We start from the raw sequence: 55278 nt of genomic DNA, 5'->3' as shown, positions 1-55278 counted from the left end.
CAAGCGTGAGTACGAGATCCGGCGCTTCACGGACTCCGGGCTGCACGTGGAGACGGCCCCGCTGTCCGCGTGCGTCGACGAGTTCGCGCCACTGATCGGCCAGACCATGGACCGGTACGACGCCTCCCTCGACCTCGCGGAGATCCACACGTTCCTCACCGTCCAGGCAAACTGCCTGGATGACCTGAGCACGGTGTTCCGCTGCGTCGACGAGAAGGGGGAACTGGTCGGCGCCAGCCTGTGCTTCGCCTGGAGGGACACCTTCTACGCCCGGGTGGCCGGCTTCGACTACGGGCGGACGCGGAACGCCTACGAGTACTTCAACGCCGTGTACTACGAACCGCTCCACCACATGGAACGCAACGCGATGACCACGCTCCACCTCGGGCCTTCCGCCCTGAAGGCGAAGGTTCACCGGGGGGCTTCGCTGCACCCCCTGTGGGCGGCCGTCGTTCCCCTGCCGGCCACCGCGCCCGCCGGACTGCGACGGGACACGGTGGCGGACCAGGCTCTCGCCGACGCGGTCCGTGCGGAGGCGGGCGCCGGTATGAGCGAGGAGGAGTGGGACCTGTCCCGCGTCACTCCCCTGTGAGGGAGGCCTCCGGGCCGCCGGGCTCGCGGACGGGCCACAGCACCGGGCAGAACTCCGGGTCTGAGTAGTCCGGTTGACCGGCGGGAGTCCTGCGGACCAGGAAATCGTGTTTGTAGGGCTCCTGCCGGCCGTCGGACAGGGCGTGGTCTCGGTAGGTGTTCGTCCCGTCCTGGAGATGGAACGAGATGGCCCGGCGCGGTCGCAGACTGCGGTTGGCGCCGCTGCCGTGGTAGAGGAGGCAGTGGTGGAAGGTCATGTGTCCCTTGGGAATGTGCACCGGGACCTTCTCGACCACGGCGCCGTTTCGCTCCGCGTCACCGGTCAGGAGATAGTCGCGCCCCACGTCCCGAGGATCACCGACCGGTCGGGCGGCGCCGTGCCGATGCTGCCAGCGGTGGCTTCCGTTCACCATGGTGATCGTGCCCGACTCCTCGGCGCAGTCGTGGAACGGAATGAAAGCGGTGAGCATTTCGTCCGACGAGCAGGTGGGCCAGAAATACTTGTCGAAGTGCCAAGAGACAATGTTCGACTTCTCCTCGGCGATGGGCGGCTTATAGATCAGCGTGGCCTGGAAAACGCGTATTCCGGGCGTCTGTGCCAAGCGGGCGGCCACCGCCCCGATGATGGGCTTCCGTAAGATTTTCCCCATGGTTTCGTCCTGGTAGTGAATGTAATCGTTGTTGCGCTGGACTTCTCCGTCGGCGGGGGTCCAGTCGGCCAGCCGGTCCGGCCGCGTTGGAAGTGCCCGATCGCGCTGACCAGCGTAATAGCGCTCGCTCGCCTCGGTCAGGGTGTCCACTTCGGCGTCGGTGAGCAGCTTCTCGGACAAATACCAGCCACGCTCCGAGTAAAGCCGGACATCTTCCTCGGAGGGGAGCAGTTCGACTTCCTCGGCGGTAAGTCCTGAATGGTCGTACATTCCGCGACTCCTGTTACCGTAAAGGGGGTGCAACAGCGACATCGACTTGCACGGTAGCGGACCGCAGTGCGCCATGCTAGCGTTGCCGTGATTTTTTTCATGAAGACTTGACCGGGGGTTGCGGTGGCCATATTCGACAGGGATATCCGAATCCTGATCGCAGACAACAAAGACTTCCGCAACATCTGGCTGGGAGAAACCTCGGCGCATTTCGGCGGACAGCTGACCAGTTTTCTCCTACCCTTGATCGCGGTCACCCACCTCCATGCCGACGGCACGGGAGTGGGACTCGTGTCGGCGGTGCAGTTCGTCCCCGTCGTGGTGCTCTCGCTGGTCGCGGGCGTCATGGTCGACCGGTATCCGCCGCGCCGCACCCTCGTCACCGCGAGTGCCGCCCAGGGCGCGGCGCTGGCGGTGCTCGCCGCGTTCCAGGCGGCCGACGGGCTGAACTTCGGCCAACTTGTCACCGCCGCCGCCGTGATCGGTGTCGCCACCGTCTTCTACGAAGTCGCCTACCAGTCCACGCTGCCCAGGCTCCTGCCGCTGAACTCCATCGCCGCGGCCAACGGCCTGCACCAGGCGACGTATTCGGTCAGCACCCTCGCCGGTCCCGCCGCGGCCGGCTTCCTGGTCGGGCAGTTGGGGGTGTCGCCGACCCTGACGGTGGCCGCCGCGTGCTCCGCCGGTGCCGCCGTGAGCGGTCTGCTGCTGCGGGGCGTCAAGGCCCCCGAACAGCCTCGTGAGTCGGCGCTGAAGGCGATCGGCTCCGGGCTCCGCTACACATGGTCCCTGCGCCCGATCCGGGACCTGTGCGTTCAGGCCGGCCTGTCGAACCTGCACGAGAAGGCCTTTCTGACCGTCTTCCTGGTGTTCGCCGTCCGTGATCTCGACATGAGCGGCACCACGGTGGGAGTGATCACCGGCATCGGCAGTGTGGGGGCCCTGATCGGTTCGCTCTGCGCCACCCGGCTCACCCAACGCTGGGCCGTCGGCGGTGTGCTGGCCCTGGGTGCGGTGCTGGCCGCGGTGGGTCTGCTGCTCGTACCCGCCGTCAGCCGGGTCGGCGGGTACGTCGCCGTGCTCGCGTCCGTCGCCATGATGGTGAACGGCTTCGGTGTCGCACTGTTCAACGTGTTCGCCGTCAGCCTGCGGCAGGCCATTCCGCCGGAGCACCAGATCGGCGCGGTGACCGCGAGCTACCGCCTCGTCGCCCTGGGCACGCTGCCCCTGGGGGCTGTCGTCGGCGGTGCCCTGGCCGACGCCCTGTCACCCGGTACGGCCCTGTGGGCCGTCGGGGTTTCCTACCTCGTCGTCTCCTTCTGGCTCACGTTCTCCCCCCTCCGCGGGGCTCGCACGCTGGAGGAGGCACAGAAGCTCGGTCGTACGACGGACACGCCCGAGTCCCAGGACGCGGACCGGTCCCCCTCGGTCTGAGAGCGGGGCCGGGGCCCGAACTCAACTGGGTTCCGCCACCGCTGACCCGCTGTTCACTCGGGATCGGCCACCTGGTGGGAGAGGAAGATCACGCCAGGTGGCGCGGTCTTGGCCCCGCACCCGACACGCGGTACGGTCGGTGCGATATCGATGACGGCAAGACGGAAGCCGGTGGGAAACCGGCACGGTCGCGCCACTGTGAACGAGAGGCTCCAGCCCGCTGGGACCTCTCGTGAGTCAGACCCGTAGCCGTCGTCCAGTGCACCACCGAGATGGGACGCGAACTCCCGAGGAGGTTCTGCCATGGCGCAGACCGTCGCCCAGCCGACAACCACCACCCCCGTCGTTCCCGCCACGCTGCCGCTCAAGGCGATAGCTCCGTGGGCGGTCTTCTTCGGCATCCTGATGCTCGTCCTGCTGTACTTCGTCGGTGCCGAACAGGGCGCCACCTCCGTCGTCTCCGGCTCGGACGTCCACGAGTGGGTGCACGACGCCCGCCACCTTCTCGGCTTCCCCTGCCACTGACCGAGGGGAACCCCAGCACTGCCATGAACTCCGCAACGGTAAGAAATCTGCTCGTGCGGGGCATGCTGGCCGGCCTCGGTGCCGGCCTGCTCGCCCTGGTCGCCGCCTATTTCCTCGGTGAGCCGAACGTCGACAGCGCGATCAGCTTCGAGGAAGCCCACTCGCACGAGCACGAGATGGAGATCGTCTCCCGCTCCCTGCAGTCCACCGCCGGTCTCGCCACCGGCGTCCTGGTCTACGGCGTCGCCTTCGGCGGTATCGCCGCGCTGGCCTTCTCCTTCGCGCTCGGCCGCGTCGGCCGCTTCAGCCCGCGGGCGACCGCACTGCTGCTGTCCGGCTGCGCGCTGCTGGCCGTGTACGTCGTGCCGTTCCTGAAGTACCCGGCCAACCCGCCGTCGGTCGGCAACCCCGACACCATCGGCAAGCGGACCACCCTGTACTTCCTGATGATGGTGCTCAGCGTGCTCCTCGCGATCGCCGCCACCATCCTGGGCAAGCGGCTGGCACCCAGGATCGGCACCTGGTACGCCACCGTCGCCGCGGTGGCCGTCTTCGCCGTCGTGATCGGTCTGGCGTACGCGTTCCTGCCGGTCATCAACGAGGTGCCGAAGGACTTCCCCGCCACTCTGCTGTGGCGGTTCCGTCTCTCCGCGCTGGCCATCCAGACCGTCCTGTGGGGCGGATTCGGCCTGGTCTTCGGCGAGTTGGCCGAGCGGTTGCTGAATCCCAAGCCGGTGACGGCCGCCGCGAGCCGACGGGTCGCCGTTCCCAGCTGACATGACCCGACACCCGATTGAGGGCCCACGGAACCATCCGGGGGCCCTCTCGCGTTTTCCGGGCATCGACGCCGGCGCATCACGGACCTGACCGACGGAACCGAGCGATGGGGTGGGCACCACCCGGGCGAGGAACGGAGGAACCGAGTGGCCGGACGACCCCAGCCGCGCCGCATCACCCTCGGCGGCCGTGAGGCGGTCGCCCTCACGGTGGCGGAGTACGAGCAACTGATCGCCACCCGACGGTGGCTGCTTGCGCTGCGCGATAGCGGAACTGCTGCGTCGTCACCGGGACCTGGCTTCCTGAACCGTCGCGGCCGTGCGGGACCCGGTCTCGTAAGTCCCGTACGGCCGGGGTGTGTTCCGTGGAGGAACTGCGCAACCAGTGAAGGATTGACGGGAGTTGTTAAAAGTTGGAAGAATCCAGCTCGCTTCGCCGCGTCTGAAGTGAGCGAAGCGACACGAGTGGCTTGGGCGGCATGCCTTCCGCCGGTTCTTCCGCCGGTTCTTCCGTCGGTTCTTCCGCTGGTCCGTGCGCTGGTTCTTGCATCGGGTCATCCAGATCTGCCGTCCGCGTCGGTCACTCGCGCGCAATCACCTCCCACACTTTCGATTTCACAGAGGCTCATCTTGTCGCGTTCGCAACACTCCAGAACTCTGGCTGTGCTCGCCGCAACCGCATTCGCCACCGCCGCCGTGCCCTTGCTCGGCGCAGGGGTGGCCAGTGCCACGACCGCCGGGGCGTGCGAGTCCGCCACGGTCCAGTACCGCATCGTCGGCGCGGACGGAAACGTCGTGGGTGCCGACTGGACCTCGCAGGGCGGGTTCCATCTCTGGGACACCGTTCCCGGCAGCGTCCAGGTCCGGCTGGCCCCGGGTCAGACCGTCGGAGAGGGCTGCAAGTACCCGGTGTCCCTCGCCGAATACACCACCGAGGGGCCGAACTGGTACGTCTCCGGGCACCAGAGCCTGGTCGACAAGGCGACGGTCTACCTCAGTGCCGACGACGTCGCCGGTACGGACGACTCGAAGCGGACCTGGCAGAAGCTGACCGTGAAGACGCCGGACTGCTACGGCCAGATCGACCTGTACGGCGATGACGTCACCTACGACGGCAAGACGGGGGAGGGGCACGGCCCCGTGCCCTACGAGCCCGACAACGTCGTCACCCCCTACCACCTCATAGCGGCGTGGAACGGAGGCGAACAGCCGTGCACCCCCGGCCCGTCGGACTCGCCCACCCCGACGCCGTCGGAGTCGACCCCGACCACTCCCGCCACCCCGGTCACGCCCACGACTCCCGCGGGCGGACAGCCTCCCGCCGAGGAGACGACCCCGCCTCCGACCAGCCCCAAGCCCTCCACCACGCCTCCCACGACGCCGGACGTGCCCCCGCTGGAGTCGACGCCGCCCGCCACCCCCAAGCCGTCGCCCAGCGACAGCGGGCCGCCGCTGGCGGAGACGGGTGCGAGCGCGCCGGTCGGCACCATCGCGGGCGGCGCGGCCCTGGTGGTCGCCCTCGGCGCCGGGGCGGTGTACGCGTCCCGTCGCACACGCCGCTCATGACCACGGCACGAGGGGTCACCTTCGTGGCGTGGCTCAGCCCTGACAGCTGAGGCCGACAGCTCCGCCCCCGCGCTGTCAGGAAGGGAACTTCCTGACGGCGTCCGGACCGACCGGGGTGAAGAAGTTGACGAGGTTGCCGTCGGGGTCGCGGAACAGCAGCGAACGGTTGCCCCAAGGCATGGTGGTGGGCTTGTTGACGAAGTCCTCCACGAAGCCGGTCAGGTTCTCGTACACACCGTCCACGTCGTCGACGAGGAACTCGATGATCACGGAACGGTTGTCGGAGGGGCGGGCGGCGTCAGGCGCGAACAGCGGCACGGTGCGGATGCCGGCGATCGCGAGAGTGGCTGACGCCGTCCTGAGCTCGGCGAAGTCCTGGTGGGACCAGCTCGCCCGCGTGCCGGTCGCGCGCTCGTAGAAGTCGACGAGGCGTGCGACATCGCCCGTGATGACACGGATCGAGACGAAGTTCACGGTGGTCTCCCGGTGAGTTCGGTGGGATTCGTACTCACGGAGGCTAGGAGAGATAGCGGACACATTCCGCCCGGTATTGCGGGGATACTTCTGAGCATGCCCAGGCCCACAGCTCGCGTGCTCACCCTGCTGGAGCTCCTGCAGTCGGGCGGCATCAGGACAGCTGCCGAACTCGCCGAGAGGCTCGACGTCGACGAACGCACCGTGCGGCGGTACGTGGACCACCTGGTCGACCTCGACGTGCCGGTCGAATCGGTGCGCGGCCGCTACGGCGGGTACCGGCTCGCCCCCGGCCACCGCATGCCTCCGCTCATGCTCGGCGACGACGAAGCGCTGGCCGTGCTGCTCGGCCTGATCACCGGTCGCCGAGTCGGACCGCCGACGACCGCGGGCACCGCCCATGAGACGGCCACGGCCAAGATCCGGCGGGTCCTGCCCAAACGCCTCGCCCGAAGGCTCGACGCCGTGCTCGACTCCCTCGCCTTCACCGCTCCGCCCGACGAGACAACCGCACCGCAGAGCGCGGTCCTGCTCTCGGTGGCCGACGCGATCCGCCATCGCCGGCCGGTCTCGATCCGGTACACCGCCGCAGACGGCCGGTACAGCGTCCGCACGGTGCACCCGTACGGGCTCGTCGTCCACTCGGGTCGGTGGTACGTGACCGGCGCGGAGCCCGAGAGCGGCGAGGGCCGCACGTTCCGGCTCGACCGCATCGCGGACGCGAGGGCCCTGCCCGGCTCCTTCGAGCCGCCCGCGGGACTCGATCCGGCGCAGCGCGTTCTGTCCGGATTCGCCGAGGCGCCGTACCGGCACGAAGTGATCCTGTGGATCCGGGGGACGGCCGAGCAGATCCACGTCCGGCTGCCGGCAAGCGTCGCGACCGTCGAGGAGCCGCCGCCGGCGGGCCGCGAGGACGGTGATTCCGAGCCCTGGTCGCGTGTCCGGTTGCGTGTGGAACGGCTCGACTGGTTGCCTCCGGTGCTCGCGTCGCTCGATCGGCCCTTCGTGATCGAGCGACCGGACGAGCTCCGCGATCTCGTCGTCGCGCTCGCCGACCGGCTCGTGAACTCCGCCAGGCGGCGTCCGCCCGACGTAGGACCGGTGCCGTGAGCCCGCCACGACCACTACGACCACCACGACCACCTCGGTCGGCGCCGGTGCCGGCGCGGGGGCGTCCTGCTGTCAGGAGGGCAGTGGCTGTTCGGCCCAGATGGTCTTGCCGGTGGGGGTCTGGCGACTGCCCCAGCGCTCGGCGACCTGGGCAACCAGCAGCAGTCCGCGACCGCCCTCGTCGAAGACCCGGGCTCGGCGCATGTGCGGGGCGGTGCTGCTGCCGTCGGACACCTCGCAGATGAGCGTGGAGTCGCGGATGAGCCGTAGCTGGATCGGCGCCTCGCCGTAGCGGATGGCGTTGGTGACCAGTTCGCTGACGATCAGTTCGGTGGCGAACGCCGTTTCGCCCAGCCCCCACGCGACCACCTGCTCGCCCGCCACCTTGCGGGCCCCGGCGACGGCCGCGGGGTCCCGCGGCAGGTGCCAGGTCCGCATCCGCCGGGCGCCGAGCGCGGAGGTACGGGCCAGGAGCAGGACGATGTCGTCGGCGGGACGGCCGCTCAGCACGGTCCTCAGCACCTGGTCACAGGTCTCCTCCAGCGTGTCGGCCGGACTGCTGAGCGCCCGGCGCAGCAGTTCGAGCCCGACGCCGATGTCCCGGTCGGCGGCCTCGACCAGGCCGTCGGTGTAGAGAGCGAGGAGGCTTCCCTCGCCGAGCTCCACCTCGGCGGACTCGTACGGCAGGCCGCCGAGGCCGAGCGGCGGCCCGGCGGGCAGGTCCAGAAACCGCACGGTGCCGTCCGCGGTGACCAGGGCGGGCGGCGGGTGCCCGGCACGGGCCAGGGTGCAGCGGCGGGACGCCGGGTCGTACACGGCGTACAGGCAGGTGGCCCCGACCTCCCCCGACGTCTCCTCCGACCGTCCGCGCGCCTCCGGACCCTCCTCCCGGTCGAGCCTGATGACGAGGTCGTCGAGCTGGGTGAGCAACTCGTCGGGGGCGAGGTCGACGTCCGCGAGAGTCCGTACGGCGGTCCGCAGGCGTCCCATCGTGGCCGAGGCCTGAATGCCATGGCCCACCACATCGCCCACGACCAGGGCGACCCGCGCGCCGGAAAGCTGGATCACGTCGAGCCAGTCCCCTCCGATGTCCGCTCCGGAACCGGCCGGGAGATAGCGGTAGGCGACGTCCACCGCCGTGAGAGCCGGTGGTCGCTCCGGCAGCAGACTGCGCTGGAGTGCCAGCGCCGTGCGGCGTTCACGGGTGTAGCGGCGGGCGTTGTCCACGCTCACCGCCGCCCTGGCGACGATCTCCTCCGCGAGCAGCAGGTCGTCCTCGCCGAAGGACTCCGGCGTCCGGTGCCGCAGGAAGTGCACCATGCCCAGCGTCAGGCCCCTGGCCCGCAGCGGGACCATCATCACCGAGTGGATCAGGTACTTGCCCACGGTCTCGGCGCGGGCCGGGGAGGATTCGACCCATGCCCGCAGCGCCGGATCGTCCGACCGGTGCCGGGTGCCCCGGCCGCTGACCAGCGCCAGCACCGGCAACGAATCCGCCGGGTAGGGCGTCGTGCCGCCCGAGGCGACCACCGACTCCGGGCAGCCCTTCAGCACCGATCGCTGCGCGGCGCGGCGGACCGTGACCGGCTCGCCGGGCGGCACCGACTGGGGCTCCTCGCCCCGCGCCACGGATTCCAGCAGGTCCACGGTGACGAAGTCCGCGAACCCGGTCACGGCCACCTCGGCCAGCTCCTCGGCCGTTCGGGTCACATCCAAGGTGCTGCCGATGCGGAGGCTCGCGTCGTTGAGCACGGCCAGGCGCTGTCGGGCCCAGTACTGCTCGGTCGTGTCGAACACGGCCGCCGACAGCCCCTGCACCGTGCCGTCCTCGTCCTTCAACGGCGACAAGAACATCGACCACGCATGCTCCCGCGTCTCGCCGGGAGCCTGGCCGTGCTGCTCATGGAAGATCATCTCACCGGTGCGCAGCACCTCCCGCTGGAGGCTGTCGTACTCGTCGAAGGGCCAGCTCGGCTCGATCTCCCACAGCGTCAGGCCCCGCATCTCCTCCTCGGTCCTGCCCATCACCCGCGTCATGACCTCGTTGGCGGCCACGAGCCGCGCCTCGAGGTCGTAGACCGCCACCGGCAGCGGGAGCTGCGCCAGCGTGCGCCCCCACATCGCGGCCGTATTCGGGTCGGACGGTCCGGCAGGGTTCGTCAGCGCCGCGCCGGTCACGAGCCAGAGCCTCCGGCGCGCCGCGTCCACCAGTGGCGCCCCCCGCAGCCGCACCACGACACGACCCCCCTCCCGGTGCCGAAGGGCCACCTCCGTGGCCCACTGACGCCCGTCGGCGATGTGGCGCCGCGCGGAGGCGGGCAGGTCGGCGGAGAGCAGGTCGGTGGCCCGGCGGCCCACGATCTCTTCGGGTTCGTAGCCGAGCAGCTGGGTGGCTCCCGCACTCCACACCATGACCGACCCCCGGGCATCGACTACGACCGCGGAGTCCTCCGGAACGGGCGCCGGTGCCTTTCCTCCGGACGCGACGTGCTCGCTATCCATGGGTTATTACCCTCGTCCTCGCCTCGGCGGAGCCCGGAGGAGTGCCCGGAGGAAACCAGGCGCACATCGCGGGCGTCGTCTCCAGCCTCCCGCGGCGCCGTTCCGCGCTCAAGCCAGGCATCGGCCGTACGCCGGATCCGTGCGCGGAGTCGGGTGGAGCGGTTCCGCCTTGCCCGTGTGGCGTGTCGGGCGCACGCTGGTCGTATGGGTGTTCGTGACGGCCCCACGCTGATCACGTCCGTGCAGCGGGCGTTTCGTCTGCTGGAGGCGGTGGGCGCGCACGAGAACGGTGTGCAGGCGAAGCAGCTGGCGCGGGAGACGGAGCTGCCCCTGGCCACGGCGTATCACCTGCTGCGGACGATGGTGCACGACGGGTATGTGCGGAAGCTGGACGACGGCGGGTTCGTGCTGGGGGACAAGGTGCAGTCGTTGCACAGTTCGGGGCGCGGGCAGGCGCTGCTGGGGCGGGTGCGTCCCACGCTGGCGGCGTTGCGGGACGACGTGGCGGCCGCCGCGTATCTCACCTTCTACGAGGAGGGCGAGATCCGGGTCGCGGAGATCGTCGACGGTCCCCGGGCGCCGCGGGTGGATCTGTGGGTGGGGTTCGAGGACTCGGGGCACGCGACCGCGCTGGGCAAGTGTGTACTGCGGGAGCTGGACGACGAGTCGCGCCAGGATTACCTCTCGCGGCATGCCCTGGCGGATCTCACGCCGCGGACCATCACGAGTCGTTTGGAGCTGTTGCGGCGGCTGAACTCCTCGCCGATGGCTCCGGCCGTCACGGATCTGGAGGAGTACGCGCTGGGCACGGTGTGTGTCGCGGTGCCGGTGTACAGCGGGGAGACGCTCGGCTCGCTCGGAGTCTCGCTGCCGGTGAACCGGCTCTCCCGGCTGGAGGAGGTTCTGGAGCGGCTGGTCCCGACCGCGAACCGCGTGACCAGGAGCCTGTCGCTCACTATTTGAAATCCCTGTGCTTGTCGCGTCCGAGCCGAACCCGTTTCCTGGATGAAACAGACATTTCCGGAGTGCGGGCGACGCACGGTGAGGACTGCGGACGAAACATGAGTCAGGCCCGAGACCATGGTGGCGCCCCCTGGCCGACAGGGCCGCTCAGGAATCGCGTGGCCGGTCCCGGGGCATCGGCCCGGATACGTGCCGCCGCACACCTCGCCTCCGGTACGCCCGTACTGTCCGTGCTGATCGTTCTCGTCGTCGTGCTCGTCGACCTCGTCGGCGGAGCAGGCATGATCTGGCTCTCCCTGCTCGCGGCCGGCCCCGCGCTGGCCGCCACCACCAGCGGGCCGCGCGGGGTCTTGTGCGTCGGTCTCCTCGCCGCGGTGCTGGGTGCCACGCTCGGGATCCGGGACGGTGTGCCGGGCCGCGAACTGGTGGCCGTGCTGTCCGCGCTGGCGGCCGTCACTCTCGCGAGTGGCCTGTCCGGCGCGCTGCGGGGGCGTCGTGAGCGCGTGCTCGCGGCCGTCCGCTCGGTCGCGGAGGCCGCCCAGCACGCACTGCTCAGGCCGGTACCGGCGACCGTCGGGCCGTTTCAGGTGGCCGTCCGCTACAGCGCGGCGGCGGCGGAGGCCCGTATCGGCGGGGATCTCTACGCGCTGCTGCCCACTCCGTACGGCGTCAGGCTGATCGTCGGGGATGTGCGCGGCAAGGGGCTGCCGGCCGTGAGCACCGCCGCACTCGTCCTGGGTGTCTTCCGGGAGGCCGCCTACGACGAGCCCGACCTCCTCGCCGTCGTCGCCAGGATCGAGCGGAGCCTGGCGCGCAACCTCGGTACCGACGACTTCGTCACCGCCGTGGTGGCCGGATACCCGCAGACAGGGCATCTGGAAGTGGTGAACTGCGGACACGCGCCGCCGCTGCTGGTGCGTGCGTCCGGGGACGTCGTGCCGGTGGATCCCACCCATCCCGCCCCGCCGCTCGGGCTGCGCGCCCTCACGGGCGAGACGCCCAGCCTCCAGGTGCTGCCCTTCGCCGACGGGGATCAGCTGCTGCTCTACACCGACGGGGTCACCGAGGCCCGCAACCACCACCGTGAGTTCTATCCGCTCGCCGAGGGACTGGCGCGCCACCTGTGCGACGAGCCGGCGCGCACTCTCACCGCGCTGCACGACGAACTGCTGGCGCATGTGGGCGGTCGACTGCACGACGACGCGGCGCTGCTCCTGCTCCACAAGCCGGCGGTTGTCGACCAGGCGCTTGTCGACCAGGCGGTTACCGACCCGGCGGTTGCCGAGCCGGCGGTTGCCGAGCCGGCGGTTGCCGAGCCGGCGGTTGCCGAGCCGGCGGTTGCCGAGCCGGCGGTTGCCGAGCCGGCCGCTCCTTACCCGGCGGTTGCCGACCCGGCCGCTCCTTACCCGGCCGTTCCCTACTCGGCCCTCTCCGAACCGGCGTCCGAGGCCGGTCGCGACGGCTGCCCCGGCTCCGTCCCGTCCCGGGGCAGCCGAATCCGGTTCGCCGAGCGGGTCGGCGAAGCGGCGGACCCGGGTGTTCGGCTCAGTTCCTTCACGCCGTGCGGTGGCAACGGAGGAGGCTGACGAAGGCCGCCGCGAGGCGCAGGTCAGCGGGCCGTGCCGAAGTCCTGCGTCCAGTAGCTGCCGGGCTGTGCGAGGCCTACGCCGATCTCCTTGAAACCGCAGTCCAGGATGTTGCGCTTGTGGCCGGCACTGGACATCCAGCCCGCCATGACCTCCTCGGGGGTGGAGTATCCGAACGCGACGTTCTCGCCGTACGCACTCCAGCTGTAGCCGGCAGCCGTGATGCGTTGGCCCGGATCCGAACCGTCGGAGCCCGTGTGCGACATGTTCTGGTGGCTCGCCATGTCCGCACTGTGATCCTGGGCGGCCTTCGAGAGCTTCGCGTTCAGGGTCAGCGGGGAGCAGCCGACCTTGCCGCGCTCACTGTTGACCAGGGCCAGGACACGGGCTACGGCGGCGGATGCCGGGGCCGTGGTGCCCGCGGTGCTCGGGGACGCGCTGGCGGTGGCCTTCGGTGTGGCGGGTGCCGTCGAAGCGGGTGCCTTGGGTGCGGCGGGTGCCGTCGAAGCGGTGGCCTTGGGTGCGGAGGGTGCCGTCGAAGCGGGCGCCTCCGGTGTGGCGGGAGTCGTGGAGGCGGGCGCCTCGGGTGCGGCGGGCTCCGTCGTGGCCGGCGCTTCAGGTGCGGCGGGCGCGGTGGTGGCCTGCGAGGTCGGCTCCTGGGGCCGCGGGGTCCAGTGGCGGCCCTTCCACCGCTCCTGTAGGGACGCGTTCTGCCAGTGCTGCCAGTTCTTCCAGCCCTGCCACTGACTGGAGGACTTGGCGCCCGCGGCGCTCTGGTCGTTCATGCACGCCATGGCGGCGGTCGGTACTGCCAGCGCGCTGAGCACGACGGCAGCGATGGTGATCTGCCGGTGGCGCGTCTTCCTGCGGTGCTTGCTCATGCGGCCTCGCTCGGTCGTCGCGGGGGCGCCACCGGTGGGCCGGCTCCGCACGGAGACTGTGCCTGAGCTGTGGTGACGCCGTTTGGGGCCGCCATTGTTAAAAGCCGGGTGAGTAAGCGGCAACGAGCGCCACTACTACCCGGCCTCGTAGGCCCCGAACGCCCTTGAATCGGGCGCACGGGTGTGCCGACCCGACCGACCGGGGCGCGACCAGACCTGACAATCCGTCAGAAGGCCTCATGTGCTTGGCGGGAGGTGCGACGTCACCGCGGCTGGCATATGCCAAAAGAACATTCGATCCGTATGTCTGTTTCCGGGTGGCAAGTCTGCCTATATCGCCCGGATGCCATGTACTACCGCACCACGTTGATGGGGGAAGACGGCGTGATGGATGTCACGCCGAGCTGCCACAACCCTTCCCGATGGGGGCGACGGGCGACCTCGTCAGCTGTCGTAGTCGACGGCGAGCGTCTCCGTGACCGGGAACGACTGGCAGGTAAGGACATACCCCGCGTCGACCTCGGCGGGTTCGAGGGCGAAGTTGCGGCGCATGTCGGCCTTGCCGTCGGTGACCAGGGCCCGGCAGGTGCCGCACACGCCGCCCTTGCAGGCGAAGGGCAGGTCGGGGCGGGTCTTCTGGGCGCCGTCGAGGATGCTCCGACCGCGAGGCAGGGCGGCGGTCGTGGAGCGGCCGTCGAGCGTGATGGTGACCTCGCTGACCGGGCCCTCGGTGGCCTTGTCCTGGTGGTGCACCTCCCGCACGGGCTCGTCGTCGGCGTAGAACAGCTCCTGGTGGACCCGCTCGTCCGGTACGTCGAGCCCGGCCAGCACCCGCTGGGCGTCGCGGACCATGCCGTGCGGGCCGCACAGCCACCAGTGGTCCGCGCCCGCCACGTCGACCAGCGAGCCGACGAGCGCCGACAGCCGCTCGGCGTCCAGCCGGCCGGAGAGCACCTCGGCCTCGCGGGGCTCGCGGGAGAGGACGTGGGCGAGCTGGAACCGGGCCGGGTAGAGGTCCTTCAGGTCGGCCAGCTCGTCGGCGAACATCACGGTGTCGGTGCGCCGGTTGCCGTAGAAGAGGGTGACCGTCGAGCGGGAGTCCGCGGCCAGGACCGACTCGGCGATGGACAGCATGGGGGTGATGCCGGAGCCCGCCGCGATCAGCACATGATGGCCGGGGGTGGTGAGGTCGGGTGTGAAGGCGCCGGTCGGTGCCATGACCTCGACCGTGTCTCCGGGACGCACCTCCCGCACCAGCCATGCGGAGAACAGGCCGCCCGGCACCACCCGCACCCCGATGCGCGGCACCGATCCGGCCGGAGAGCAGATGGAGTACGAGCGGCGCTCGTCACGGCCGTCGATCTCGCGCCGCAGAGTGAGCGACTGCCCGGGAGCGAAGGCGAACTCCTCGGCCAGTTCCGCCGGGATGTCGAAGCTGACCGCGGCCGCGTCCTCGCACAGGGGTTGCACGGCGGCGACCCGCAGGGAGTGGAAGGCCGGCCGGCGGCGGGTACGCGGGCGTACCGCCGGGGCGGGGGCGGCCGACTCCATCAGGTCGTCCATCAGATCTCCTTGACGTACTCGAACGGTTCCAGGCAGGCGCGGCAGCGCCAGAGTGCCTTGCAGGACGTGGCGGCGAAGCGGGACGTCTCCTCCGTGTCCGCCGAGCCGCAACGCGGGCAGGGCACGGCGGCCCGCCGGGATGGGGGTCCCCCCGCGCGAGCGGAGCCGAGCGTGGGGGAGGTCAGCACGAGCGGCACCGGACCGGCCGGGCGCCGAGGTGCGGCGCCGGGTGGGGCGATCCCATGTTCGGTGAGCTTGCGGCGGCCCGCCGGGGTGATCCAGTCGCTGGTCCACGGCGGGTCGAGGACGGTACGGATCTCGACGCGCTCGTACCCGGCGGCGGTAAGCCGCGCGGCCACGTCGGCACGCATCTCCGCCATCGCCGGGCAGCCCGAGTAGGTCGGTGTGAGGCTCGCGACGACCGTGCCGTCGGGGGCGAGCGACACCTCGCGCAGCACGCCCAGGTCGGCGAGGGTGAGCATGGGCATCTCGGGGTCGGGCACCTGTTCGGCGATGTGCCGGGCCCGTCGCACGTCGGCCGGTACGGTCACCATGTCGCCTCCGGATGAGCGCGGGCCACGCTCTGCAACTCGGCCAGCAGCGGCGCCAGATGCTCGGTGTGTTCGCCCGTGCGTCCGGAGCCGGGCAGCGGCCGGTACACGGGCATGGGCAGTGAGCCCGCCTCGGTCACCTGACGCAGCACGGCGACGACGTCGTCGCGTACGTCGTAGGCCGTGAACAACTCGCCCAGGTACGGGGCGACCCGCTCCAGCGCCGTACGCATCCTGCGGTGGGACTCCGCCGTGCCGTCGCCGAGTCGCACGGCCCACTCGGCCGCGTACTGGCGGTGGTAGGCCAGTTCCTTGACGCCCTTCGCGGCGATGGCGGAGAGCACCGGGTCGGGGTGCGCGGCGAGCCGCTCGAAGTGCGCGAGCCGCCAGCTGGACAGTGCCAGGAGCCGCACGACGCAGAACGCGAAGTCCCCGTTCGGGAGTTCGGCCAGGCGTACGTTGCGGAAGTCGTCGGCGTCGCGGAAGTAGGCGTACGCGTCCTCGTCGCGGCCCGTGCCGTCCACCTGGCCGGCGCGCGCGTAGAGCAGGCGGGCCTGGCCGAGCAGGTCGAGGCCGATGTTGGCGAGCGCCACCTCCTCCTCCAGCTCGGGGGCACGGGTGGTCCACTCGGCCAGTCGCTGGGCGCACACGAGCGCGTCGTCGGCGAGCTCGACGCAGGAGGCCGCCAGCTCCGCGGTGTCCAGCCCGTCCGGCACGGTGGTGTCGACCCCGTGCAGGGGGTCCTCGAAGCCGGTGCCGTACGCCCAGCGGGTGTCGTCCTCGTGTCCCTCGGCGAGGGTCAGGTAGACGTGGTCGTCACTCATGCCCTGCTCCTCAGATGTGCGGGACGTCGTCGGGGATGTCGTAGAAGGTCGGGTGGCGGTAGACCTTGTCGGCGCTCGGCGCGAAGAACGGGTCCTTCTCGTCGCGGGTGGAGGCGGCGATGTGCTCCGAGCGCACCACCCAGATGCTCACGCCCTCGTTGCGACGCGTGTACAGGTCGCGGGCGTGGGTCAGGGCCATCGCGTCGTCGGCGGCGTGCAGCGAGCCGACGTGTACGTGGTTCAGCCCGCGCTTGCCCCGTACGAACACCTCGTACAGCGGCCAGCCGTCCTTCTTGCCGTCGGTGTCGCTCATGCCGCCGTTTCCTTCCGGGCTCGCTCACTCTGCTTGGCCGCGTGGGCGGTGGCCGCCTCACGGACCCAGGCGCCCTCCTCGTGGGCCGTCCGCCGCCGGGAGATCCGCTCGGCGTTGCACGGTCCGTCGCCCTTGATGACCCGCATCAGCTCGTCCCAGTCCGGGGTGCCGAAGTCGTGGTGTCCGCGCTCCTCGTTCCAGCGCAGCTCGGGGTCGGGCAGGACGACGCCCAGCTTCTCGGCCTGCGGGACGGTCATGTCCACGAAACGCTGGCGCAGTTCGTCGTTGCTGTGGCGCTTGATCTTCCAGGCCATGGACTGGGCCGAGTTGGGGGAGTTGTCGTCGGGCGGGCCGAACATCATCAGCGACGGCCACCACCAGCGGTCCACCGCGTCCTGCACCATCGCCCGCTGGGCGTCGGTGCCGCGCATCATGGTCAGCAGCAGCTCGTACCCCTGGCGCTGGTGGAACGACTCCTCCTTGCAGATCCGCACCATGGCGCGCGCGTACGGACCGTAGGAACTCCTGCACAGCGGCACCTGGTTGCAGATCGCCGCGCCGTCGACGAACCAGCCGATCACGCCGACGTCGGCGAAGCTCAGGGTGGGGTAGTTGAAGATCGACGAGTACTTCTGCCGGCCCTCGATGAGCCGTTCGGTGAGATCGGCGCGGTCGGCGCCCAGGGTCTCGGCCGCCGAGTACAGATACAGCCCGTGCCCTGCCTCGTCCTGGACCTTCGCGAACAGGATGGCCTTGCGGCGCAGCGACGGCGCGCGGGTGATCCACTCGCCCTCCGGCTGCATGCCGATGATCTCCGAGTGCGCGTGCTGCGCGATCTGCCGGATCAGCGTCTTGCGGTAGCCGTCGGGCATCCAGTCGCGCGGCTCGACCCGCTGGTCACGCGCGACGGTCGCGTCGAAGTGCTCCTGGAGCCGCTCTTCGGCCGCCGGCCCGACGCCGTCGGCGCCGGTGGCGGCGGAGTGTGTCGTGGTCATCGATACCAGCTTCCCTACCGACCATTCGTTCGGTTCCAGTGTGACGGTTTTCTTCCGGCCGGGCAAGACTTTCGTCCTGCCCGGCCGGGGGGCCGCTCAGGGCCAGGCGTAGAAACCCTGCCCCGTCTTGCGCCCCAGTTCGCCGCGCGCGACCTTGTCACGCAGCAGCCGCGGCGGCGCGAAGCGCTCCCCGAGCGTGGCGTGCAGGTGCTCGGCGATGGCGAGGCGTACGTCCAGTCCGACCAGGTCGGTCAGGCGCAGCGGGCCCATGGGGTGCTTGTAGCCGAGGCTCATGGCGTCGTCGATGGCCGCCGGCCCGGCGACCCCCTCCTCGACCATGCGGATCGCCTCCAGTCCCAGCGCCACGCCGAGTCGGCTGCTGGCGAACCCGGGGGAGTCCTTGACGACGACGTCCTTCTTGCCGAGGGCGTGCGTCCAGGCGAGCGCCAGCCGTACGGTCGCGTCCTCGGTCTCCGGGGCGACGACGATCTCGATCAGCTCGGAGGCCGGCACCGGATTGAAGAAGTGCATGCCGAGGAAGCGCCCGGGGCGGGAGAGAGCCGACGCGAGGTCGGTGACCGACAGGGAACTGGTGTTGCTGGCCAGGACGGTCGCCGGACTCAGGGCCCGCTCGGCGGCGGCGAGCAGCCGGGCCTTGAGCGAGGCGTCCTCGGGGAGGGCCTCGACGACGAGATCGGACGTCCGGGGCAGCTTGTCGACCGAGCCGACGACGCAGACCCGGCCGAGCACGTCCTCGGCGGGCGCGTCGAGCCTGCCGCGCTCGGCGGCGCGCGTCAGCCCGGTGGCGACCCGGTCCAGTGCGGCGGCCGCGGCCTGCTCGCCGCTCTCCACGACGGTCACGGACGAACCCGCGGCCGCGAACGACTGGGCGATGCCGGCGCCCATCCGGCCGCCGCCGATCACGCCCACGACGGAGGGTGCGGACACGGTGTCTGCCGTGGGGGTGTTCATGCCCTGCTCCTCTTCTCCAGGAAGCGGGTCATCCGCTCCCGCTTGTCCTGTCCCTCGAACAGCACGGCCTGAGCCAGGTCGTCGGCGACCGGATGGGCGCCCGGGGAGTCGACCACGAGCTTGGTCAGGCGCAGGGCCGCGGCCGAGGAGCGGGCCATCCGGTCCAGCAGCGCGTGCGCCTCGTCGAGGAGCCGGTCGGCCGGTACGACATCGATGACCAGCCCGGCCGCCAGCGCCGCCCGCGCGTCCAGGTTCCGTCCGGCGAGCAGTACCTGCTTGGCCACCGACTCACCGACCAGCTCGGGCAGCCGCCAGCAGGCCCCGGCCGCGGCGAGGATGCCGAGCCCCGGCTCGGGGTTGCCGAACACCGCGTCCGGTCCCGCGATGCGCAGATCGCAGGCGTACGAGAGTTCGGCGCCGCCGCCGAGCGCCCAGCCGTCGACTGCGGCCAGGGTCGGCATGGGCAGTCTGCGCACCCGCTCGAACAGGCGGCTGTTGATGCCCTGCAGGGCTTCGTCGCGGCCGCGTCGCAGCAGCTCCGCGATGTCGGCGCCGCCCGCGAAGACGCCGCCGTGCCCGGTCAGCAGCAGGAACCTCGGGTCACGTTCCAGCAGGTCGCACACGGCGTGCAGTTCGCGGATCATCAGCCCGCTGATGGCGTTGCGGGCCTCGGGGCGGTGCAGGGTGACAACCACCCGGTCGTCGCGCTCCTCGACCAGCAGCGTCTCGTACCCGCCGCTCATGCGCGCGCCTCGACCGGCGGGGACCCGTCCGCGGCGCTCATACGCGCTCCACGAGCATCGCGACGCCCTGGCCGACACCCACGCACAGGGTGGCCAGGCCCCGGCGGGCGTCCTCGCGCTCCAGCCGGCCGATCAGCGTGAGCAGGATGCGGGCGCCGGAGCAGCCGAGGGGATGGCCGAGCGCGATGGCACCGCCGTCGGCGTTGACCTTCTCCTCGTCGAGCTTCAACCGCCGTATCACCGCGAGTGCCTGCGCGGCGAAGGCCTCGTTCAGCTCGACCGCGTCCAGGTCGCCGCTCTCCAGGCCCGCCCGGGCGAGGGCCTTCTCGGTGGCGGGTACGGGGCCGAGCCCCATCAGGTTGGGCTGTACGCCGGCCGAGGCGGCGGTGACGATCCGGGCGCGCGGGGTGAGCCCGTACCGCTCGACGGCCGCCGCGCTCGCCACCACCAGCGCGGCGGCGCCGTCGGACAGCGGCGAGGAGGAACCGGCGGTGACGATGCCCTCCGGCCGGAAGATGGTCCGCAGGGTGCCGAGCTTCTCCAGGGTCGTGCCGGGGCGCGGGCCCTCGTCGCGGGTGATCTCGCCGTCCTTCACCCGCACCGGCACGATCTCGCGGTCGAAGCGCCCGGCCTCCTGCGCGGCCACCGCCCGTTGGTGGCTGCGCAGCGCGAAGGCGTCGGAGTCGGCGCGGGTGATGCCGTCGAGCGCGGCGACCTCTTCGGCGGTCTCCCCCATCGACAGGGTCACCTTGGCCGTCTCGGGACCCGCGCCGGCGGGCACGGCCCGGTCGGAGGCCGTGAAACGCGGGTTGGTGAAGCGCCAGCCCAGCGAGGTGTCGTGCACCTCGCCCGGCTTGGCCCACGGGGTGCCGGGCTTGGCCATCACCCAGGGCGCGCGGGTCATCGATTCCACGCCGCCGGCGACGACGAGGTCGGCCTCCCCGGACCGGATCGCCTGGGCCGCGTTCGCGACCGCCGTCAGCCCGGACGCGCACAGCCGGTTGACGGTGTAACCGGGCACGGTGTGCGGGAGGCCGGCGAGCAGCACGGCCATGCGGGCCACGTCCCGGTTGTCCTCACCGGCCTGGTTGGCCGCGCCGAGGATGACCTCGTCCACGGTCTCGCCCGGTACCCTGCTGCGCCGCACCGCCTCGCCGACGACCAGGGCCGCCAGGTCGTCCGGCCGTACGGAGGCCAGCGCGCCTCCGTACCGGCCCTGCGGGGTGCGGGCGCCGTCGATCAGAAAGACCTCGTCAGGCATCTGCGGACTCCTCGGTGTGTTCCTCGGCGGTGGCGGGCCGACGCGACTGGAGCGTGGCGAAGCGGCCCGTGACGAAGGCGGGGTCGGACAGGGTGGCGCTGGCCGCCGGGTTGGCGGCGCTGCCGTGGAAGTCACTGAAGGCGGCGGACTGGTTGACGAAGACGCCGCCGGTGAGGTTCTCCGACAGGTGCACTCCCGCGTCGAGGGCCGCCAGTTCCGCGGCGGCGAGCACGTCCTCGTCGGTGGAGTGGACGGCGGCGGTCAGCGCGCCGTGCGCGCGCACGGTCTCCCGGAAGATCCGCAGGCTGTGCTCGGTGGAGTCGGTGCCGATCACGAAGGAGACCGGCCCGAACCACTCGCGCGTGTAGGTCTCCCGGTCGGCGTCCGCGTCCAGCCGGGCCACCAGCGGCGTACGGACGACCGCGTCCGGGTGCTCGGGGTGCTCGACCGGCGCGGACGCCCGCACCGTACGACCGAGCCCGGCCGCCTCCTCCAGCCGCTCCCGCACCCCGTCGTTGACGATCGCCCCGAGCGTGCCGGCCGCGCGGGCGGGGTCGCCGAGCAGCTTGTCGAGCGCCGTGCCCAGGTCGGCGGCGAACTCGTCGGCGGTCTTCACGCCCTGGTCGGTGGCGAAGCCCTCGCGGGGGACGAGGAGGTTCTGCGGGGTGGTGCACATCTGCCCGCTGTAGAGGGACAGCGAGAAGGCCAGGTTGCCCAGCAGCCCGCGGTAGTCGTCCGTCGAATCCAGGACGACCGTGTTCAGGCCCGCCTTCTCCGTGTACACGGCGGCCTGGCGGGCGTGTGTCTCCAGCCAGTCGCCGAAGGCGGTGGAGCCGGTGAAGTCGATGATCCGTACGTCCGGGTGGAGGGCGTACGCCGAAGCCGTGCGTTCCTCGGCGCTCTCCGCCGCGAGGATCACCAGGTTCGGGTCGAAGCCGGCCTCGGTCAGCACCTCGCGCGCGATGCGCACGGTGATCGCCAGGGGCAGGACGGCGCCCGGGTGCGGCTTGACGACGACCGGGTTGCCGGTGACCAGACTGGCGAACAGACCGGGGTAGCCGTTCCAGGTCGGGAAGGTGTTGCAGGCGATCAGCAGCGCCACCCCGCGTCCGACCGGCGTGAACTTCTTCTCCATCAGCAGTGGACCGCCCTTGCGCTGCGGCTTGCTCCAGCGGGCCGCCTCCGGATGGCGTTTCTGCTCCGCCCAGGCGTACGCCACCGCCTCCAGACCGCGGTCCTGAGCGTGCGGTCCGCCCGCCTGGAACGCCATCACGAAGGCCTGGCCGGTGGTGTGCTGCACGGCGTGCGCGATCTCGAAACTCGCGGCGTTCAGCCGGGCCAGGATCTCCGCCGCCACACCGGCCCGGGTGTCGGGGCCCGCGGCACGCCAGGAGCCGGTGGCGGCCTTCGCGGCGGCCACGGCCTCTTCCGGCGTGAGGCGGGGGTAGGTGACGCCGAGCGGGAAGCCGTAAGGGGAGGTCTCCGTGGCGGACGTCGTGCCGCTCGCCGGGTGGCCGGGCAGCTCGAAGTGACCGCCCAGCCGGTCATGGAAGGCCGCTTCCCCGGTCTTCGCCGCGTCCTCCCCGTACACCGACCTGCTGGGCGACTCCGGATACGGGGTCCAGTGGCCGCGGCTCGCGGTGGCGGTGACCGCCTGCTCCAGCAGGGCGCGGTGACGGGCGAAGAAGTCCGGACGCTCGGGGAGGTTCTGGGGCATGCGTTCCACCTCTTGACAGGCAGTGGTGATGCTGGATTACTAGGCCGTGCCGCACGCTAACCGAATGTTCGGTCGGGACACAAGGTGGTGAAAAAGGTGACGCAGGCCACAGGAGCGACATCGGCCGGGGCGACGCCCGCCGAGGCGATGTTCGCCGCGGACGAGGCGTCCCGGGCGCTGGGCATCGAGCTTCTCGAGCAGGGCGAAGGGACCGCCGTGCTCCGGATGACCCTGACGCCGACGATGGTGAACGGACACGGGATCGCCCACGGCGGCTATGTGTTCCTGCTCGCCGACACCGCCTTCGCCTGCGCCTGCAACAGCCACGGACCCGTGACCGTCGCGGCCGGGGCCGACATCGACTTCGTCGCCCCGACGTACGAGGGTGACGTCCTGGTGGCCACGGCACGGGAGCGCGCCCGGTTCGGCCGCAGCGGCATCTACGACGTGAGCGTGCTGCGCGGCGACGAGGTGATCGCGGAGTTCCGCGGACGCAGCCGCAGTATCAGAGGCACGACGACGAAGGAGTCGCGATGAACACCGCAGCGACGGCCGGCGCGGCCACCGGACCCCGCCCGGCCCGCCTGGGAGAGCCGCTTCCGCAGGATCTGCTGGACGAGGGCGAGCGCCTCACCCGCGAGCAGCTGAGGGAGCTCCAACTCGACCGGCTGCGGGCGACGTTGCGGCACGCGTACGACAACGTGGAGCTGTACCGCAGGAAGTTCGACGAGGCCGGGATCAAGCCCGACGACTGCCGCTCCCTGGAGGACCTGTCCCGGTTCCCCTTCACCACCAAGGCGGATCTGCGGGAGACCTACCCCTTCGGCATGTTCGCCGTCCCGATGGCGGACGTGCGGCGCATCCACGCCTCCAGCGGCACCACGGGCCGCCCCACGGTTGTCGGATACACCGAGAACGACCTCTCCATGTGGGCCGACGTGATCGCCCGTTCCATCCGCGCGGCCGGCGGCCGTCGCGGCCACAAGGTGCACATCTCCTACGGGTACGGCCTGTTCACCGGCGGTCTGGGCGCGCACTACGGCGCCGAGCGCGCCGGCTGCACGGTGATCCCCGCCTCCGGCGGCATGACGGCCCGCCAGGTGCAGATCATCCAGGACTTCGAGCCCGAGATCATCATGGTCACCCCGTCCTACATGCTCACCCTGCTCGACGAGTTCGAGAGGCAGGGCGTCGACCCGCGCACGACCTCCCTCCAGGTGGGCATCTTCGGGGCCGAGCCGTGGACGGAGGCGATGCGCCGTGAGATCGAGGAGCGCATGGACATCCACGCGGTCGACATCTACGGCCTGTCCGAGGTGATCGGCCCGGGGGTCGCGCAGGAGTGCGTCGAGACCAAGGACGGGCTGCATGTGTGGGAGGACCACTTCTACCCCGAGGTGGTCGATCCGTTCACCGGCGCCGTGCTGGCCGAGGGCGAGGAGGGCGAGGTGGTCTTCACCTCCCTCACCAAGGAGGCCCTGCCGATCATCCGCTACCGGACCCGCGACCTGTCCCGGCTGCTGCCCGGCACCGCACGGCCCGCCTTCCGCCGCATCGAGAAGATCACCGGCCGCTCCGACGACATGATCATCCTGCGTGGTGTGAACGTCTTCCCCAGTCAGATCGAGGAGATCGTGCTGCGCACACCCGGTGTCGCCCCGCACTTCCAGGTGCAGCTGACCCGGCGCGGCCGGATGGACCACATGACCGTCCGCGTCGAGGCGCGCCCCGGGACCGGGACCGAGCAGCGGGAGGCGGCCGCGAAGACGATCGTCCAGGGCGTCAAGGACGGCGTGGGTGTCACCGTCGAGGTGGCGATCGTCGACCCGGAGACCCTGGAACGCTCGCTGGGCAAGCTCCGCCGGGTGAAGGATCTCCGTCAGCAGTGACCTGCCGGTGACCGCGGGAGTTCTACCCGACCGCGGCCCGAGCGGGGATCGCTCGGCCCGCGGCCCGTGGAAGTCAGGCGGTGACGAGGGTGAGTCCGTACGTACTGAGGATCTCGTTCACGGGCTGGAACCAGGTCTGGCCGCCGCTCGTGCAGTTGCCCCAGCCGCCCGAGGTCACGCCCTGGGCCTGGTCGCCGGTGATGAACGAGCCGCCGGAGTCGCCGGGTTCGGCGCAGACGCTGGTGCCGGTGAGGCCGTAGACGGATCCCTGGCTGTAGTTGACGGTCTCGTTCTGGGTCAGCACGGTGCCGCAGTGCCAGTGGGTGGTGGAGCCGGAGCGGCAGATGGACGAGCCGACGGGGGCCACGGCCGAGCCGCGGACGAGTACGTCGCTGACGGTGCCCCAGCCGAGCACCACCGGTACGGTCCACCAGCCGTTGCCGATCCGGATGTACGAGTAGTCGTTGCCCGGGAACGACGATCCGGCGAAGGTGCCCATCGCCGAGCCGTCCCAGCCGGCCACGGAACTGCCGGCCGAGCCGCAGTGCCCGGCGCTCACGAAGCCGCCCACCACGGAGAAGCCTATGGAGCAGCGGGTGTTGCCGTTGATGTAGTACGGGTCGCCGCCGACGGTGCCCGCGGAGAACGTGCGCGGCGCCTTTGCGGTGGCGGAGGTGTGGACCGTGAGCAGACCTGCCTCGCGTGCGGGTGCCAGGAACGCCGTCACTGCGGCGCTGTGCTCCGCGCCCTGTCGGACCTCGGCCACCAGGCTGCTGGTGCGGGGGTCGACATGCCAACTGCGGACGGCTGTGGGGGCGCCGTCCGACGTGGCGATGTCGTCGAGGGCGGCCTTGGCCGCGTCCAGCGTCCGGGCGCTGTGTGTGACCCGTACGACCGTGGCGCCGGTGGCTCGTACGGCGTCGGCCGCCGTGGTGTTCGTGTCGGTGACTCCGACGACGAGGGTGCCGCGCGTCGGGTCGTACCAGGAACCGCCGAACGTCCGTCCCGCCGCTTGCTCGGCCCGCGGCGCGAGCTTCGCGGCGGCGGCTTCACGCTCACCCCTGGTGCGGGCCTGCGACGCGGTGATGCCGAGGTCCCGCTGCATGGCGGTGACCAGGCCGGGGGAGAGGGGGCGGGGACCGGCCGGTTGTGCCGTCGCCGTTTCGACGGGCAACAGCCCCAGAGTGCACGTGCCGAGGGCTAACAGGACGGACAGGCCCCAGCGAAGACGCGCAACACGTCGCATGGGTGAACCCCTTCCATTCTCAACTGCCGGAGAAGGTGTGGACCTTTGGGGTTCAGTGTTGGAAGTGTGTTGCGTGCATGTCAATGGTTGTCGATGCGGAACGGGCCCGTCTTGACGCTCGTGCTCACGTCATTCGGAAGCTAAAGTACCGATATCGCGATATTGCGATGTATATCCCCTTTGGTGCAGGGGTGAGAGTCATGGGCACTACCGAAGCGGCACCCGCCACGCATGCCGGGCCTCCCGGCCTGAGGCGAGAGGTCGGATTCATCGGGCTGATCTGGGCCTCGGAGGGGTCGATCATCGGGTCCGGCTGGCTGTTCGGCGCGCAGGGTGCCCTGGCGGCGGCGGGCCCGGCCGCGATCATCTCCTGGGGGATCGGCGGTGTCGCGATCCTCGTCCTGGCGTTGGTCCATGCCGAACTGGGCGGCATGTACCCGGTGTCCGGCGGTACGGCCCGCTTCCCGCACTACGCGTTCGGCGGCGCGGCGGGAGCGTCGTTCGGCTGGTTCTCCTGGCTCCAGGCGGTCACGGTGGCACCGATCGAGGTGCTGGCCATGATCACGTACGGCCAGCACTACTCATGGGCGAACGGCTGGCTGAAGACCCAGGGGGGCCAGCACATCCTGACCGCTTCCGGGATCGCGGTCGCGGTCGGGCTGATGGCGGTGATCACCGCCGTCAACTTCCTCAGCATCCGCCTGCTGGCCCGCACCAACAGCGCGGCGACCTGGTGGAAGGTCGGCATCCCGCTGCTGACGATCTTCGTGTTCGCCATCGCCCAGTTCCACGTCGGCAACTTCACCGCCGCAGACGGGTTCAACCCCTACGGCGCGAAGGGCATCCTGTCCGCGGTCTCCTCCAGCGGCATCATCTTCGCGCTGCTCGGATTCGAACAGGCCGACCAGCTCGCCGGTGAGAGCGCCAACCCGAAACGCGACATCCCGCGTGCGGTGATCGGCTCCATCGCGATCGGCGCGATCATCTACATCCTGCTTCAGGTCGCGTTCCTCGCCGCGCTTCCCGCCTCCCAGATCCAGGGCACCTGGGCCACCGCCGCCTTCAACACCCTGACCGGTCCGTTCGCGCAGGTCGCCACGCTCATCAGTCTGGGCTGGCTGGCCACGCTCCTCTACCTCGACGCGGTGGTCTCGCCCGCCGGCACCGGCCTGATCTACATCACCGGCTCCTCGCGGGTCTCCTACGGACTCAGTCGCAACGGCTATGTGCCGTCGTCCTTCGAGGCGACCAACCGGAACGGGGTGCCCTGGGTCGGGCTCATCGCCGCCTTCGTCGTCGGCTGTGTGTGCTTCCTGCCGTTCCCGAGCTGGCGCTCGCTGGTGGGGCTGATCACCAGCGCCAGCGTGCTGATGTATGCCGGCGCGCCCCTGTCCTTCGGGGCCTTCCGCAGCCGCCTTCCGAACGTCGACCGCCCGTACCGGCTGCCCGGCGGCGGCTGGATGTCCCCGTTGGCCTTCGTCGTCGCCAACTTCCTCATCCTGTGGTCGGGTTGGACCACGGACTGGAAACTGGGCATCGCGATCCTGATCGGCTACGTCATCCTCATCGCCAACCGTGTGTTCAAGATGAACCCGATCACGCCCCAACTCGATCTGCGCGCCGCCCAGTGGCTCCCCGCCTATCTGATCGGGATGGGCCTCATCGTCTACGCCAGCGACTTCGGCCCCCTCAAGCACCCGTGGTTCCCCTTGTGGTGGGACATGGCTGCGGTCACGGTCCTCAGCCTCGCCATCTACTACTGGGCCATGGCGGTGGCCCTCCCCACGGAACGGATCCGGCGCATGGTCGACCAGGTGGTCGTTCCGGAGGAGGCCACGCTGCACTGAGTACGAGGAGCGGGGCGTCGGCGGGCGCGCGTCGCGAGTTAGAAGGTCTCACAAAACTTATTGACTCTCCTCTTCGTGTTGCGTTATAACTTCTAACGAACGCAGAAGTGAGTAACCAACGCGGAGCACAGTGGAGGTCGTCATGAACGCCGAAGGACTCGTCGAGGTCGTACTGCCGGGCAAGGTGGAGCCGGAAGGGCTGGAGATCCGGCACGGAGCGGTGCCCGCCGCGGGCCCCGGCCAGGTCGTGATCCGGATGGAGGCGACCGGGGTCTCCTTCGCGGAGCAGCAGATGCGCCGCGGCCGGTACTACGACCAGCCGGCGTTCCCGTTCGTGCCCGGCTACGACCTGGTCGGCACCGTCCTCACGACGGGCGAGGCCGTCGAGCCCGGTCTGGTCGGCACCCGGGTGGCCGCGCTGGTCAAGGTCGGCGGCTGGGCGAGCCACGTGCTCGTCGACGCGGCGGATGTGGTGCCGGTGCCCGAGGGGATCGGCGCGGCGGAGGCGGAGACCGTGGTGGTCAACGGCATCACCGCCTGGCAGATGCTGCACCGCAAGGCACGCGTCCGCGCGGGGCAGACCATCCTGGTCCATGGTGCCAACGGCGGCGTCGGCTCGGTCCTGGTCCAGCTCGCCCGGGCCGCGGGCGTGAAGGTGATCGGCACGGCGTCGGCGCGTCACCACGACGCGCTGCGGGAGCGGGGCGTCATCCCCGTCGACTACCGCACCGATGACGTGGCCGCACGGGTCCGCGAGCTCGCCCCCGGCGGGGTGGACGCCGTCTTCGACCACGTCGGCGGCCGCAGCGCGGTCGACTCCTGGCACCTCCTCGCGCCCGGCGGCACGCTCGTCTCGTACGGCAGCGCCTCCACCCGGGACGACGAGGGCTCCAAGCAGTGGCCCGTGCTCAAGCTGCTCGGCCGGGTGTGGCTGTGGAACGCGCTGCCCAACCGCCGCCGCGCCTACTTCTTCAACGTCTGGGCCGGGCGGGCCCTGGCCAAGGACCGGTTCCGGACCCGGCTGCGCGCCGACCTCACCGAGGTCTTCGGAGCTCTCCAGCGCGGTGACGTCACCGCCCAGATCGCCGCCCAACTGCCCCTCACCCGCGTCGCCGACGCCCTGCGACTGGCCGAGTCCGGCACCGTCGCCGGGAAGATCGTGCTGAAGCCGTAGCAGGTCCTTGCGCAGCCGCCGATCGCGCACCTTGCCGTCGAGCGCACACCTTCCCCTGCAATCCCGCCCCCACCCGAGACGCGAGGAACCGCCATGACCGCCACCCCCACCACCCACACCGCCGCCCCGAGGCGCCACCGGGCACGGCTGCTCGTCCCCGCGGCGATCGCCGCCCTCGCCTTCACCGCCACGACGGCCGCCGCGGACACCTCACCGGCAACCGCGGCCGAGCGGACGGCCACGGCCCACGACCGCCGGGGAGCCGAGCACAGGCCGAAGGCGATGCTCGACGCGTGGCTGCGGCTCTGGAACGGCGATTTCGCCCAGGCCCCGGGCATCATCTCGCCCGGCTTCCGGGTCCACGCCGCCCTCCTCGACGGCGGTGACGGCAGCTCCATCCGGGGCGTCGACGGCTTGGTGGCCTGGATCGGCCAGACCCGCGCGGCATTCCCGGACCTGCGCTTCACCATCGAGGTCCCCCCACTGGTCGACGGCCGCTACGCATCGGTGCGCTGGACGGCCACCGGCACCTACGCCGGCGGCTTCCCAGGCGCCAAGGCCCGGCCGGGGACCGTGGTCACCTTCACCGGCACCGACACACTCCGCATGCGGGACGGCAAGTTCGCGGAGTACTGGGTCAACACCGACACCCTGAGCCTGCTCACCCAGCTCCAGGCACTCTGAAGCACGTCCCCGCGAGGCAGCGGCGGTCACGGGTGTGTCGTCGGCACGGTCCGGTGCCTGACATGCCGTTGAGTGGAGCAATGACCGGTACGCCGTGCCGAGTCCCAGCAGGCTGGGCGTCTTGCCGAATCCGTGTGCCAGGAGTTCCGTGTGAACAGGCTGCATCAAACGAGCCGTCAGTCGTGTCGCCTGCTTGCGGGCCCGCTCTCGGTGCACCCCCTCGCCTCGGTGGCGTCCGAGCTCCCGCCCCTCGCACAGCGCCGCGGGACACCGTGAGGTGGCGGGGCCGCGGCGCGCAGGCGGAGCGCGCCACGCCGCACCCGAACAGCACGGGCCGCTCGTTGCCGGCACCGCCCCTGTGGATGCGCTGGCTGCCCCTCTTCTACGTCGCGGCCGTCCTGCTGATCGAGCCGATCACGCCCGTGGAGTGGCCGGTGAGCTTCCTGCTGATCGCTCTCCCGTTGGTGGCCGCCTTCGCCCACGGCCCCGTGATGGTCGTCTGCGTCACCGTCTTCGCCGTTGCGTTCGAAGGGATTCTGGCCGGTACCCCGTGCTGTGCGGGACGTTCCGTCGGCTACCTGTGGGACCGCCACTACGTGGCCGCCTACTTCTGCACCGCTCTCATCGGCACCCTGGGAACCATCCTGGCCGTCAGCCGGATGCGACGGGAGCGCACGCTGGCCACCGTGCGCTTTGTGGCCGAGATCGCCCAGCGCGTCCTGCTCAGGCCCGTTCCGCACCGCGTCGGTGACGTCCTGGTGGAGAGCTTCTACCTCTCCGCCGACGCGGAGGCACGAGTCGGAGGCGATCTCTACGAGGCGGTGCCCACGACGCACGGCCTGCGCCTCGTGATCGGTGACGTCCGAGGCAAGGGGCTGTTCGCCGTGGAGACCGCCGCCGCCCTGCTCGGCGCCTTCCGGGAAGCCGCCCACGACGAACCCGACCTCGCCGCCCTGGCGGGCCGGGTGGACACCAGCATGAGCCGCCGGGCCGCCGATTACGCCGGCAGCGACATGGCCGAGCGCTTCGTCACCGCGGTCTTCGCGGAAATCGTGACCCCCGACCGTGTCGTGCGGATCGTCAACTGCGGCCACCCGCCCCCTCTGCTCATCAGCGCCGCAGAAGTCACCGAACTGGAGACGGACCGGTTCTCACCGCCCCTCAACCTCGGCGTGCTCGTCGGAGAGCCGTACCGCGCCGAGGAACATCCCTTTCGGCCGGGCGATCAGCTCCTGCTGTACACCGACGGCGTCACCGAGACACGCGACGGGGACGGCGCGTTCTACCCGCTCGTCCAGCGCATCCGCTCCTGGGGCGTCCTCCCGCCCCGGGAACTGCTCGACCGGCTCCACCACGATCTGCTCGCCTACAGCGACAACCGTCTCAACGACGACACGGCCGCACTCATCGCCTGCTACATCCCCGACGAACCGCGGGCACCTGCCGACCCGCACGCGCTCTGAGCCGGAGCGATCAGCGAGGATCCGGACGGCTGCTCGTGATGCGGTTCCACAGGGAGCGGGTGGCACCGAAACCGCTCTCGTGGACCCACACGTGCGTGCAGGACGGGCACTGAAGGTGGAGCAGGCTGCCGGTGTTGGAGAGCAGATAGCGCCAGTGGTCGGAGCAGGTGCGCCGTTGCTCGCACGATGCGCACCCGCGACTGTCGTTGCAGTTCGGACAGCTCACCCAGGCGCGGCGCCCGCGGTCCGCCTGCGGGTCAAGCGGCAGCATGGCCGCCTCCGCGCGGGGGAAGCACACCGGCCGCGACCAGATCGTCGTACAGGCGTTGCTGCTCCTCGTCGAGACCGGAGTACAGCAGGTCGTACGCGGCCTCCTCGCCGCGCATGACCTCCATCGGGTCCCAGTCGGGGCCGAGGGCGGCCAGGACCTGGGCCTGTCGTTGCACCTCCTGCGCGGTGAGGTCGACGGAGAAGTCGACCAGCGCCGGGGTGCCGTCGGAAGGCGAGGGGCTATGTGGGGCCATGAGACGAAACTTAGGTATGCCTTCTTTGCCGGGGCAAGAGGGGGTGGCCGAAGTCACAGCAGGTCGGCGACTGTTTCGACGGTTTCCGCAGGGTCGCTCGTCCTGGATCGCCGCACGTCCCGCCCCGAGCGGTCAGCCGGGCTTTTCGCCGGTTTCGCAGACACGGCGGGCGATCTCGCGCAGCTTGATGTTGTGGTCCTGGGACGCCTTCTTGAGCAGCTTGAATGCCGAGTCCTCGGTCAGCCCGTAGCGCTCCATGAGGATGCCCATGGCCTCGCCGATCTCGTGACGGGTCTCCAGGGCGTCACCGAGCTGCTGATGCGTACGGGCCGCGGAGAAGGCCACGGCCGCGTGCGAGGCGAGGATCCAGCCGGCCCGCTGAGCGGCCTCGTCGAAGGTGCGCGGCCGGCGGGAGTACAGGTTGAGGGCCCCGAGCTCGTCGTCCTCGGTGAAGAGGAGGAAGCCCATCACGCTCCCCATGCCCAGCTTCCTCAGCTCGGGAGCGAAGTGGGACCAGCGCTCATGCGGTCGGCTCAAGTCCTCGATGGTGTAGATCTGCTGACGGTCGGTCACGGCATCGAAGCACGGGCCTTCCCGCAGGTCCTGCTGGATCCGGTCCGCACGTCGCACCACGTCGCTCGTCGCCGCCAGAGGACGCACCTCGCCCCGCCGCACGGTGAGGATGCCCGCGTCGTCGCAACCGTTGATCAGAACCGTCGCATGCTCCACGATGCGGTCCAGTGTGTCCTGGACCGAGTCCTGGGCCAGCAGATCCCGCGCCATTTCCGCCAGGGCGACGGCGAACTGCTCCCAGACCTCGCCGGGCTCTTGCGACATGTGCCACCTGCTTGTTCGTCGAAGCGCCGCCGACGCTCATCCGCGGTCCCATTTTGCCACTCGGGCGTCCCCGCCGCGCCGGACGGGCATGTGGGGGCGCCGTGCCCGTACACGCCTGTCCGCGTCGTTCCTCGTTCAAACCGCGCTGTCCGCGCGAAACCGTCTGTTTCGCAGGTGCGATCAAGGGTGACCCGAAGGAGGACCGAAGTCCCACGAACAACAGATCGCGCAAGACCATCGCGATCACAGGAGGCCCCCATGAACGACTGGCGCGAGTTCGCGGCCTGCCGGAGCGTCGACCCCGATCTGTTCTTCCCCATCGGCAGCACAGGCCCCGCCCTGCCGCAGATCGAGGAGGCGAAGGCCGTCTGCCGGCACTGCCCCGTCCGTGAGGAGTGCCTGAGCTGGGCGCTCGACACCGGGCAGACCATCGGCGTCTGGGGCGGTACGAGCGAGACCGAACGCCGCGCGCTGAGGCGGCGTGCGGTCGCCCGCAGGTCCCGGGACACCGGATCGTAGGAACGGGGTCGCGAACGGTGGGTGACGCCCGCGCGGTGCGAGGACATCCTGTCCGAGGGCGCCCCGTGTGACGACGCGTGGTGCGACGACGAGCAGGACATCCCGCCGACGAGACCGGGGAGGCGCGATGGAAAGCGACCCGTACGGGGACGAGAAAGTGCCGGGCGACGAGCCCCAGGGCCTCACCAGCACCTTTCCCGGACAGCTGCGCAACGTGACCGACGCACGCCTCATGGCGGACGACTATCTGTGCGAACTCGCTCGGACGTCACCGCCCGGAGCGGCCGAGCACTGGGACGACATCCTGCTGGTGGTGACGGAGCTGGCCGCCAACACGGTCCAGTACGCTCCCGGGCCCTTCGAACTCCGGATCCGCCCCACCTTCGACGGAGTGCATGTCACGCTCCGCGACAGCAGCACGACGCCGCCCGCGCCCCGCCGCGTCGATCCGGCCCACGGCGCCGGCGGAATCGGCTGGCACCTCCTCCACGCGCTCTGCCGGCAGGTGAGCGTCGTGGTGCGGCCCGACGGCAAGGACGTGCACGCCTTCCTGCCCTGGTGAGCGCTTCTTCGCCGCCGGCAGGTGTCGGTTCGCGCGACCGGGGCACACGGGACTGACGAAGGACACATGAGCCCCCGCACCTGATCGAGGTGGAGCAGTGAGCCTGGAGCAGCACCGAACGTCCGGTCCCGTCGACGACACGGGCGACGAGGTGTCGGAGCCCTCCGACGAAGAACGTGCCGCGTGGGCGCGGGTACGCCGCTCGGCCACGGGAATGGGGCACCACGAGGCAAGGTCCGCGCTGGCCATCGCCCTTAAGGCGGCTCGCAGTGGTGGGCTCACCGGCCGGGGCGCGGTCGTCGCACGGGCGGAGACCGAGGAGTGGGAGCGGGTCACCGAGACGCTCGCCGACCACGCGGGACCCTACGAGCCCGCCGACGACCCCTTCGTCCAGGGCGAACAGGACGCTCGCGACGGCCGTGCCCTGCTCGCTCCGCATGCCTCTGCTTCCCCGCGCGCCCCCGTTGCCCCTCGCGCACGGACACTGCCGCACCAGCGGTGATCGGGAGCCGGACCGGGACCGGGACCCGCACCGGGACCGGGACCGGGACCGGGGGAGTGCCCCGGAGCAGCCCCGACCGCATTGTCAGTGCCCTCCGCAACAATGCCGAGCAGCGAGAACGTCACCGCTCCCGGCGGTACGCGATCGAACCCGTCTGTCGAAAGGCCGCCCGCACATGACGCCCGCCCTCCGACGCCGCGCCGTGCCGCGAGCCCTGATCGGAGCCCGCTGACGATGCTCCGATCCCTCCCGCGCACGCCCGCTCCGCTCGGCCCCGGCGGTGCCGAGGTCATGCGTCTGATCACCGTCCAGCGCGTTCCCGTCTGCCTCACCGTGCATGCCAACGGGCGGCGCCGCTACGGGTACTGGCAGCCCCTCAGTTCCGACTCCGGGCGCGGTGGTTGTCACGTGGCCCTGCCCACGGACGAGTGCGACGCGTTGCACGCGGCGGGCCGGATCGAGCTGGGCGACCCGGTGGTGGATCCGGCGAAGACGACGTACCCGGTGCGCCCCGTCGTACGGGGCGCACCTTCCGCGACAGGCACACCCCGCCAGGCCCTCACGGCGTGAACTCGGTCCGGCGGCGTCCGACCACCGGAGTACGACAGGACCTAGTGAGGTGAGAGCGGTACGACGGCCGTGATGCGTTTGCCGCCGGCGCGGAGCTCCGCGATGGTGATGTCGCGGGCGAGGCGGCAGACGATCGGCCAGCCATGGCCCCCGATCCTCATGAGTCCCGGTTCGTCGGGGTGTTGTGCCGGTGTGGGCAGTTCCCGGCTGTGGTCGCTCACCGACAGGCGCACTTCCCGGTCGACCAGCATCACCTCGAACTCGGTGACACCGCCGCCGTGCAGCATCGCGGTGGTGGTGAGTTCCGAGGCGACGAGCAGGGCGTCGCCGACGGCATCGCCCGTGCTGTCGCGCCCGCCGGACCGTCGTACTTCTTCTTCGAGTGCGTGCCTGACCGCCTCGCGTGCCTCGGCCGGACTGTGTGGTCCGGGGGAACGCAGCCGGCCGGGGACGGTCGCGGTGTCCGGGGAGTTCGTCCAGTGCTCCGCACACATGCCTCTCTCCTCTGCGTTCTACCACTACGCCTGACCTGGGAAGCTCAGCCCAAACCTGTCCGTTTGGAGCCGGACGACCTCCGCGGCCGTGATCCACTCTCGGGTGATGGACCGGTCGAATATGGAAGCCGCCAGGAGCGTGATCGAGCCGCCAGCCGCGGCCGGAGCGGCCGACCGTGTGCGTATCGTGCGGGCTGACCTCGACGTGACGGCTTGGCCCGACCTCGGCACGCCGGAGCTGGTCTGGGCATCGGCATCCATGCACCACATGACCGACCCCGACCGCACCCTGCGCCAGATCCACGACCTGCTCGCACCGGGCGGGCTGTTCGCCGTCGTCGAACTGGGTCACCGTCGAAGGCGAACGCACCATCACCGTCGACATGGGTCCACCCCACACCGACGCGGCAGGCCGTTACGCACTCAGCAGTCTGCGTCGCATGCGCGGCAGCGTCGCATCCGCCCTGACGGCCGAGGACCTGACCGCTTTCGACCGGTTGCTCGACACCGACAGCCCTCACAGCATCCTGCGCCGCATCGATCCGAGTGTGCGCACCGAGCGCACGGTGTGGGCCGCACGCCGCTCCCGACGTTACGACGTGCAGACGTTCTTCAGCTCGTGGGCCGCGTCGTCGATCTTGCTGGAGTCCGGGTTGGTGTCGCCGTTCAAGATGGACTTGTTGTAGTCGGCGACGGCCTTGTCGAGCTTGTCGACCGCCTTGTTGACCTTGCCGTCGTCCGTCTTGTCGCCGATCTTGTCGAGGTTCTTGTTGATGGTCTCGATGGACTTGTCGGTCTGGGTGGGATCCTTCGCGGCGTCCAGGCCGGCTTCGTTGATCGCCTTGAGGCTGTCGGCGATCGTGGCGGCGTTCCGCAGGCAGTCCAGTGAGTTGTCGACGTCGTCGCAACCGGTGGCGAGCCCGGCGGTCAGGGCGACGGCGGCCAGGGTGGTGGCGAGGGTGACGACGCGGCGTCCACGTCGGCGGTCAGCGGCCATGGGAGGGTCCCTTCAGAGGAATTCGGGCGTGACTGGGCGAGGGGGCAGAGGAAGTGGGGCGGGGGCGGCCGGTCAGTACCAGGGCTGGTCGACCGCCTGGACCGGCTTCTTCCGGCGGCCGGCGATGAGGCCGCCGGCCGCACCCAGCGAGACCAGACCCATGCCGACGGCGGCCATGATCCCCTTCACGCCGTCCATGGTGAAGTAGCAGACCGCGGCCACGGCGCCGTTGAACAGGAACAGGAACCACAGCACCGGCGGCGTCGACAGGAACGCCTTGATCCTCGGCTTCTTCGCGATGCGCGAGCCCGCCACGAGGGACACGGCGATACCGGCGTACGTGGCCACGTCCTTCTGCGTGCCGTCGAGGACGGCGCCGGAGGCGGAGCTCGCGGCGAGGCCGCCCACGAAGAACGACCAGAGCAGCAGGTTGGCGACGAACGACCGCACGGCGGCGAGCAGTGACTTCACGGGATTTTCCTTCGGCAGGGGACGCACAGGTCCGTTGCGATCTCTGCCGTCAACGATCCCGTCACCCGCCCGCCGCCACGAGGGACCGGCCCCCCGGATCGATGGTGTAGCGCGTTACACCATGTGAGCCACCACGGAGGGCACCAGGCACCGGCAAGGACCTGGAAGCACAGGGGAGAGTCAGAGCAGAATGCCCGCCAGTCGGCGCCACTCCTCGCGCGGGAGGGAGTCGGGGGTCTGTTCGGTCACCACCTGGAGCGCCACATGGTCCGCGCCCGCCGCGTGGAAGGCCTCGACACGGGCGCGGATACGGTCCTCGTCGCCCCAGGCGAAGAGCGCGTCCACGAGGCGGTCGCTGCCGCCGTCCGCGAAGTCCGACTCGGCGAAGCCCAGCCGCAGAAAGCTGTTGGTGTAGTTCGGCAGCGAGAGATAGAAGGCGAGGACGCCCCGGGCGAGCGTGCGGGCGCGGTCCGGGTCCGTCTCCAGGACAACCTTGAACTCCGGTGCCAGCAGGGAGACTTCGCCCAGGATCTCGCGGGCCTGCGCGGTGTGCTCCGGCGTCACGAGGTAGGGGAGCGCCCCGGCGGCGCGGTCGCGTGAGAGCTCCAGCATCTTCGGGCCGAGGGCGGCGAGCATCCGGCGTCCCGCGGCGACTCCCCTCGCGTCCAGCGCGTCCAGAAACGCGACCATGCTCGCGTAGGGGCGGCGGTACTGGTCCGCCGTCTTGGCGTGGCTCACCCCGAGGCCGAGCACGAAGCGGCCGAGATGGGCCGTCTCCAGCTCCGCGAAGCCCGCCGCGCTCGCGGAGGCGTCCTGCGTCCAGATGCTCTGGATGCTGGTCCCCACGATGAGCCGCTCGGTCGCCGCGAGGAGCGGCGCCGCGTTCTCCGCGGTGCCGCTGCCGCCCAACCAGGCCGCACCGAAGCCGAGTTGCTCCAGCTCGGCGGCGGCCTCGGCGCGCTCGCCACGCCGCTGCGGATCCTCCGAGCGCAGGCCCCCGCTCCAGATGCCGTACCGCCCGACGGCCTCCTTGAGCGAGCGGACCTGGCTCTCGGTCGTGACGTCGTTCATCGATTCCGATCCCTTCGGTGTGGACGGGCCCCCGGCGGCAGAACCACCGTTGCCTGCGAACGTGTTCGACACTACGGTCCTCTTCGATCACCCGCTCTCGATCATCGCCCGTCGAAGGAGACGTATGCGGCAGCGGACCGCGCAGGTCGTACGGAACCCGGTCCTGGCCGGCTCGCATCCGGACCCGTCCATCCTCCGCGTGGGAGCCGATTTCTACCTGGCGACCTCGACGTTCGAGTGGTGCCCGGGGGTACGGCTGCACCATTCCAGGGACCTTGTGCACTGGCGGCCGCTGGGCGGCGCACTGGACAGCACCCGCTTGCTGGACCTGACCGGGTGTCCCGACTCCGGCGGGGTGTGGGCGCCGAACCTGAGCCACGCGGACGGTTTGTTCCACCTCGTCTACAGCAATGTGTCGACCTACGCGGGCGGCTTCACCGACAGCCCCAACCACCTGGTCACCGCGGAGTCGATCGACGGGCCCTGGTCCGACCCGGTGCCGTTGCACGCGCGCGGTTTCGACGCCTCCCTCTTCCACGACGGCGCCGACAGCCGGCTGGTGAACCTGGTCCACGACTGGCGTCCGGGCCACGGCGGCTCGGCCGGCCTGGAGGCGACCCGCTACGACCGGGTCACGCGTCGCCTGGTCGGCGAGCCCGAACCCGTCGTGCTGCCGCCCGGGGCCGACTGGATCGAGGGCCCCAACCTCTACCGCCGCGGCCCCTGGTACTACCTGCTGACCGCGGACGGCGGCACGGGCTACGACCACCAGGTCACCGTCGCCCGCTCGCGCACCCTGACCGGCCCCTACGAACGCGACCCCGCGGGCCCGCTGATCACCGCCCGCCACCACCCGGACCTGCCCCTCCAGAAGGCCGGGCACGGCAGCCTGGTGGACACCCCCGGCGGCCTGTCGTACCTCGCCTACCTCGTCGCCCGGCCGCACACGCGGCACGGACCCTGCCTCCTGGGCCGGGAGACCGCGCTGGCACCCGTCACCTGGACCCCGGACGGATGGCCGCGCACCCCCACCGGCCTGCCCGCCCTGGAGATACCGGCCCCGGGCATACTCCTCGGCGGCACCGGCCCACGCCCGGACGACCACGACGACCTCGGAGACCCGGCGGATTCCGACGGCTTCGACCTGCCGGTGCTGGGACCGCAGTGGTCCACGCTGCGCCGGCCCCCGGCCTCCGACTGGCTGTCGCTGACCGACCGAGCCTCCCATCTGCGGCTGCGCGGCGGCCGCTCCCCGCAGAGCCTGATCGCCCCCAGCCTGGTGGCCCGCCGGGTGACCGCCGCGCGCTGCGCGTTCGAGGCGACGATGGAGTACCGGCCGCGGACCTTCCAGCAACTGGCCGGGATCACCGCGTACTACAACACCCGCAACTGGTACTTCCTGTACGTCACCGCGGACGACGAGGGGCGTGCGGTGCTGCGCGTGGCGGCCTGCGACCGGGGCGAGCTCACCGTCGACGAAGCGGGCGGGGAACCCCTCGGCGACACCACGCGGCTGCGCCTCGGTCTCGACCTCGACGGATCCGCCCTCCGCTTCCGCTACGACACGGGCCCCGGCTGGCGTCCCCTCGGCCCGACGCTCGACGCGACCGTGCTCTGCGACGAACACGCAGAGGAGATGGAGGGCGACCGGATCCGCGCCCTCGGGTTCACCGGCGCGTTCGTCGGACTCTGGGCCTGGGACCTGACCGGGGGCGGTCTGCCCGCCGACTTCGACGAGGCGACGTACCGCACCTAGGCCCTGTCCGGTGGGTCATGCCGCAGACGAGGGGCCGCCGGGTGGCGGGTAGGCGTCCGCTTTCGGGTGACCCCTCAGCCTGTCGTCGGGGCCCGGCGGTTCGGCGTGTCCCAGCATCGCAGTCGACCGGGGCGTCGCCGCCCGCACCGTCCGCCGCCGGAGCTCGCCGTGCACATCCTGCTCGTGGCCAGCGCCTTCAACAGTCTCACCCAGCGCGTCCACGTCGAACTGCGCGACCACGGGCACACGGTCGCGGTGGAACTCGCGCTGCCCGAGCGCCCGTTGGCCGAGGCCGTCCGACGGCACGCGCCGGACCTCGTACTCGCGCCGATGCTGAAGACGGCGATCCCCCGCGAGGTGTGGACCGCGTACCCGTGCTTCGTCGTTCACCCGGGGCCCTTCGGGGACCGGGGGCCGTCCTCGCTGGACTGGGCGATCCAGCGGGGCGCCGACCGTTGGGGGGTGACGGTCCTTCAGGCGGACGAGGACATGGACGCCGGGGACGTCTGGGCGTCCGTCGACTGCGCGGTCCCGCCGGTGGGCAAGAGCGACCTGTACCGGGGCGAGATCGCCGACGCCGCGCTCAAGGCCGTCCTGCTCGCCGTGGAACGCTTCGCCTCCGGGACCCACACCCCACGCCCACAGGGTTCGGCCCACGCCGAGTACACCCCGGTGCGCATCCGCCCGTACCTCGACCAGAGCGTCCGGCGGATCGACTGGGAAGCCGACTCCACGGAGACCGTCCTGCGCAAGCTGCGCGCTGCGGACTCGCAGCCCGGCGTGCTGGACGTGCTGTGCGGCGCCGAGTGGTACCTGCATGGCGGCCACCTTGAGGGCGCCCTGCGCGGTGCCCCGGGGGAGTTGCTGGCCACCCGGGCCGGGGCGATCTGCCGGGCCACGACGGACGGCGCGGTCTGGATCCCCGAGCTGCGGCGCAGGCGCGCTCCGGGACAGCCGCCCACGTACAAATTGCCCGCCGCACAGGCACTCGGCGACCGGCTGCCGTCCCTGCCGGAGCTCGCCGCACCGGATGGTGCGGACCCGCGCCGGCGCACCTGGACGGACATCGGGTACCGGGAGGAGGGGAGCGTCGGAGTCCTCTCGTTCTCGTTCCCCGGCGGAGCGATGAGCACCACGCAGTGCCGACGCCTTCTCGATGCCTACCGTCAGGCGTGCGCGCGGCCCACCTCGGTGCTGGTGCTGGGCGGGCAGCGGGACTTCTTCTCCAACGGGATCCACCTCAACGTCATCGAGGCCGCCGAGGACCCCGCCGCCGAGTCCTGGGCCAACATCAACGCCATCGACGACCTCGTCGAGGCGGTCCTGACCACCACGGACCGGCTCGTGGTCTCCGCCGTCGCGGGCAACGCCGCGGCGGGCGGGACGATGCTCGCCCTCGCCGCCGACGAGGTCTGGTGCCGCGCCGGCGCCGTACTCAACCCGCACTACCGGCTCATGGGCCTGTACGGCTCGGAGTACTGGACGTACACACTGCCGCGCCGCGTGGGTGCGGCGACTGCCGACCGGCTCCTGGGCGAGGCCCTGCCGATGAGCGCGGCGAGCGCCCGCGACCTCGGGCTCGTCGACCGGGTGGTCGACTGCGGTCCCGGGGACTTCGCCGCGGAGGTCGGCCGCCTCGCGGCCCGGCTTGCGGCACTGCCGGGATCACCCTCGCGGATCGCCGCGAAGAAGGCGGAACTGGAACGCCAGGAGTGCGGCGAGCCCCTGGCCGCCTTCCGGGAGCGGGAGCTGACCAGGATGCGCCGCACCTTCGACGACCCGGACGCCGCCTATCACGCCCTGCGCCGCGCGTTCGTCCACAAGCGACGACCGGAGTCCACCCCGCCGCACCTCGACCTCGTGGCGACCACGGTCACGAGGACGGCGGCGGGAGCGGGGCGCTCCCCGCGGGCGCCTGTCACTGGAACGGCCCTGGAAGACCTCTCGCGTCGGCCGGATGGCTGGTACCAAGAGAGCTGATGGTCGAAATACAGTCTTTTGTCCCTCACCTCCCCGAGGAGGCGGTCCCATGACAGCGGCGACACCCAGTACGGCCGGCGCGACGAACGCCGGTGGTGCGCCCGCCGACGAGACGCCCACGATCCACATCCTCTGGATCAACGCCGGGCTGAGCTGCGACGGCGACTCCGTCGCGCTGACGGCGGCCATGCAGCCGAGCATCGAACAGATCGCGCTCAGCGATCTGCCGGGTCTGCCCAAGATCGCCGTCCACTGGCCCCTCATCGACTTCGAATGCGGTCCGGTCGGCGGCGCGGACACGTTCATCGAGTGGTTCTTCAAGGGGGAGCGGGGCGAGATCGACCCGTTCGTGCTGGTCGTCGAGGGGTCCATCCCCAACGAGTCGATCAAGCCCGAGGGCTACTGGTGCGGCTTCGGCGACAACCCCGAGACCGGCCAGCCGATCACGACCAGCGAGTGGATCGACCGGCTCGCGCCCAAGGCGCTCGCCGTCGTCGCCATCGGCACCTGTGCCACGTACGGCGGCATCCACGCCATGGCGGGCAACCCGACCGGCGCGATGGGTGTGCCCGACTACCTCGGCTGGGAGTGGAAGTCGCACGCCGGCATCCCCATCGTGTGCGTACCCGGCTGCCCCATCCAGCCCGACAACTTCGCCGAGACGCTGACGTACCTGCTCTACCAGGCGGCCGGCTCCGCCCCGATGATCCCCCTCGACGACAAGCTGCGCCCGTCCTGGCTGTTCGGCGCCACCGTGCACGAGGGCTGCGACCGCGCGGGCTACTACGAGCAGGGCGAGTTCGCGACCACCTACGACTCGCCCAAGTGCCTGGTGAAACTGGGCTGTTGGGGACCGGTCGTCAAGTGCAACGTGCCCAAGCGGGGCTGGATGAACGGCATCGGCGGCTGCCCGAACGTCGGCGGCATCTGCATCGCCTGCACCATGCCCGGGTTCCCCGACAAGTTCATGCCGTTCATGGACGAACCTCCGGGCGCGAAGTTGTCCGTCACGGCCAGCGGCGCCTACGGGGCGGTGATCCGCAGACTCAGGTCGCTCACGACCAACACCGTGGACAAGGAGCCGAAGTGGCGCCACACGGGAGACAAGATCACCACCGGATACCGGCCGCCGTGGTGAACCCCAGCCCCACCTGAGACACAGCTCCACCAGCCCGTCCACACCCTCCCGGACCACTCGCGCGAAGAAGGGCACGACACACACGATGGCACCGAAGACGAAGGCGGCCGGCGACGGTAGCGGCCTGATGGAGATGGCCTGGGACCCGATCACGAGGATCGTGGGCAGCCTGGGCATCCACACGAAGATCGACTTCAAGCAGAAGCGGGTCGCGGAGTGCTACAGCACCTCGTCCGTCTTCCGCGGCTACAGCGTCTTCATGCGCGGAAAGGACCCCCGCGACGCGCACTTCATCACCAGCCGCATCTGCGGGATCTGCGGGGACAACCACGCCACCTGCTCGGTGTACACGCAGAACATGGCGTACGGCGTGAAGCCCCCGCACCTCGGTGAGTGGATCATCAACCTCGGCGAGTCCGCCGAGTACATGTTCGACCACAACATCTTCCAGGAGAACCTGGTCGGGGTCGACTACTGCGAGAAGATGGTCAAGGAGACCAACCCGGGCGTCCTCGAACTCGCCGAGCGCACCGAGGCACCGCACGCCGCCGAGCACGGCTACCGCACGATCGCCGACATCATGCGGTCCCTCAACCCCCTCGAAGGCGAGTTCTACCGCGAGGCGCTCCAGGTGAGCCGCTACACCCGGGAGATGTTCTGCCTCATGGAGGGCCGCCATGTGCACCCCTCCACGCTCTACCCGGGCGGCGTCGGCACCATCGCCTCCGTCCAGCTCTTCACGGACTACCTCAGCCGTCTGATGCGCTACGTGGAGTTCATGAAGCGGGTAGTCCCCCTCCACGACGACCTGTTCGACTTCTTCTACGAGGCCCTGCCCGGGTACGAGGAAGTGGGACGCCGACGGGTGCTGCTCGGCTGCTGGGGCGCGTTCAACGACCCCGAGTACTGCGACTTCACCTACGCCAACATGACGGACTGGGGCCGGCGGATGTTCGTCACCCCCGGCGTGATCGTCGACGGCAAGCTCGTCACCAACGACCTCACCAAGATCAACCTCGGTATCCGCATCCTGCTGGGTAGTTCGTACTACGAGGACTGGGAGGGCCAGGAGCAGTTCGTCACCCACGACCCGCTCGGCAACCCGGTCGACCCGCGCCACCCGTGGAACCAGCACACCATCCCCGCCCCGCAGAAGCGGAACTTCGACGACAAGTACAGCTGGGTCATGTCGCCCCGCTGGTTCGACGGCAAGGACCACCTCGCCCTCGACACCGGCGGCGGCCCCATCGCCCGCCTGTGGTCCACCGCCCTGTCCGGCCTCGTCGACACGGGCTATGTGAAGGCGACCGGCCACAGCGTGGTCATCAACCTGCCGCGCACCATGACCAAGCCCGAGACCACCTTCGAGTGGAAGATCCCGCGCTGGAGCAACGCGCTGGAACGCAACCGCGCGCGCACCTACTTCCAGGCCTACACCGCCGCCGTCGCCCTGCACTTCGCGGAGAAGGCGCTGGAGGAGGTCCGCGCCGGACGCACCCAGACCTGGGAGAAGTTCGAGGTGCCCGACGAGAGCATCGGCGTCGGCTTCACCGAGGCGGTCCGCGGTGTGCTCTCCCACCACATGGTGATCCGTGACGGCAAGATCGCCAACTACCACCCGTACCCGCCGACCCCGTGGAACGCCAGCACCCGGGACACCTACGGCACGCCCGGCCCGTACGAGGACGCCGTGCAGAACACGCCGATCTTCGAGGAGAACTCCCCGGAGAACTTCAAGGGCATCGACATCATGCGCGCCGTTCGCAGCTTCGACCCCTGTCTGCCGTGCGGCGTGCACATGTACGTCGGTGGCGGCAAGACCGTCCAGAAGATGCACATGCCCACCGGCCTGAGCGGACTGGGCGGATGAGCGCGGGCACGACCATCGACGCGACGAAGGCGGCACCGGCGGTCGACGCGGTGCGCACCGGACAGCGGATCGAGGACGTACTCGACCGGCTCGCCACCACCGGTGACCCGGCCGCCCGCGCGGCGGCCGAGGAACTCGTCCAGGCCCTCATGGACTTCTACGGGGCCGGCCTGGCCCGGATGCTCCACCTGCTGTCCACGCCCGTGGGCCGCAGAACCCCCGGCGATCCCCTGGCGGGCCTGCTCGGCGACGAACTGGTCGCGAGTCTCCTCGTCCTGCACGACCTGCACCCAGAGGACCGGACGACCCGCATCACCCGCGCGCTCGACAGCGTCCGCGACCACGTACTGCACGTCGTGGACTTCGACGAGGAGACGGGCACCCTCCGGCTGCGGGCGGCCGGAGGCGGCGGATGCGGCTGCGCGGCGAGCGCTACGACGGCCCAGCAGGCGGCCGAGGACGCGCTCGCCTGTTTCGCGCCGGAGGTCACGGCGGTCGAGGTACGGGCCGCCGACCGCTCCGGGGAGCCCCCGCTCCTCCAGATCGGCACCGGCCCCGGGACCCGCGCAGGCACCACCGCCCGACCGGCCCCGGCGAAGGCCCCATGAGCGCGCCCCCGGCTCCCCGCCCGGCCACGCGTGGCTCCGGGCTGCGCAGGTTCCTGACCGGACGTGAACCGCGGCCGGAGCGGTGCGGACTGTGCGCGGTGGCGGTGGACGAGGCACGCCACCGCCACCTGGTGGACATCGAGCACCGGGCCATCGTCTGCGCCTGTACGTCCTGCGCCCTCCTGATGGAACAGCCGGGCGCCGCACGGGGCCGTTTCCGCGCGGTTCCGGACCGCTTTCTCACGGACCCTGACCACCACCTCGACGCGGGTGCCTGGGAGGCGCTGCAGATCCCGGTCGGCGTCGCCTTCTTCTTCCGCAACGCCGCGCTCGACCGGCTGGTGGCCCTCTATCCGAGCCCGGCCGGGGCCACCGAGAGCGAGCTCGATCCGGCGACGTGGACCGCCGTCCTCGGCGACAGCCGCCTCGCCGAACTGCTCGAACCCGATGTGGAGGCGCTGCTGCTGCGCCGTCACGAGGGCCGCTGCGAGTGCTATCTCGTGCCCGTCGACATCTGCTACGAACTGGTCGGCCGGATGCGCCTGTTGTGGCAGGGCTTCGACGGCGGCGCCGAGGCCCGCGCCGCCCTCGACACCTTCTTCGAACACGTCGGGCAACGCGCCCGCCCCGTACGCGAGGAGCGCCCGGCGTGACGGAGTTCGCCTTCACCTGCACCGGCGTGCGCGCGGACCGGTTCGCCGCCGGACCGACCCTGGTCTTCCGGCTGCACATCACCGCCACCGGCGACGAACCGGTCCACGCCATGGCCCTGCGCTGCCAGATCCGCATCGAGCCCGCCAAGCGCGGCTACGAGACCGCGGAGGCCGAGGGGCTCGCCGACCTCTTCGGTGAGCGCTCGCGCTGGGGCAGCACCCTCCAGCCGGTGCAGTTCGCCCAGGTCTCCGTCATGGTCCCCGCCTTCACGGGGGAGACCGAGACGGACCTCGTCGTGCCGTGCACGTACGACATGGACATCGCCGCGACCCGCTACTTCGACGCGCTGACCAGCGGTGAGGTGCCGCTGCTGATGCTGTTCTCCGGCACGGCGTTCACCGGAGCGGGCGGCTTTCGCGTCGAACCCGTCCCTTGGGACCGGGAGGCGGTCTTCCGGATGCCGGTGGCCACCTGGCGGGAGATGGTCGAGCAGCACTTCCCCGGCTGCGGCTGGATCAGGCTGCCCCGCGACACCATGGACGCCCTGCTCGCCTTTCGCTCCCGACGGGCCCTGCCCTCCTGGGAGGCGACCGTGCGGGCCCTGCTCGACGAGAGCGGCGGGGCGGCTCCCGCACCACCCCGAAGATTCAGTCTCACCGGCATCACCAGCACCACCGGGAGGACCGCTCCGTGAGCGTGACCACGTTCGCCCCGGAGACCGAGGCCCGCCTCGCCCTCGCCCGGCAGGTGGCCGACGCCGTCCTCTTCGAGGGCTATGTGCTCTACCCGTACCGTGCCTCCGCGGCCAAGAACCGGCTGCGCTGGCAGTTCGGCGTGCTCGTCCCGCCCGCCTGGGGCGCCGACTGCGAGGAGCACGACTTCCAGCACACCGAATGCCTGATGGAACCCAAGGCGAACGCCACCCTCGCGGTCGAGCTGCGCTTCCTGCGCGCCCGGCGCCGCACGGTCCAGCAGGCACGCCCGGACGGCGCCTTCGAGACGGTTCCCGAACTCCGGCTCGGCGACCGGACCCTGGTCCCCTGGGACGAGGGAACCGAGGAGCGCGTCGAGGCGGTCGTGCCCGTCGACGAACTCCTGGGCGACGGAGTGCGGGTCCCCTTCGACCGCCCCGCGGGTGAGGACACCGAGCCCGTCCTCGACGAGACCGGTCGCGCCGTCGGCCGGATGGTCCGCCGCTACGAGGAGACGAGCGGCGTACTCCGGTTGTCCGCGAGCGAACTCGACGGGCCCTACCGCGTGCTGCGGCTGACCGCGATCGTCGAGAACACCAGCACCTGGACACCCCCGGACGGCACGGCGGCCGACCGGGACGCGGCCCTCCCGCGCTCCCTGGTCGCCACCCACCTCCTCATGGGGCTGAGCGCGGGATCGTTCCTGTCGATGACGGATCCCCCCGAGTGGGCGAAGGGCGCGGTCGCGTCCTGCCGCAATCTGCACACCTGGCCGGTCCTCGCCGGCGAACCCGGGCGCGGGGACGTGGTGCTGTCCTCGCCGATCATCCTGGAGGACCACCCGGCCATCGCCCCGGAGAGCCCCGGGGCCCTGTACGACGCCACCGAGATCGACGAGATCCTCGCCCTGCGCACCGCCGCGCTCACCGACGAGGAGAAGCGCGAGGCCCGGGGCACCGACGACCGGGCGGCCGCCGTGATCGACCTGGCGGACACCATGCCGCCGGAGGTCCTGGAGCGCCTGCACGGGGCGGTGCGCAGCCTGCGTGAGGTGACCGGAGCGGGCGAGGGCACGGGAACGACGTCCGCTCCGGTCGCGGACGGCTTCCCCGACGAGTTCGGCGTGCCGCGTCCCGACACCCCGTGGTGGGACCCGGCGAGCGACGCCGGCTTCGACCCGGGGCAGGACCGGATCGTCGTCGACGGCCGCTCGCTGGGCGCGGGAAGCAGGGTGCTGCTGCGGCCCGGGCTGCGCCGCACCGACGCGCAGGACCTGTTCCTTGCGGGCCGTGCGGCGAAGGTCGAGGCCGTGCTGCACGACGTGGACGGCGGAGTGCACCTGGCGGTGACGGTCGAGGACGATCCGGGCGCCGACATCCGCCGCGAACAGGGCCGCTTCCTCTACTTCCAGCCTGACGAGGTCGAACCGCTGGAGGACGAGGCATGAGCCTGTCCGCGGACCCACCCCGCCGGGAGAGCGGCAAGGTCCTCGTCGCCGGGATCGGGAACATCTTTCTCGGGGACGACGGCTTCGGCGTCGAAACCGTGCGCGTACTCACCGGGCGGCAACTGCCTCCGAACGTCGAGGCCGTGGACATCGGCGTACGGGGCGTGCACCTCGCGTACCAGGTCCTCGACGGCTACGACACCCTGATCCTGGTGGACGCCACCGCGCGCGGCGAGCGCCCCGGCACCCTGTACGTCATCGAGCACGACAGCGCCGACGCGGCCGAGCCGCACGGCGTACCGCTCGACGGCCACCGGATGACCCCCGACACGGTGCTCGCACTGCTGGGGACCCTCTGCGCCGGAACCGGTGGGCAGCCGCCGCGCCGCACGCTGGTCGTGGGATGTGAGCCCGCCTCCGTCGAGGAGGGCATCGGGCTCAGCCCGCCGGTGTCGGCCGCCGTACCGGAGGCCGTCCGGCTGATCGAAGAGTTGCTGCGGGCCGACGAACCGGGAGAGTCCGCGCCGCGGGCCACGGTCGGCGAAGCCGCGAAGTGAGGAGAGAAGCCATGATCAAGACCCTCGTCGGCGGCGCGCTGGCCGCCGCTGTCACCGCCGTCCTCGTGCAGATCCTGCCCGACCTCAGACGCTATCTGCGGATCCGGAGCATGTGAGCCGACGCCCCGGGTCGTACGCCCTCCGGTTGTACGCCCCCTGCCACGCGCGCCGTGCCGTGCTGTTGCGGCGAACGGCGTACGCGGCCGGCCGGCGACGGCGTGCCGGTCCGCCGCCCTCGGACGCCTCCCCTCTAATGAGGGGCGGCGGACGCCCTGCCCGAGACGGAGACCGGTCGATGCACGAGATGTCCCTCGCGATGGCGGTGATCGGCCAGGTCGAAGAGGCGGCGCAGCGGGCCGGTGACGTCACGGCCGTGCGCTCGGTACGGCTTCAGGTGGGCGAGCTGGCCGGTGTGGTACCCGACGCCCTCTCCTTCTGCTTCGAACTGGCCTGCGCCGGAACCGTGCTGGAGGGCGCCGAACTGGTCACCGAAGCCGTGCCGGGACGGGCCCGCTGCGCACCCTGCGCGCACGAATGGGCCGTCGGCATGCCGCCCGCTCTGACCTGCCCGCGGTGCGGCGGAGCCACCACAGAGCTACTGGCGGGCCGGGAACTCCAGATCCTCAGCGTGCGGTGGGAGGACGGCCCGGCGCACGCCCACCCCCGCGAACCGATCTCCGAGGAGCGCTGAACTATGTGTCGTGTGGTCGACCTGCAACAGGCCGTCCTGGCCAAGAACGACGAGACCGCGCACACCCTGCGCGCCGGCCTTGCGGCCCGCGGCACCACGGTCGTCAACCTCCTCTCCAGCCCCGGCAGCGGCAAGACCGCCCTGCTGGAGAGGGAACTGGGGCTCGCGCGGGAGCGGTCCGTGCCCGTCGCGGCGCTCACCGCCGACCTCGCCACCGAGAACGACGCGCAGCGGCTGGCCCGCTCGGGCGTCCCGGTCAAGCAGGTCCTCACGGACGGGCTGTGCCACCTGGAGGCCGGGATGCTCGGCCGCCACCTGGAGGGATGGCTGCCCGACGACACCCGGCTGCTGTTCGTCGAGAACGTCGGCAACCTCGTCTGCCCGGCCTCCTACGACCTCGGGGAGACCCTGAGAGTCGTACTCGCCTCCGTGACCGAGGGCGAGGACAAGCCGCTCAAGTACCCCACCGCCTTCGGCCTCGCCCATCTGGTGGTGGTCACCAAGACCGACATCGCCGAGGCCGTCGAGTTCGACGAGACGGCGTTCCGCGCGAACGTCGAGCGGGTCAACCCCGGAGTGGACGTGCTGCTGACCTCGGCCCGCCGGGACCGGGGCGTCGGCGCCCTGCTCGACCGGGCACTGGCGGCCGCGGACGGCGCCCCGCTCCACGAGCCCGTCATGGCACGCCGACCTGACGGCGCCTCACCCACCCACCATCACCACGGCCATGAGCACCCTCACGGCACCGGCGCCATGGCCCACTCCCACTCGTGAGCAATCCACCCTCCCCGGCCGCCGTCGCCGACGGGACACCACTGCGCCGACGGGTCACCGTACGGGGTGTGGTGCAGGGCGTCGGATTCCGCCCGTACGTCTACACGCTCGCCACCGGCCTCGAACTGTCCGGCCATGTCACCAACACCCCCGAGGGTGTCATCGCGGAGGTCGAGGGCGTCCCCTCGGCCGTCGCCCGGTTCTGTGACCGCATCGCCCTCCAGGCACCGCCGCTGGCCCGCGTGGACTCCGTACACCACGACGACGTACCCGTCACCGGTGACGCCGCGTTCACCATCCTCGCCTCCCGCACGGGCGGACCGGCGGGCACCCTGATTCCGCCGGACACGGCCACCTGCGCCGAATGCCTGCGCGAACTCGCCGATCCCGCCGACCGGCGCCACCGCCACCCCTTCATCAACTGCACCCACTGCGGCCCCCGGTTCACCATCGTCACCGGCCTGCCCTACGACCGCTCCCACACGACCATGGCCGGCTTCCCGATGTGCTCCGCCTGCGCCCGCGAGTACGCGGATCCGGCCGACCGTCGCTTCCACGCGCAACCCGTCGCCTGCCCGGCCTGCGGCCCGCGACTGCGGCTGCTCGTCCCCCGACCGGGCGTGAGCGGTCCTCCGGAGCCCGCCGCCGGAGCGGACCCGGTCGCCGAGGCCCGCCGGCTCCTGGCGGGCGGCGCGATCCTCGCGGTCAAGGGCCTCGGCGGCTACCACCTGGCCTGCGACGCCACGAACCCCGAAGCCGTCGCGCTGCTGCGCCGCCGCAAGGCCCGAGGGGACAAACCCTTCGCCGTGATGGCCCGGAGCCTCGACGACCTCTGGCACCTCGTACGGATCAGTGCCGAGGAGCGGAGCCTGCTCGCCGGCGCCATCCGCCCCATCGTGCTGCTGCGCCGCCGCAGGGAGGTACCCGTGGCGGGGGCACCACGGCCCGCCGACTCCGTCGCGCCCGGCAGCCCCGACCTCGGCGTCATGCTGCCGTACACCCCCCTGCACCACCTGCTGTTCGGACTGCCCGGCGACCCCGAGGGACCCCCGCTGCTCGTCATGACCAGCGGCAACGTGTCCGGTGAGCCGATCGTCACCGACGACGGGGAGGCGCTGGAGCGGCTGGCGGGGCTGGCCGACGGCTGGCTCACCCACGACCGGCCGATCCATGTGCCGTGCGACGACTCCGTGGTGCGCTTGTGCGACGGCGAGTTGCTGCCGCTGCGTCGCGCCCGCGGCTACGCGCCCCTGCCGCTGACCCTGCCGGTCCCGGTGCGCCCGGCCCTCGCCGTCGGCGGGGACCTGAAGAACGTGCTCTGCCTTGGCGAGGGCCGCCGGGCCTGGCTGTCCGCCCACATCGGCGACATGGACGACCTCGCCACCCAGCACGCCTTCGAACGCGCCGTGGCCCAACTGGGGTCCATCACCCCCGTACGCCCCGAACTGCTCGCGGCCGACCGGCACCCCGGATACCGCTCGGCGCGCTGGGCCGACCGGAACGCGGCGGGTCGGCCCGTCGTACGCGTCCAGCACCACCACGCCCATGTCGCCGCTGCGATGGCCGAACACGGGCTGGACGGCAGCCGGCCGGTGATCGGGGTCGCCTTCGACGGCACGGGCTACGGCGACGACGGGGCGGTGTGGGGCGGGGAGATCCTGCTCGCCGACTACGACGGCTTCACCCGGTTCGGACACCTCGCGTATGTGCCGCTGCCCGGCGGTGACGCGGCGGTGCGGCGGCCGTACCGGATGGCGCTCGCGCATCTGCGCGCGGCGGGGATCGAGTGGTCGGACGAGCTGGCCTGCGTGAGCGCCTGCCCGCCCGACGAACGGCGCGTGCTGGAGCGGCAGTTGGAGCGCCACCTGAACTGCGTCCCCACCTCCAGCATGGGCCGCCTCTTCGACGCGGTGTCCTCCCTCGCGGGCGTCTGCCACGCGGCCGGCTACGAGGCCCAGGCGGCGATGGAGCTGGAGGCCGTGGCACTGCGGGCTCCCGCCGGGGACCCTGTCGCGTATGCGTTCGCCCTGCGACCGGCAGGACTGACCGACAGTGCGACACCGGCGGTGACCGGCCCGGGGCCGGGCGGCGGCGCCCGCCCCGCACAGGGTTCACGCGGCGGTGTGGACGAGGGCCTCGTCCTCGCGGATCCCGCACCGGTGTTCGGGGCGATCGTGGAGGACGTGCGCGCGGGTGCCGGACCGGCCGTTGTCGCGGCACGTTTCCACCGGGCCGTCGCCGCGCTCGTGCACCGCGTCTGTGTGCTGGCCCGCGAACGGCACGCGGTCGAGACGGTGGCCCTGACCGGCGGGGTGTTCGCCAACTCCCTGCTGTCCTCCGCCTGCGCGGCGGCCCTGGGCGCGGACGGGTTCACGGTCCTGCGCCACCACCTGGTCCCGCCGGGCGACGGCGGTCTGGCGCTCGGGCAGCTCGTGGTGGCCGCGCGCGCCGAGGACCGTACCCGAGCCAACGACTGACCAACAGCGAGGAGAGGCTCATGTGCCTGGCGGTACCCGGCAGAGTGCTGGACATCGAGGAACGGGACGGCACCCGGATGGCCAACGTCGACTTCGGCGGTGTGGTCAAGGAGGTGTGCCTGGAGTACCTGCCCGACCTCCAGGTCGGCGAGTACGCCATCGTGCACGTCGGATTCGCCCTGCAGCGCCTCGACGAGGAGTCGGCGAAGCAGACGCTCGAACTGTTCGCCACCCTCGGCCTGCTGCAGGAGGAGTTCGGCGACCCCTGGGAGATGGCCGCGGAGGCGGGCGAGGCCCTGCCGTCCGCGGGAGAGGAGGCGCGGAAGTGAAGTACATCGACGAGTTCCAGGACCCCGACCTGGCACGTCGGCTGCTCGACGACATCCACTCCACGGTGACCAGGCCATGGGCGCTGATGGAGGTCTGCGGTGGACAGACGCACACCATCATCCGGCACGGCATCGACCAACTCCTGCCGGACCAGGTCGAGTTGATCCATGGGCCGGGGTGTCCGGTGTGTGTGACCCCGCTGGAGGTCATCGACAAGGCGCTGGAGATCGCCTCCCGGCCCGGGGTGATCTTCTGTTCCTTCGGCGACATGCTCCGAGTGCCCGGCACGGGTCGGGACCTGTTCCAGGTGCGGGGCGCGGGCGGCGACGTGCGCGTCGTGTACTCGCCGCTCGACGCCCTGCGGGTCGCCCAGCACAACCCCGACCGCGAGGTCGTCTTCTTCGGCATCGGCTTCGAGACGACTGCGCCGCCCAACGCGATGACGGTGTATCAGGCCCGCAAGCTCGGCATCCCGAACTTCAGCCTGCTGGTGTCCCACGTCCGCGTACCGCCCGCCATCGAGGCGATCATGCAGTCACCGACCTGCCGCGTCCAGGGCTTCCTGGCGGCCGGGCATGTGTGCAGCGTGATGGGGGTGGGGGAGTACCCGGAACTGGCGGAGCGCTTCCGCGTCCCGATCGTCGTGACCGGATTCGAACCCCTGGACATCCTCGAAGGCGTACGCCGGACCGTGGCGCAACTGGAGCGCGGCGAACACACCGTCGACAACGCCTACCCCCGTGCCGTCCGCCCGGAGGGGAACCCGGCCGCGCGGGCCATGCTGGAGGACGTCTTCGAGGTCACCGACCGGGCCTGGCGCGGCATCGGGGTGATCCCCGACAGCGGCTGGCGGCTGTCCCCGAAGTACCGGGAGTATGACGCCGAGTACCGTTTCTCGGTCGACGGTATCCAGACCCGCGAACCGGCCGCCTGCCGCAGCGGCGAGGTCCTGCAGGGACTGCTCAAGCCGCACGAGTGCGAGGCGTTCGGCACGCTCTGCACCCCCCGCACCCCGCTCGGCGCCACCATGGTCTCCAGCGAGGGCGCCTGCGCCGCGTACTACCTCTACCGGCGCCTGGACCTCACCCCCGCGCCCCGGGAGGCGACCCCCGTTGTCTGAGACCACCGGCACCACCGAACTCCGTACGCCCGTACTCGACCCCGCCGCCTGGACCTGCCCGGCCCCGCTGCGCGACCAGCCGCGGATCGTCATGGGCCACGGGGGAGGCGGAGCTCTGTCCGCCGAACTCGTCCAACACGTCTTCGCGCCCGCGTTCGGCGGTGACGTGCTCGCTCAGCTGGGCGACGCCGCGGCTGTGTCGATGGGCGGTGTCCGGATGGCTTTCTCCACCGACTCCTTCGTGGTGCGGCCACTGTTCTTCCCCGGTGGCAGTATCGGTGACCTCGCCGTCAACGGCACCGTCAACGACCTCGCCATGAGCGGCGCCCGGGCCGCCTACCTCTCCTGCGGCTTCATCCTGGAGGAGGGCGTCGAGATGGAGACCGTCGCCCGCGTGGCCGAGGCGCTCGGCGCGGCGGCGCGGACCGCGGGTGTCGAGGTCGCGACCGGTGACACCAAGGTGGTCGAGGCCGGGCACGGCGACGGGATCTTCATCAACACAGCCGGTATCGGGCTCATCCCGGCGGGCGTCGACCTGCGCCCGCAGCGGGTCGTGCCCGGCGATGTCGTGATGGTCAGTGGTGCGATCGGCGTGCACGGCGTGGCGATCATGAGCGTGCGCGAGGGCCTGGAGTTCGGGGTGGAGATCGAGAGCGACTGTGCGGCGCTCGGCGGTCTGGTCGACGCCATGCTCGCTGTCACCCCGGATCTGCATGTGCTGCGTGATCCCACCCGGGGCGGGCTGGCCGCCGCCCTGAACGAGATCGCGGTGGCCTCGGGCACCGGCGTCGTCATCCGGGAGCGTGACGTCCCTGTCCCGCCGGCCGTCGCCAACGCCTGCGCCGTCCTGGGCCTCGACCCGATGTACGTGGCCAACGAGGGCAAGCTGGTGGCGTTCGTGCCCCGTGAACACGCCGACGCCGTCCTGGACGCCATGCGGGCGCACCCGCTGGGTACGGAGTCCAGGGTCATCGGCGAGGTCGTGGACGCCCATCGGGGCATGGTGGTGGCCCGCACCGGGCTGGGCGGTACCCGGGTGGTCGACCTGCCGATCGGGGAACAGCTGCCGAGGATCTGCTGACGCCTGGCGGGACGGCGGCGCGGGCGAGATGAACTGATGGCCCGAGCCGCCCGCGCGACCGGTGTCCTACGCGAGGCGCTCGGCGTCCCCGATGTCGTTGCGGGACACGGCCAGGTAGCCGACGAAGCCGATGATGGCGACGGTCCAGGACAGGGTGACCGGTCCCAGCCCGAGGTCGAGGCCGCCGCGCGCGTGGCTCAGGGCCATCCAGTCGGCGACCGAGGCGCCGAGCGGGCGGGTGATGACGTACGCGGTCCAGAAGGCGGCCACCGCGTTGAGCGCGCCCCACTTGTGCATGACGGCCGGGACGGCGATGGCGACGGCGTACAGCACGGCCGAACCGAGGTAGCCGAGGCCGATCGTGGCGGAGAGGTCACCGGCGGCGGTACCGAGCGCGAAGGTGGCCAGCACGGTGGCCCAGTAGAAGAGCTCGCGGCGGCGGGTGTGGATGCTGTGGATGGAGAGGGTCTTCTCGCTGGCGTACCAGACGGCGAACACGGCTGCCAGGGCGGCCATGAAGAAGGGGGTGGAGATCGTGTACGGGACACCCAGGCCGACGTGCAGGACGTCCGCGGCCATGGTGCCGAACACGCTGACCATCACGATCGCCGTCCAGTAGATCCAGGCGACGTAGCGACGGGCCCTGAGCTGGACGGAGAGCGCCACCACGAGGGCCAAGCCACCGAGGCCGACGGCGGGGATCGGCCCGAGCGTCTTGGCGAGGAGGTCCGAGGCGGTCTCACCCATGCCGGTGGTCAGCACCTTGATCACCCAGAAGTAGACGGTGACTTCCGGGACCTTGCTCGCCAGATGGGTGGGGCCCGCGGCGCGACGACGGCGGGTGAGGTGCTCTGTGCTCATGCCCGCACGATGGCATGACGAACTGCCCTGGTCACAGGGTTCTTTGCCATTGCTTTGGGGCTTCTGGTGCAGGAGTTGCCAGGACCCGCGACGGACCTGAACACAACCTGAACACCCGTGCCGCG

The 55278-nt window shown here is 71.1% G+C and carries 55 protein-coding genes, 2 pseudogenes and 1 riboswitch (1 of these 58 running past the window's edge); of the genes and pseudogenes, 35 read left to right on the top strand and 22 right to left on the bottom strand.

The annotated features are described in order from the left end of the window. Window positions 1–592, top strand: the 3' portion of a protein-coding gene (locus ACFVWD_RS16300) for a hypothetical protein (RefSeq protein ID WP_389596687.1). It extends 527 nt beyond the left edge of the window; the window shows 592 of its 1119 coding nt (coding positions 528–1119); its start codon lies off the left edge, out of view; it ends in the stop codon at window positions 590–592. On the opposite strand, the gene ACFVWD_RS16295 is transcribed toward ACFVWD_RS16300, so the two are convergent. After that, on the bottom strand, window positions 579–1511 hold the full coding sequence (locus ACFVWD_RS16295; RefSeq protein WP_389596685.1) for a phytanoyl-CoA dioxygenase family protein: 933 nt from the start codon (window positions 1509–1511) through the stop codon (window positions 579–581). The genes ACFVWD_RS16300 and ACFVWD_RS16295 overlap by 14 nt on opposite strands. Window positions 1512–1634: 123 nt before the next feature. On the opposite strand from ACFVWD_RS16295, the gene ACFVWD_RS16290 reads away from it, so the two are divergent. From ACFVWD_RS16290 to ACFVWD_RS16275, 4 genes are all read left to right on the top strand, one after another. Beyond that, window positions 1635–2945, top strand: a complete 1311-nt coding sequence (locus ACFVWD_RS16290) for an MFS transporter (protein ID WP_389596683.1) — start codon at window positions 1635–1637, stop codon at window positions 2943–2945. Between the two features lie 120 nt (window positions 2946–3065). Then, window positions 3066–3214: riboswitch (cobalamin riboswitch) on the top strand. A gap of 34 nt (window positions 3215–3248) precedes the next feature. Further along, entirely contained in the window at window positions 3249–3470 is a 222-nt protein-coding gene (locus ACFVWD_RS16285; protein WP_389596681.1) for a CbtB-domain containing protein, read from the top strand. 23 nt (window positions 3471–3493) lie between these two features. Beyond that, complete coding sequence (locus ACFVWD_RS16280; protein WP_389596680.1) at window positions 3494–4246, top strand: CbtA family protein; 753 nt, start codon at window positions 3494–3496, stop codon at window positions 4244–4246. A 663-nt stretch (window positions 4247–4909) separates the two neighbouring features. Beyond that, window positions 4910–5812: a hypothetical protein gene (locus ACFVWD_RS16275; RefSeq protein ID WP_389596678.1), complete on the top strand. Its 903-nt coding sequence runs from the start codon at window positions 4910–4912 to the stop codon at window positions 5810–5812. 75 nt (window positions 5813–5887) lie between these two features. Here the strand turns inward: ACFVWD_RS16275 and ACFVWD_RS16270 are convergent, their stop codons facing one another. Further along, the gene (locus ACFVWD_RS16270) at window positions 5888–6286 is read right to left on the bottom strand and encodes a VOC family protein (RefSeq protein WP_389596676.1); all 399 of its coding nucleotides are present in this window, start codon (window positions 6284–6286) and stop codon (window positions 5888–5890) included. A 96-nt stretch (window positions 6287–6382) separates the two neighbouring features. On the opposite strand from ACFVWD_RS16270, the gene ACFVWD_RS16265 reads away from it, so the two are divergent. After that, the gene (locus ACFVWD_RS16265; RefSeq protein WP_389596674.1) at window positions 6383–7396 is read left to right on the top strand and encodes a helix-turn-helix transcriptional regulator; all 1014 of its coding nucleotides are present in this window, start codon (window positions 6383–6385) and stop codon (window positions 7394–7396) included. Window positions 7397–7468: 72 nt separating this feature from the next. Here the strand turns inward: ACFVWD_RS16265 and ACFVWD_RS16260 are convergent, their stop codons facing one another. Beyond that, window positions 7469–9898, bottom strand: a complete 2430-nt coding sequence (locus ACFVWD_RS16260; protein ID WP_389596673.1) for a SpoIIE family protein phosphatase — start codon at window positions 9896–9898, stop codon at window positions 7469–7471. Between the two features lie 204 nt (window positions 9899–10102). Here ACFVWD_RS16260 and ACFVWD_RS16255 point away from each other — a divergent pair, with 204 nt between their 5' ends. Both ACFVWD_RS16255 and ACFVWD_RS16250 read left to right on the top strand, forming a co-directional pair. Next, window positions 10103–10861 carry an IclR family transcriptional regulator gene (locus ACFVWD_RS16255; protein WP_389596671.1) on the top strand — a complete coding sequence of 253 codons (759 nt, stop codon included), beginning with the start codon at window positions 10103–10105 and terminating at the stop codon, window positions 10859–10861. A 98-nt stretch (window positions 10862–10959) separates the two neighbouring features. Continuing rightward, window positions 10960–12108: pseudogene (locus tag ACFVWD_RS16250) on the top strand (PP2C family protein-serine/threonine phosphatase); the annotation flags it as partial. Window positions 12109–12470: 362 nt separating this feature from the next. Here the strand turns inward: ACFVWD_RS16250 and ACFVWD_RS16245 are convergent. The 10 genes from ACFVWD_RS16245 to paaN form a co-directional block, all read right to left on the bottom strand. Next, entirely contained in the window at window positions 12471–13328 is an 858-nt protein-coding gene (locus ACFVWD_RS16245; protein ID WP_389596669.1) for a CAP domain-containing protein, read from the bottom strand. Window positions 13329–13772: 444 nt separating this feature from the next. Then, entirely contained in the window at window positions 13773–14891 is a 1119-nt protein-coding gene (gene paaE, locus ACFVWD_RS16240) for a 1,2-phenylacetyl-CoA epoxidase subunit PaaE (protein WP_389596667.1), read from the bottom strand. Continuing rightward, the gene (paaD, locus tag ACFVWD_RS16235; protein ID WP_389596665.1) at window positions 14891–15445 is read right to left on the bottom strand and encodes a 1,2-phenylacetyl-CoA epoxidase subunit PaaD; all 555 of its coding nucleotides are present in this window, start codon (window positions 15443–15445) and stop codon (window positions 14891–14893) included. Before paaD ends, paaE begins: the two co-directional genes overlap by 1 nt. After that, entirely contained in the window at window positions 15439–16266 is an 828-nt protein-coding gene (gene paaC / locus ACFVWD_RS16230; protein ID WP_389596663.1) for a 1,2-phenylacetyl-CoA epoxidase subunit PaaC, read from the bottom strand. The genes paaD and paaC overlap by 7 nt, the downstream gene beginning before the upstream one ends. A gap of 10 nt (window positions 16267–16276) precedes the next feature. Next, a complete protein-coding gene (gene paaB, locus ACFVWD_RS16225; protein ID WP_382188287.1) occupies window positions 16277–16579 on the bottom strand; it encodes a 1,2-phenylacetyl-CoA epoxidase subunit PaaB in 303 nt (100 codons plus the stop codon). Further along, a complete protein-coding gene (gene paaA, locus ACFVWD_RS16220) occupies window positions 16576–17574 on the bottom strand; it encodes a 1,2-phenylacetyl-CoA epoxidase subunit PaaA (protein ID WP_101402432.1) in 999 nt (332 codons plus the stop codon). The genes paaB and paaA overlap by 4 nt, the downstream gene beginning before the upstream one ends. Before the next feature lie 96 nt (window positions 17575–17670). Then, the gene (locus tag ACFVWD_RS16215; RefSeq protein ID WP_389596661.1) at window positions 17671–18546 is read right to left on the bottom strand and encodes a 3-hydroxyacyl-CoA dehydrogenase family protein; all 876 of its coding nucleotides are present in this window, start codon (window positions 18544–18546) and stop codon (window positions 17671–17673) included. Then, window positions 18543–19289: an enoyl-CoA hydratase/isomerase family protein gene (locus ACFVWD_RS16210; protein ID WP_389596659.1), complete on the bottom strand. Its 747-nt coding sequence runs from the start codon at window positions 19287–19289 to the stop codon at window positions 18543–18545. The genes ACFVWD_RS16215 and ACFVWD_RS16210 overlap by 4 nt, the downstream gene beginning before the upstream one ends. A 37-nt stretch (window positions 19290–19326) precedes the next feature. Further along, entirely contained in the window at window positions 19327–20550 is a 1224-nt protein-coding gene (locus tag ACFVWD_RS16205; RefSeq protein WP_389596658.1) for a thiolase family protein, read from the bottom strand. Continuing rightward, on the bottom strand, window positions 20543–22267 hold the full coding sequence (gene paaN / locus ACFVWD_RS16200) for a phenylacetic acid degradation protein PaaN (RefSeq protein WP_389596656.1): 1725 nt from the start codon (window positions 22265–22267) through the stop codon (window positions 20543–20545). Before paaN ends, ACFVWD_RS16205 begins: the two co-directional genes overlap by 8 nt. Before the next feature lie 147 nt (window positions 22268–22414). On the opposite strand from paaN, the gene paaI reads away from it, so the two are divergent. Together paaI and paaK are read left to right on the top strand one after the other, a co-directional pair. Beyond that, window positions 22415–22804 carry a hydroxyphenylacetyl-CoA thioesterase PaaI gene (gene paaI, locus ACFVWD_RS16195; RefSeq protein WP_389596760.1) on the top strand — a complete coding sequence of 130 codons (390 nt, stop codon included), beginning with the start codon at window positions 22415–22417 and terminating at the stop codon, window positions 22802–22804. Further along, window positions 22801–24156, top strand: coding sequence for a phenylacetate--CoA ligase PaaK (paaK, locus tag ACFVWD_RS16190; protein ID WP_389596654.1), 1356 nt, complete (start codon window positions 22801–22803; stop codon window positions 24154–24156). The genes paaI and paaK overlap by 4 nt, the downstream gene beginning before the upstream one ends. A 73-nt stretch (window positions 24157–24229) precedes the next feature. Here paaK and ACFVWD_RS16185 read toward each other — a convergent pair whose 3' ends face one another. Then, window positions 24230–25402, bottom strand: coding sequence for a S1 family peptidase (locus tag ACFVWD_RS16185; protein ID WP_389596652.1), 1173 nt, complete (start codon window positions 25400–25402; stop codon window positions 24230–24232). A 200-nt stretch (window positions 25403–25602) separates the two neighbouring features. On the opposite strand from ACFVWD_RS16185, the gene ACFVWD_RS16180 reads away from it, so the two are divergent. The 4 genes from ACFVWD_RS16180 (at window position 25603) to ACFVWD_RS16165 (ending at window position 30570) form a co-directional block, all read left to right on the top strand. Then, a complete protein-coding gene (locus ACFVWD_RS16180) occupies window positions 25603–27249 on the top strand; it encodes an APC family permease (RefSeq protein WP_389596651.1) in 1647 nt (548 codons plus the stop codon). A gap of 142 nt (window positions 27250–27391) precedes the next feature. After that, window positions 27392–28423, top strand: a complete 1032-nt coding sequence (locus ACFVWD_RS16175) for a medium chain dehydrogenase/reductase family protein (RefSeq protein ID WP_389596649.1) — start codon at window positions 27392–27394, stop codon at window positions 28421–28423. Between the two features lie 93 nt (window positions 28424–28516). Continuing rightward, on the top strand, window positions 28517–29107 hold the full coding sequence (locus ACFVWD_RS16170) for an ester cyclase (RefSeq protein WP_389596648.1): 591 nt from the start codon (window positions 28517–28519) through the stop codon (window positions 29105–29107). A gap of 272 nt (window positions 29108–29379) precedes the next feature. Beyond that, on the top strand, window positions 29380–30570 hold the full coding sequence (locus ACFVWD_RS16165) for a PP2C family protein-serine/threonine phosphatase (protein WP_389596647.1): 1191 nt from the start codon (window positions 29380–29382) through the stop codon (window positions 30568–30570). Window positions 30571–30580: 10 nt separating this feature from the next. Here ACFVWD_RS16165 and ACFVWD_RS16160 read toward each other — a convergent pair whose 3' ends face one another. The 3 genes from ACFVWD_RS16160 to ACFVWD_RS16150 form a co-directional block, all read right to left on the bottom strand. Then, window positions 30581–30841, bottom strand: coding sequence for a hypothetical protein (locus tag ACFVWD_RS16160; protein ID WP_389596645.1), 261 nt, complete (start codon window positions 30839–30841; stop codon window positions 30581–30583). Further along, window positions 30828–31094 (bottom strand): DUF6400 family protein, encoded by a 267-nt coding sequence (locus tag ACFVWD_RS16155; protein WP_389596643.1) that lies wholly within the window; start codon window positions 31092–31094, stop codon window positions 30828–30830. The genes ACFVWD_RS16160 and ACFVWD_RS16155 overlap by 14 nt, the downstream gene beginning before the upstream one ends. 132 nt (window positions 31095–31226) lie before the next feature. Beyond that, window positions 31227–31931, bottom strand: a complete 705-nt coding sequence (locus ACFVWD_RS16150; RefSeq protein WP_389596641.1) for a GAF and ANTAR domain-containing protein — start codon at window positions 31929–31931, stop codon at window positions 31227–31229. 258 nt (window positions 31932–32189) lie between these two features. Between ACFVWD_RS16150 and ACFVWD_RS16145 the strand changes: the two genes are divergently transcribed. The 4 genes from ACFVWD_RS16145 to ACFVWD_RS16130 all read left to right on the top strand — a co-directional run bounded on the left by ACFVWD_RS16145 (window position 32190) and on the right by ACFVWD_RS16130 (window position 34084). After that, window positions 32190–32450, top strand: a complete 261-nt coding sequence (locus ACFVWD_RS16145) for a WhiB family transcriptional regulator (protein ID WP_389596639.1) — start codon at window positions 32190–32192, stop codon at window positions 32448–32450. A 127-nt stretch (window positions 32451–32577) separates the two neighbouring features. Beyond that, window positions 32578–33012, top strand: coding sequence for an ATP-binding protein (locus ACFVWD_RS16140; protein WP_389596637.1), 435 nt, complete (start codon window positions 32578–32580; stop codon window positions 33010–33012). 97 nt (window positions 33013–33109) lie between these two features. Next, a complete protein-coding gene (locus ACFVWD_RS16135) occupies window positions 33110–33514 on the top strand; it encodes a hypothetical protein (protein WP_389596635.1) in 405 nt (134 codons plus the stop codon). Window positions 33515–33748: 234 nt separating this feature from the next. Continuing rightward, window positions 33749–34084 carry a hypothetical protein gene (locus ACFVWD_RS16130; protein ID WP_389596634.1) on the top strand — a complete coding sequence of 112 codons (336 nt, stop codon included), beginning with the start codon at window positions 33749–33751 and terminating at the stop codon, window positions 34082–34084. Between the two features lie 41 nt (window positions 34085–34125). Here the strand turns inward: ACFVWD_RS16130 and ACFVWD_RS16125 are convergent, their stop codons facing one another. Continuing rightward, window positions 34126–34578 (bottom strand): ATP-binding protein, encoded by a 453-nt coding sequence (locus ACFVWD_RS16125; protein ID WP_389596632.1) that lies wholly within the window; start codon window positions 34576–34578, stop codon window positions 34126–34128. Between the two features lie 139 nt (window positions 34579–34717). Here ACFVWD_RS16125 and ACFVWD_RS16120 point away from each other — a divergent pair. Beyond that, window positions 34718–35165, top strand: a pseudogene (locus ACFVWD_RS16120) (class I SAM-dependent methyltransferase); the annotation flags it as partial. Window positions 35166–35170: 5 nt separating this feature from the next. On the opposite strand, the gene ACFVWD_RS16115 reads toward ACFVWD_RS16120, so the two are convergent. From ACFVWD_RS16115 to ACFVWD_RS16105, 3 genes are all read right to left on the bottom strand, one after another. After that, on the bottom strand, window positions 35171–35575 hold the full coding sequence (locus tag ACFVWD_RS16115) for a hypothetical protein (protein WP_389596631.1): 405 nt from the start codon (window positions 35573–35575) through the stop codon (window positions 35171–35173). A 72-nt stretch (window positions 35576–35647) separates the two neighbouring features. Next, on the bottom strand, window positions 35648–36046 hold the full coding sequence (locus ACFVWD_RS16110; RefSeq protein WP_389596629.1) for a hypothetical protein: 399 nt from the start codon (window positions 36044–36046) through the stop codon (window positions 35648–35650). 180 nt (window positions 36047–36226) lie between these two features. Beyond that, window positions 36227–37117: an LLM class F420-dependent oxidoreductase gene (locus ACFVWD_RS16105; protein ID WP_389596627.1), complete on the bottom strand. Its 891-nt coding sequence runs from the start codon at window positions 37115–37117 to the stop codon at window positions 36227–36229. Window positions 37118–37241: 124 nt separating this feature from the next. Here ACFVWD_RS16105 and ACFVWD_RS16100 point away from each other — a divergent pair, with 124 nt between their 5' ends. The 16 genes from ACFVWD_RS16100 (at window position 37242) to hypE (ending at window position 54292) form a co-directional block, all read left to right on the top strand. Beyond that, complete coding sequence (locus ACFVWD_RS16100; RefSeq protein ID WP_389596625.1) at window positions 37242–38873, top strand: family 43 glycosylhydrolase; 1632 nt, start codon at window positions 37242–37244, stop codon at window positions 38871–38873. 168 nt (window positions 38874–39041) lie between these two features. After that, window positions 39042–40853, top strand: coding sequence for an enoyl-CoA hydratase-related protein (locus tag ACFVWD_RS16095; protein ID WP_389596624.1), 1812 nt, complete (start codon window positions 39042–39044; stop codon window positions 40851–40853). A gap of 49 nt (window positions 40854–40902) precedes the next feature. Beyond that, on the top strand, window positions 40903–41991 hold the full coding sequence (locus tag ACFVWD_RS16090) for a hydrogenase expression protein HypE (protein ID WP_389596622.1): 1089 nt from the start codon (window positions 40903–40905) through the stop codon (window positions 41989–41991). Window positions 41992–42076: 85 nt separating this feature from the next. Next, entirely contained in the window at window positions 42077–43861 is a 1785-nt protein-coding gene (locus tag ACFVWD_RS16085) for a nickel-dependent hydrogenase large subunit (RefSeq protein WP_389596620.1), read from the top strand. Beyond that, on the top strand, window positions 43858–44469 hold the full coding sequence (locus ACFVWD_RS16080; RefSeq protein ID WP_389596618.1) for a hypothetical protein: 612 nt from the start codon (window positions 43858–43860) through the stop codon (window positions 44467–44469). Before ACFVWD_RS16085 ends, ACFVWD_RS16080 begins: the two co-directional genes overlap by 4 nt. Beyond that, window positions 44466–45122 (top strand): DUF5947 family protein, encoded by a 657-nt coding sequence (locus tag ACFVWD_RS16075; RefSeq protein WP_168498792.1) that lies wholly within the window; start codon window positions 44466–44468, stop codon window positions 45120–45122. The genes ACFVWD_RS16080 and ACFVWD_RS16075 overlap by 4 nt, the downstream gene beginning before the upstream one ends. After that, a complete protein-coding gene (locus ACFVWD_RS16070; protein ID WP_389596617.1) occupies window positions 45119–45817 on the top strand; it encodes a DUF6084 family protein in 699 nt (232 codons plus the stop codon). The genes ACFVWD_RS16075 and ACFVWD_RS16070 overlap by 4 nt, the downstream gene beginning before the upstream one ends. Beyond that, window positions 45814–47262 (top strand): hypothetical protein, encoded by a 1449-nt coding sequence (locus ACFVWD_RS16065; RefSeq protein WP_389596615.1) that lies wholly within the window; start codon window positions 45814–45816, stop codon window positions 47260–47262. The genes ACFVWD_RS16070 and ACFVWD_RS16065 overlap by 4 nt, the downstream gene beginning before the upstream one ends. Then, a complete protein-coding gene (locus tag ACFVWD_RS16060) occupies window positions 47259–47819 on the top strand; it encodes a hydrogenase maturation protease (RefSeq protein WP_389596614.1) in 561 nt (186 codons plus the stop codon). Before ACFVWD_RS16065 ends, ACFVWD_RS16060 begins: the two co-directional genes overlap by 4 nt. Window positions 47820–47830: 11 nt before the next feature. Beyond that, on the top strand, window positions 47831–47935 hold the full coding sequence (locus tag ACFVWD_RS16055) for a DUF6893 family small protein (RefSeq protein ID WP_388393894.1): 105 nt from the start codon (window positions 47831–47833) through the stop codon (window positions 47933–47935). Window positions 47936–48114: 179 nt separating this feature from the next. Continuing rightward, on the top strand, window positions 48115–48510 hold the full coding sequence (gene hypA / locus ACFVWD_RS16050) for a hydrogenase maturation nickel metallochaperone HypA (protein WP_389596613.1): 396 nt from the start codon (window positions 48115–48117) through the stop codon (window positions 48508–48510). Between the two features lie 3 nt (window positions 48511–48513). Beyond that, the gene (gene hypB / locus ACFVWD_RS16045; RefSeq protein WP_389596611.1) at window positions 48514–49284 is read left to right on the top strand and encodes a hydrogenase nickel incorporation protein HypB; all 771 of its coding nucleotides are present in this window, start codon (window positions 48514–48516) and stop codon (window positions 49282–49284) included. Continuing rightward, complete coding sequence (gene hypF, locus ACFVWD_RS16040) at window positions 49281–51761, top strand: carbamoyltransferase HypF (RefSeq protein WP_389596610.1); 2481 nt, start codon at window positions 49281–49283, stop codon at window positions 51759–51761. The genes hypB and hypF overlap by 4 nt, the downstream gene beginning before the upstream one ends. A gap of 20 nt (window positions 51762–51781) precedes the next feature. Then, window positions 51782–52090 carry a HypC/HybG/HupF family hydrogenase formation chaperone gene (locus tag ACFVWD_RS16035; protein WP_054232499.1) on the top strand — a complete coding sequence of 103 codons (309 nt, stop codon included), beginning with the start codon at window positions 51782–51784 and terminating at the stop codon, window positions 52088–52090. Continuing rightward, the gene (gene hypD / locus ACFVWD_RS16030; protein ID WP_389596609.1) at window positions 52087–53211 is read left to right on the top strand and encodes a hydrogenase formation protein HypD; all 1125 of its coding nucleotides are present in this window, start codon (window positions 52087–52089) and stop codon (window positions 53209–53211) included. Before ACFVWD_RS16035 ends, hypD begins: the two co-directional genes overlap by 4 nt. A 91-nt stretch (window positions 53212–53302) precedes the next feature. Beyond that, on the top strand, window positions 53303–54292 hold the full coding sequence (gene hypE / locus ACFVWD_RS16025; protein ID WP_389596758.1) for a hydrogenase expression/formation protein HypE: 990 nt from the start codon (window positions 53303–53305) through the stop codon (window positions 54290–54292). Between the two features lie 66 nt (window positions 54293–54358). Here the strand turns inward: hypE and ACFVWD_RS16020 are convergent, their stop codons facing one another. After that, entirely contained in the window at window positions 54359–55153 is a 795-nt protein-coding gene (locus ACFVWD_RS16020; protein WP_389596607.1) for a hypothetical protein, read from the bottom strand. Window positions 55154–55278 lie beyond the last annotated feature (125 nt).

Source organism: Streptomyces sp. NPDC058086, assembly GCF_042885015.1.
Lineage (GTDB): Bacteria > Actinomycetota > Actinomycetes > Streptomycetales > Streptomycetaceae > Streptomyces.
The sequence above is the reverse complement of the archived record's forward strand: the minus strand, read 5'-3'. Positions and strand labels throughout refer to the sequence as shown.

What these genes read in the sequence shown, in the direction of transcription:
- ACFVWD_RS16180 (WP_389596651.1), top strand. Translation starts at nt 25,603, where the DNA reads ATGGGCACTACCGAAGCGGCACCCGCCACGCATGCCGGGCCTCCCGGC.
- ACFVWD_RS16140 (WP_389596637.1), top strand. Translation starts at nt 32,578, where the DNA reads ATGGAAAGCGACCCGTACGGGGACGAGAAAGTGCCGGGCGACGAGCCC.
- ACFVWD_RS16125 (WP_389596632.1), bottom strand. Translation starts at nt 34,578, where the DNA reads ATGTGTGCGGAGCACTGGACGAACTCCCCGGACACCGCGACCGTCCCC.
- ACFVWD_RS16280 (WP_389596680.1), top strand. Translation starts at nt 3,494, where the DNA reads ATGAACTCCGCAACGGTAAGAAATCTGCTCGTGCGGGGCATGCTGGCC.
- paaN (WP_389596656.1), bottom strand. Translation starts at nt 22,267, where the DNA reads ATGCCCCAGAACCTCCCCGAGCGTCCGGACTTCTTCGCCCGTCACCGC.
- hypB (WP_389596611.1), top strand. Translation starts at nt 48,514, where the DNA reads ATGTGTCGTGTGGTCGACCTGCAACAGGCCGTCCTGGCCAAGAACGAC.
- ACFVWD_RS16255 (WP_389596671.1), top strand. Translation starts at nt 10,103, where the DNA reads ATGGGTGTTCGTGACGGCCCCACGCTGATCACGTCCGTGCAGCGGGCG.
- paaC (WP_389596663.1), bottom strand. Translation starts at nt 16,266, where the DNA reads ATGAGTGACGACCACGTCTACCTGACCCTCGCCGAGGGACACGAGGAC.
- paaK (WP_389596654.1), top strand. Translation starts at nt 22,801, where the DNA reads ATGAACACCGCAGCGACGGCCGGCGCGGCCACCGGACCCCGCCCGGCC.
- ACFVWD_RS16115 (WP_389596631.1), bottom strand. Translation starts at nt 35,575, where the DNA reads ATGGCCGCTGACCGCCGACGTGGACGCCGCGTCGTCACCCTCGCCACC.
- ACFVWD_RS16100 (WP_389596625.1), top strand. Translation starts at nt 37,242, where the DNA reads ATGCGGCAGCGGACCGCGCAGGTCGTACGGAACCCGGTCCTGGCCGGC.
- ACFVWD_RS16175 (WP_389596649.1), top strand. Translation starts at nt 27,392, where the DNA reads ATGAACGCCGAAGGACTCGTCGAGGTCGTACTGCCGGGCAAGGTGGAG.
- ACFVWD_RS16130 (WP_389596634.1), top strand. Translation starts at nt 33,749, where the DNA reads ATGCTCCGATCCCTCCCGCGCACGCCCGCTCCGCTCGGCCCCGGCGGT.
- ACFVWD_RS16215 (WP_389596661.1), bottom strand. Translation starts at nt 18,546, where the DNA reads ATGAACACCCCCACGGCAGACACCGTGTCCGCACCCTCCGTCGTGGGC.
- paaA (WP_101402432.1), bottom strand. Translation starts at nt 17,574, where the DNA reads ATGACCACGACACACTCCGCCGCCACCGGCGCCGACGGCGTCGGGCCG.
- hypE (WP_389596758.1), top strand. Translation starts at nt 53,303, where the DNA reads ATGGGCCACGGGGGAGGCGGAGCTCTGTCCGCCGAACTCGTCCAACAC.
- paaE (WP_389596667.1), bottom strand. Translation starts at nt 14,891, where the DNA reads ATGGACGACCTGATGGAGTCGGCCGCCCCCGCCCCGGCGGTACGCCCG.
- ACFVWD_RS16090 (WP_389596622.1), top strand. Translation starts at nt 40,903, where the DNA reads ATGACAGCGGCGACACCCAGTACGGCCGGCGCGACGAACGCCGGTGGT.
- ACFVWD_RS16055 (WP_388393894.1), top strand. Translation starts at nt 47,831, where the DNA reads ATGATCAAGACCCTCGTCGGCGGCGCGCTGGCCGCCGCTGTCACCGCC.
- ACFVWD_RS16245 (WP_389596669.1), bottom strand. Translation starts at nt 13,328, where the DNA reads ATGAGCAAGCACCGCAGGAAGACGCGCCACCGGCAGATCACCATCGCT.
- ACFVWD_RS16170 (WP_389596648.1), top strand. Translation starts at nt 28,517, where the DNA reads ATGACCGCCACCCCCACCACCCACACCGCCGCCCCGAGGCGCCACCGG.
- paaI (WP_389596760.1), top strand. Translation starts at nt 22,415, where the DNA reads ATGTTCGCCGCGGACGAGGCGTCCCGGGCGCTGGGCATCGAGCTTCTC.
- ACFVWD_RS16035 (WP_054232499.1), top strand. Translation starts at nt 51,782, where the DNA reads ATGTGCCTGGCGGTACCCGGCAGAGTGCTGGACATCGAGGAACGGGAC.
- ACFVWD_RS16295 (WP_389596685.1), bottom strand. Translation starts at nt 1,511, where the DNA reads ATGTACGACCATTCAGGACTTACCGCCGAGGAAGTCGAACTGCTCCCC.
- ACFVWD_RS16075 (WP_168498792.1), top strand. Translation starts at nt 44,466, where the DNA reads ATGAGCGCGCCCCCGGCTCCCCGCCCGGCCACGCGTGGCTCCGGGCTG.
- ACFVWD_RS16185 (WP_389596652.1), bottom strand. Translation starts at nt 25,402, where the DNA reads ATGCGACGTGTTGCGCGTCTTCGCTGGGGCCTGTCCGTCCTGTTAGCC.
- ACFVWD_RS16085 (WP_389596620.1), top strand. Translation starts at nt 42,077, where the DNA reads ATGGCACCGAAGACGAAGGCGGCCGGCGACGGTAGCGGCCTGATGGAG.
- ACFVWD_RS16105 (WP_389596627.1), bottom strand. Translation starts at nt 37,117, where the DNA reads ATGAACGACGTCACGACCGAGAGCCAGGTCCGCTCGCTCAAGGAGGCC.
- ACFVWD_RS16265 (WP_389596674.1), top strand. Translation starts at nt 6,383, where the DNA reads ATGCCCAGGCCCACAGCTCGCGTGCTCACCCTGCTGGAGCTCCTGCAG.
- ACFVWD_RS16145 (WP_389596639.1), top strand. Translation starts at nt 32,190, where the DNA reads ATGAACGACTGGCGCGAGTTCGCGGCCTGCCGGAGCGTCGACCCCGAT.
- ACFVWD_RS16150 (WP_389596641.1), bottom strand. Translation starts at nt 31,931, where the DNA reads ATGTCGCAAGAGCCCGGCGAGGTCTGGGAGCAGTTCGCCGTCGCCCTG.
- ACFVWD_RS16080 (WP_389596618.1), top strand. Translation starts at nt 43,858, where the DNA reads ATGAGCGCGGGCACGACCATCGACGCGACGAAGGCGGCACCGGCGGTC.
- ACFVWD_RS16205 (WP_389596658.1), bottom strand. Translation starts at nt 20,550, where the DNA reads ATGCCTGACGAGGTCTTTCTGATCGACGGCGCCCGCACCCCGCAGGGC.
- ACFVWD_RS16210 (WP_389596659.1), bottom strand. Translation starts at nt 19,289, where the DNA reads ATGAGCGGCGGGTACGAGACGCTGCTGGTCGAGGAGCGCGACGACCGG.
- paaB (WP_382188287.1), bottom strand. Translation starts at nt 16,579, where the DNA reads ATGAGCGACACCGACGGCAAGAAGGACGGCTGGCCGCTGTACGAGGTG.
- ACFVWD_RS16155 (WP_389596643.1), bottom strand. Translation starts at nt 31,094, where the DNA reads ATGGCCCCACATAGCCCCTCGCCTTCCGACGGCACCCCGGCGCTGGTC.
- ACFVWD_RS16285 (WP_389596681.1), top strand. Translation starts at nt 3,249, where the DNA reads ATGGCGCAGACCGTCGCCCAGCCGACAACCACCACCCCCGTCGTTCCC.
- ACFVWD_RS16160 (WP_389596645.1), bottom strand. Translation starts at nt 30,841, where the DNA reads ATGCTGCCGCTTGACCCGCAGGCGGACCGCGGGCGCCGCGCCTGGGTG.
- hypA (WP_389596613.1), top strand. Translation starts at nt 48,115, where the DNA reads ATGCACGAGATGTCCCTCGCGATGGCGGTGATCGGCCAGGTCGAAGAG.
- ACFVWD_RS16020 (WP_389596607.1), bottom strand. Translation starts at nt 55,153, where the DNA reads ATGAGCACAGAGCACCTCACCCGCCGTCGTCGCGCCGCGGGCCCCACC.
- paaD (WP_389596665.1), bottom strand. Translation starts at nt 15,445, where the DNA reads ATGGTGACCGTACCGGCCGACGTGCGACGGGCCCGGCACATCGCCGAA.
- ACFVWD_RS16060 (WP_389596614.1), top strand. Translation starts at nt 47,259, where the DNA reads ATGAGCCTGTCCGCGGACCCACCCCGCCGGGAGAGCGGCAAGGTCCTC.
- ACFVWD_RS16260 (WP_389596673.1), bottom strand. Translation starts at nt 9,898, where the DNA reads ATGGATAGCGAGCACGTCGCGTCCGGAGGAAAGGCACCGGCGCCCGTT.